General features: G+C 35.0%; 44 protein-coding genes (2 of these 44 running past the window's edge). 5 read left to right on the forward strand and 39 right to left on the reverse strand.

The annotated features are described in order from the left end of the window. From MKY30_RS05375 to MKY30_RS05470, 20 genes are all read right to left on the reverse strand, one after another. Nucleotides 1-499, reverse strand: partial view of an ABC transporter permease gene (locus tag MKY30_RS05375; protein ID WP_077602698.1) — the 5' portion only. It extends 410 nt beyond the left edge of the window; the window shows 499 of its 909 coding nt (coding positions 1-499); its start codon is at nucleotides 497-499; its stop codon lies off the left edge, out of view. 12 nt (nucleotides 500-511) lie between these two features. Then, nucleotides 512-1,429 carry an ABC transporter permease gene (locus tag MKY30_RS05380; protein WP_077602699.1) on the reverse strand — a complete coding sequence of 306 codons (918 nt, stop codon included), beginning with the start codon at nucleotides 1,427-1,429 and terminating at the stop codon, nucleotides 512-514. An 89-nt stretch (nucleotides 1,430-1,518) separates the two neighbouring features. Beyond that, nucleotides 1,519-3,072: an ABC transporter substrate-binding protein gene (locus MKY30_RS05385; RefSeq protein WP_341082990.1), complete on the reverse strand. Its 1,554-nt coding sequence runs from the start codon at nucleotides 3,070-3,072 to the stop codon at nucleotides 1,519-1,521. A 1-nt stretch (nucleotide 3,073) separates the two neighbouring features. Beyond that, nucleotides 3,074-3,511, reverse strand: coding sequence for a MarR family winged helix-turn-helix transcriptional regulator (locus MKY30_RS05390; protein WP_077602701.1), 438 nt, complete (start codon nucleotides 3,509-3,511; stop codon nucleotides 3,074-3,076). Nucleotides 3,512-3,685: 174 nt separating this feature from the next. Next, nucleotides 3,686-4,837 carry an MFS transporter gene (locus tag MKY30_RS05395; RefSeq protein WP_341082991.1) on the reverse strand — a complete coding sequence of 384 codons (1,152 nt, stop codon included), beginning with the start codon at nucleotides 4,835-4,837 and terminating at the stop codon, nucleotides 3,686-3,688. 677 nt (nucleotides 4,838-5,514) lie between these two features. Then, the gene (locus MKY30_RS05400) at nucleotides 5,515-7,209 is read right to left on the reverse strand and encodes a methyl-accepting chemotaxis protein (RefSeq protein ID WP_341082992.1); all 1,695 of its coding nucleotides are present in this window, start codon (nucleotides 7,207-7,209) and stop codon (nucleotides 5,515-5,517) included. A gap of 494 nt (nucleotides 7,210-7,703) precedes the next feature. Next, on the reverse strand, nucleotides 7,704-8,597 hold the full coding sequence (locus MKY30_RS05405; protein WP_341082994.1) for an ROK family protein: 894 nt from the start codon (nucleotides 8,595-8,597) through the stop codon (nucleotides 7,704-7,706). 60 nt (nucleotides 8,598-8,657) lie between these two features. Beyond that, the gene (locus tag MKY30_RS05410) at nucleotides 8,658-10,040 is read right to left on the reverse strand and encodes a glycoside hydrolase family 1 protein (RefSeq protein WP_341082995.1); all 1,383 of its coding nucleotides are present in this window, start codon (nucleotides 10,038-10,040) and stop codon (nucleotides 8,658-8,660) included. A 128-nt stretch (nucleotides 10,041-10,168) separates the two neighbouring features. Next, on the reverse strand, nucleotides 10,169-10,990 hold the full coding sequence (locus MKY30_RS05415; protein ID WP_341082996.1) for a MurR/RpiR family transcriptional regulator: 822 nt from the start codon (nucleotides 10,988-10,990) through the stop codon (nucleotides 10,169-10,171). A 51-nt stretch (nucleotides 10,991-11,041) separates the two neighbouring features. Further along, entirely contained in the window at nucleotides 11,042-13,684 is a 2,643-nt protein-coding gene (locus MKY30_RS05420) for a glycoside hydrolase family 38 N-terminal domain-containing protein (protein WP_341082997.1), read from the reverse strand. Nucleotides 13,685-13,708: 24 nt separating this feature from the next. After that, the gene (locus MKY30_RS05425; protein ID WP_341082998.1) at nucleotides 13,709-14,173 is read right to left on the reverse strand and encodes a PTS sugar transporter subunit IIA; all 465 of its coding nucleotides are present in this window, start codon (nucleotides 14,171-14,173) and stop codon (nucleotides 13,709-13,711) included. 3 nt (nucleotides 14,174-14,176) lie between these two features. Then, a complete protein-coding gene (locus tag MKY30_RS05430; protein WP_341082999.1) occupies nucleotides 14,177-15,643 on the reverse strand; it encodes a PTS fructose transporter subunit IIC in 1,467 nt (488 codons plus the stop codon). Between the two features lie 593 nt (nucleotides 15,644-16,236). Further along, nucleotides 16,237-17,412: an iron-containing alcohol dehydrogenase gene (locus MKY30_RS05435; RefSeq protein WP_341083001.1), complete on the reverse strand. Its 1,176-nt coding sequence runs from the start codon at nucleotides 17,410-17,412 to the stop codon at nucleotides 16,237-16,239. 82 nt (nucleotides 17,413-17,494) lie between these two features. Beyond that, a complete protein-coding gene (locus MKY30_RS05440) occupies nucleotides 17,495-18,466 on the reverse strand; it encodes a nucleoside hydrolase (protein WP_341083002.1) in 972 nt (323 codons plus the stop codon). A gap of 38 nt (nucleotides 18,467-18,504) precedes the next feature. Continuing rightward, entirely contained in the window at nucleotides 18,505-19,488 is a 984-nt protein-coding gene (locus MKY30_RS05445; RefSeq protein ID WP_341083003.1) for a carbohydrate kinase family protein, read from the reverse strand. Next, nucleotides 19,469-20,170 carry a phosphoribosylanthranilate isomerase gene (locus tag MKY30_RS05450; protein WP_156986234.1) on the reverse strand — a complete coding sequence of 234 codons (702 nt, stop codon included), beginning with the start codon at nucleotides 20,168-20,170 and terminating at the stop codon, nucleotides 19,469-19,471. Before MKY30_RS05450 ends, MKY30_RS05445 begins: the two co-directional genes overlap by 20 nt. Further along, entirely contained in the window at nucleotides 20,167-20,988 is an 822-nt protein-coding gene (locus MKY30_RS05455) for an ATP-binding cassette domain-containing protein (protein WP_156986235.1), read from the reverse strand. The genes MKY30_RS05450 and MKY30_RS05455 overlap by 4 nt, the downstream gene beginning before the upstream one ends. After that, entirely contained in the window at nucleotides 20,985-21,836 is an 852-nt protein-coding gene (locus MKY30_RS05460) for an energy-coupling factor ABC transporter ATP-binding protein (RefSeq protein WP_341083004.1), read from the reverse strand. The genes MKY30_RS05455 and MKY30_RS05460 overlap by 4 nt, the downstream gene beginning before the upstream one ends. 17 nt (nucleotides 21,837-21,853) lie before the next feature. After that, nucleotides 21,854-22,648 carry an energy-coupling factor transporter transmembrane component T family protein gene (locus MKY30_RS05465; protein ID WP_341083005.1) on the reverse strand — a complete coding sequence of 265 codons (795 nt, stop codon included), beginning with the start codon at nucleotides 22,646-22,648 and terminating at the stop codon, nucleotides 21,854-21,856. Between the two features lie 33 nt (nucleotides 22,649-22,681). Then, nucleotides 22,682-23,290: an ECF transporter S component gene (locus tag MKY30_RS05470; RefSeq protein WP_156986238.1), complete on the reverse strand. Its 609-nt coding sequence runs from the start codon at nucleotides 23,288-23,290 to the stop codon at nucleotides 22,682-22,684. A gap of 458 nt (nucleotides 23,291-23,748) precedes the next feature. On the opposite strand from MKY30_RS05470, the gene MKY30_RS05475 reads away from it, so the two are divergent. After that, nucleotides 23,749-24,063 carry a helix-turn-helix domain-containing protein gene (locus MKY30_RS05475; RefSeq protein WP_341083006.1) on the forward strand — a complete coding sequence of 105 codons (315 nt, stop codon included), beginning with the start codon at nucleotides 23,749-23,751 and terminating at the stop codon, nucleotides 24,061-24,063. Between the two features lie 480 nt (nucleotides 24,064-24,543). Further along, nucleotides 24,544-25,329: an Eco47II family restriction endonuclease gene (locus MKY30_RS05480; RefSeq protein ID WP_341083007.1), complete on the forward strand. Its 786-nt coding sequence runs from the start codon at nucleotides 24,544-24,546 to the stop codon at nucleotides 25,327-25,329. 778 nt (nucleotides 25,330-26,107) lie between these two features. Here the strand turns inward: MKY30_RS05480 and dcm are convergent. From dcm to MKY30_RS05500, 4 genes are all read right to left on the reverse strand, one after another. After that, on the reverse strand, nucleotides 26,108-27,454 hold the full coding sequence (dcm, locus tag MKY30_RS05485) for a DNA (cytosine-5-)-methyltransferase (RefSeq protein ID WP_341083008.1): 1,347 nt from the start codon (nucleotides 27,452-27,454) through the stop codon (nucleotides 26,108-26,110). 631 nt (nucleotides 27,455-28,085) lie between these two features. Next, nucleotides 28,086-30,284, reverse strand: coding sequence for an ATP-binding protein (locus MKY30_RS05490; protein WP_341083009.1), 2,199 nt, complete (start codon nucleotides 30,282-30,284; stop codon nucleotides 28,086-28,088). Further along, nucleotides 30,281-31,540 carry a DNA methyltransferase gene (locus MKY30_RS05495; RefSeq protein ID WP_341083010.1) on the reverse strand — a complete coding sequence of 420 codons (1,260 nt, stop codon included), beginning with the start codon at nucleotides 31,538-31,540 and terminating at the stop codon, nucleotides 30,281-30,283. The genes MKY30_RS05490 and MKY30_RS05495 overlap by 4 nt, the downstream gene beginning before the upstream one ends. A gap of 912 nt (nucleotides 31,541-32,452) precedes the next feature. Further along, nucleotides 32,453-34,174: a methyl-accepting chemotaxis protein gene (locus tag MKY30_RS05500; protein WP_341083011.1), complete on the reverse strand. Its 1,722-nt coding sequence runs from the start codon at nucleotides 34,172-34,174 to the stop codon at nucleotides 32,453-32,455. Nucleotides 34,175-35,045: 871 nt separating this feature from the next. Between MKY30_RS05500 and MKY30_RS05505 the strand changes: the two genes are divergently transcribed. Both MKY30_RS05505 and MKY30_RS05510 read left to right on the forward strand, forming a co-directional pair. After that, nucleotides 35,046-35,915 (forward strand): prephenate dehydratase, encoded by an 870-nt coding sequence (locus MKY30_RS05505; RefSeq protein ID WP_341083012.1) that lies wholly within the window; start codon nucleotides 35,046-35,048, stop codon nucleotides 35,913-35,915. Next, entirely contained in the window at nucleotides 35,893-37,122 is a 1,230-nt protein-coding gene (locus tag MKY30_RS05510; RefSeq protein ID WP_147212646.1) for a dicarboxylate/amino acid:cation symporter, read from the forward strand. Before MKY30_RS05505 ends, MKY30_RS05510 begins: the two co-directional genes overlap by 23 nt. Nucleotides 37,123-37,392: 270 nt before the next feature. Here MKY30_RS05510 and MKY30_RS05515 read toward each other — a convergent pair whose 3' ends face one another. Together MKY30_RS05515 and MKY30_RS05520 are read right to left on the reverse strand one after the other, a co-directional pair. Then, nucleotides 37,393-38,061, reverse strand: a complete 669-nt coding sequence (locus tag MKY30_RS05515; protein ID WP_341083014.1) for a DNA alkylation repair protein — start codon at nucleotides 38,059-38,061, stop codon at nucleotides 37,393-37,395. Nucleotides 38,062-38,265: 204 nt separating this feature from the next. Next, the gene (locus MKY30_RS05520) at nucleotides 38,266-39,153 is read right to left on the reverse strand and encodes a LysR family transcriptional regulator (RefSeq protein WP_341083016.1); all 888 of its coding nucleotides are present in this window, start codon (nucleotides 39,151-39,153) and stop codon (nucleotides 38,266-38,268) included. A 171-nt stretch (nucleotides 39,154-39,324) separates the two neighbouring features. Between MKY30_RS05520 and MKY30_RS05525 the strand changes: the two genes are divergently transcribed. After that, nucleotides 39,325-40,515 carry a coenzyme F420-0:L-glutamate ligase gene (locus MKY30_RS05525; protein ID WP_341083018.1) on the forward strand — a complete coding sequence of 397 codons (1,191 nt, stop codon included), beginning with the start codon at nucleotides 39,325-39,327 and terminating at the stop codon, nucleotides 40,513-40,515. Between the two features lie 315 nt (nucleotides 40,516-40,830). Here MKY30_RS05525 and MKY30_RS05530 read toward each other — a convergent pair whose 3' ends face one another. The 13 genes from MKY30_RS05530 to pglX all read right to left on the reverse strand — a co-directional run. Then, a complete protein-coding gene (locus MKY30_RS05530; protein ID WP_341083019.1) occupies nucleotides 40,831-42,009 on the reverse strand; it encodes a multidrug effflux MFS transporter in 1,179 nt (392 codons plus the stop codon). Between the two features lie 658 nt (nucleotides 42,010-42,667). After that, nucleotides 42,668-43,759 carry a hypothetical protein gene (locus MKY30_RS05535; RefSeq protein ID WP_341083020.1) on the reverse strand — a complete coding sequence of 364 codons (1,092 nt, stop codon included), beginning with the start codon at nucleotides 43,757-43,759 and terminating at the stop codon, nucleotides 42,668-42,670. Beyond that, nucleotides 43,728-45,026 (reverse strand): hypothetical protein, encoded by a 1,299-nt coding sequence (locus MKY30_RS05540; RefSeq protein WP_341083021.1) that lies wholly within the window; start codon nucleotides 45,024-45,026, stop codon nucleotides 43,728-43,730. The genes MKY30_RS05535 and MKY30_RS05540 overlap by 32 nt, the downstream gene beginning before the upstream one ends. Before the next feature lie 165 nt (nucleotides 45,027-45,191). After that, entirely contained in the window at nucleotides 45,192-46,877 is a 1,686-nt protein-coding gene (locus tag MKY30_RS05545) for a hypothetical protein (RefSeq protein WP_341083023.1), read from the reverse strand. Beyond that, nucleotides 46,868-47,107: an ABC-three component system middle component 6 gene (locus MKY30_RS24100; RefSeq protein WP_445667711.1), complete on the reverse strand. Its 240-nt coding sequence runs from the start codon at nucleotides 47,105-47,107 to the stop codon at nucleotides 46,868-46,870. Before MKY30_RS24100 ends, MKY30_RS05545 begins: the two co-directional genes overlap by 10 nt. Continuing rightward, entirely contained in the window at nucleotides 47,100-47,654 is a 555-nt protein-coding gene (locus MKY30_RS05550) for a hypothetical protein (protein ID WP_341083024.1), read from the reverse strand. The genes MKY30_RS24100 and MKY30_RS05550 overlap by 8 nt, the downstream gene beginning before the upstream one ends. Next, nucleotides 47,654-47,890 carry a hypothetical protein gene (locus tag MKY30_RS05555; RefSeq protein WP_341083026.1) on the reverse strand — a complete coding sequence of 79 codons (237 nt, stop codon included), beginning with the start codon at nucleotides 47,888-47,890 and terminating at the stop codon, nucleotides 47,654-47,656. Before MKY30_RS05555 ends, MKY30_RS05550 begins: the two co-directional genes overlap by 1 nt. 52 nt (nucleotides 47,891-47,942) lie before the next feature. Beyond that, a complete protein-coding gene (locus tag MKY30_RS05560; protein ID WP_341083028.1) occupies nucleotides 47,943-48,197 on the reverse strand; it encodes a hypothetical protein in 255 nt (84 codons plus the stop codon). Then, on the reverse strand, nucleotides 48,190-49,332 hold the full coding sequence (locus MKY30_RS05565) for a hypothetical protein (protein WP_341083030.1): 1,143 nt from the start codon (nucleotides 49,330-49,332) through the stop codon (nucleotides 48,190-48,192). Before MKY30_RS05565 ends, MKY30_RS05560 begins: the two co-directional genes overlap by 8 nt. A gap of 62 nt (nucleotides 49,333-49,394) precedes the next feature. Continuing rightward, entirely contained in the window at nucleotides 49,395-50,375 is a 981-nt protein-coding gene (locus tag MKY30_RS05570; RefSeq protein ID WP_341083031.1) for a restriction endonuclease, read from the reverse strand. Nucleotides 50,376-50,402: 27 nt separating this feature from the next. After that, nucleotides 50,403-53,570 carry a DEAD/DEAH box helicase gene (locus MKY30_RS05575; RefSeq protein ID WP_445667712.1) on the reverse strand — a complete coding sequence of 1,056 codons (3,168 nt, stop codon included), beginning with the start codon at nucleotides 53,568-53,570 and terminating at the stop codon, nucleotides 50,403-50,405. Between the two features lie 27 nt (nucleotides 53,571-53,597). Then, on the reverse strand, nucleotides 53,598-56,087 hold the full coding sequence (pglZ, locus tag MKY30_RS05580) for a BREX-1 system phosphatase PglZ type A (protein WP_341083035.1): 2,490 nt from the start codon (nucleotides 56,085-56,087) through the stop codon (nucleotides 53,598-53,600). Nucleotides 56,088-56,138: 51 nt separating this feature from the next. Then, nucleotides 56,139-57,671, reverse strand: the 3' portion of a protein-coding gene (gene pglX / locus MKY30_RS05585; RefSeq protein ID WP_341083037.1) for a BREX-1 system adenine-specific DNA-methyltransferase PglX. Its footprint extends 1,920 nt past the window's final position; only the last 1,533 of its 3,453 coding nucleotides appear in the window; the start codon falls outside the window, past its right edge; the stop codon is at nucleotides 56,139-56,141.

Below are 57,671 nucleotides of genomic sequence, written 5' to 3' on the forward strand. Positions count from 1 at the left end.
TAATGATATTCTTTAGACCCGCTCCCAGAACAGCATTAATAATAAGCACCAGTAAAATAAACGGAAAGCTCAGCTGTACATCGACCAGACGCATCAACACAATATCAATCCAGCCCCGGAAAAAGCCGGATATAATTCCGATAACTGTACCAATCAACCCTGCAATTAAAACCGTAGATAAACCAATAATCACAGATATTCGTGCTCCTAAAATAATTCTGGAAAGCAAATCCCGGCCTAAATGATCTGTCCCTAACAAATGTCCATCTGTTAAAGGAGGTAGAAGCTTTGCAGTCAATTCCGTTTTGACAGGATCATATGGCGCAATCCAATGTCCAAAAATACTTAGAAAGAGTAAGATGAAAATAATCGCAACTCCCAGCAGTCCCGTCCAGCTGTGCAACAGGCTGGTAAAGAATTCTGCTGCCTTTGTCTTTTGGGAAAATGCCAGCGAATCGTCTTCTGGAATCAGTGGTTCATTTGGTATACTAGAAGCCATAGAAACGCTCACCTACTTTACTCGAATTTGCGGATTAACATACGCATAGATTACATCTGCCAGGAAATTAATCACTGTATAAATTAATGCAATAATAAATACACCAGCTAACACTACCGGAAAATCCCTTGTCATCAGTGCTTGTTCAATCAATCGGCCAACTCCCGGCCACGAAAAGACAATTTCTGTAATGACCGCTCCGCCAAGCAGCTCACCAAGATCTAGAGCCACCAGTGTAATAATTGGAATCAATGAATTTTTTAAAGCATATTTCATTATCAGCGGAAACGTCGGCGTACCGGAAGCTTTTGCAGTACGAATAAAATCCTGCTGAAGAACATCGAGCATCGCTGACCTTGTAAACCTGGTGAATCTGGCCGTACTATAGAAAGCTAAGGTAAGCATGGGCAGAATCATATGTATTGGTGTTCCTGCTCCGCCAGACGGTAATATTTTCAACTGCGCAGCAAATAAAAATATCAGAAGCAGTCCCATCCAGAATGTTGGAATAGCCTGACCGATAACCGTTAATCCAACTGCAACCCGGTCAAAAATAGAGTTGCGGTAATAAGCAGACAAAACTCCTAATGGAATAGCTATAACTAAAGCAAGAATCAGTGCTGCCGCTGCTAATTGAAAGGTAGCCGGCAAACGATCCAGCACACTTTGCAATGCATCCTGCTGCGTTCTTAATGATTCACCAAAATCTCCCTGAACGGCATTACCCATAAATTCCCCATACTGCACATAGAGCGGCCTGTCTAACCCCATTTGGTGCTGAAATGCCTCAATCTGTTCTCTGGAAGCATCCTGAGGCAGGAAAAGTGTTGTTGGATCTCCAGACAAACGCATTAAAAAGAAAACTGCCGTAAGGACTAAAAATACAACTAGTATTCCTTGAAAAAAACGCTTCACAATGAAATCTAGCATGGTTGTCCCCCTTTACTGGTTTCTATGCAATATCTTTGTATTAAAAAGGCGGAAAGAAACCTGTATTTCCTTCCACCCTCGCATCATTCCTACTCCCAGGACATATCGTATATCACAATTCTTTCATCCACTCTTGGCTCAAAGTCCAAATCTGATCTGACTGCATATAAATCAGCCTGCTGCCATAATGGAACCCAAACCGCCTGCTCAACTAACTTACGCTGAAGCTCTGCATAGGCATCGAAGCGATCGTCCGGATCGAAAGTGCCGTTAGCATCATAGATTTCCTGATCAATCTCTTCATCATGAAAACTGCTATAAGGAGCATCCTCCGTAAATAAGTTTCCGATTGTCCCCTGCTGTTCAAAAGCAGGTCCCCATCCAAGAATAAACATATCTCCCATTTCTCTGTTTTGAATTCTCTCTAAATGATTTCCCCATTCATTTACAGAAACATCTACTTGAATACCAATCTCTCCAAGCTGTGCAGCAATCGCTTGTGCTACCTGATTATCCATAGGATAACGTCCGCTTGGTGTTTCTAAAGTCAAACTAATCTCTTCGGGTGTGTACCCTGCTTCTTCAATCAGTTCAACAGCTTTATCCGGGTCATAACCATAATCCTCTGTTTCTACATAGCCGGAGTTAACAGGTGATAATGGGCCGGTAATCTTTGTGCCGTACCCGTTTAAAACATTTTCCAGCAAAGAATCTACATCGACAGCATAGTTAATCGCCTGACGTACCTTTTGATCCTGAAGAGGTCCATCATGGAATGTATTCAAAGCAACATAATTGATTCTTGATGAAGAAGCCTCTCCTATTTTAGAGTTATCATCATTTTCAATTTCTGCTACGGAGTCTACCGGGATATTTTTAAATAAATCAACTTCTCCACTTAAGAAGGCTGATAATCGGGAGCTGAACTCCGGAATATAACGAAATTCAACATTCTTAATCTCCGGCTCTCCTTTCCAATAATCATCATAAGCTTCTAATTTCAGATGATTATCGCGTGACCATTCCACGAATTGATAAGGACCTGTCCCCACCGGCTCATTGGAAGCTGTATCGTTCCCAACGTCCTCAACATACCCCGGCTCCATAATCAGCAAATCCTCTGTGATTCTCTCCATTAAATCCGGGAAGGGTCTGGATGTTGTTATTTCTATTTCATAAGGAGATATAACAGTTACTTCCTCAATGTCCACCCAACGTGAACGATAAAAAGATTGATTGGACTCATCTAAAATATAATCAATACTGAACTTCACAGCATCTGCATTAAATTCAGCGCCATTATGAAAGGTTACCCCTTCCTTCAGCTGAAAGCGCCATGTTAATTCATCGATATTCTCCCATGATTCCGCTAAATTAGGGACATAATCCTTTGTTTCTATATCACGCTCAATAAGAGGTTCATAGATATTCCTTATCTGTGCATCTGTGACGTAATTTACATCCGTGTTAGCCATCAGAGTTGCTGCATCGGATTCAAATCCAATGACAATTGAGTCCTTTGAGTCTCCTCCATCTCCGCTTCCCTCTCCTCCACTATCCTCTCCACCAGCAGTTTCTTCTGTACAAGCTGCTAAAACAAAAAACATCATTGAAAGTAATGCTAAGAAAAACATTTTTTTCATTTCAATCTCTCCTATTCTTTGTTTCTAGTAAAGCTTCTATCTTATTCATAGACTCAATCAACACCCCGACATCCTGTTCAGAAATATCTTTAATCATTTCTTCTACTTTTTCATTTGCTCTGTCCTGAAGCTTCTTTAATTCCTCCCTTCCCTTTGACGTCAAATAAATATATTGCACTCTTCGATCCTTGCTGGAAGTAACTCTTTCTATGAGCTCTCTCTTCTCAAATTTTCGAAGAATCTTACTAATATATCCCTTATCCAGCACGAAATAATTGGAAAGATATTTGGCTGTGCAATCTTTCTTGTTGCTGGTTTCATACAGAATCATTGCCTCTGTGGCAGAAAAAGAACTGCCATCAGCATATAGTGATAAAATCCCCATTATTTTTATATAAAACCTATTAAATCGTTTTATTTCTTGAATCTGTTCTTCCATACCTTTTCTGACACCGCCTATTGATAACTTAAGATTCTCTTAATAATAAATTTTCTAATAATTATTTTAATAATATGGATATTGGTTGCATTTGTCAACTATTATTTTATAGAATAATCCAGTTAAAAAATCCACTTCATAGTAAAACAGAAGTGGATTCCTTATTAAGTCTATTTATTTCTTTTTATTTAAATAATCCTTATAAACTAAAACAGCAACAACTAGAAAGCTAAAGCTTACAATCCGAAAAATCATCTCTATACTAATCCACTCAGCCAGCATACCTAATACGAATGCACTGACTCCAACGCCGACATCGAAGCTGGAAAAGAAAGTTGCATTAGCGGCACCACTTTTTTCTTCACTTACATTTTGAACAACCCATGTTTGAAGACATGGCATTACTGTTCCATATCCTGCTCCAAATAAAATCGCCGAGATAATAAGATAAAAGTCGTTAGTTGCAAAAGACAGCACAACTAAAGATAAAAATCCTAAAATGGCTGAGACAATGATGATAGACCAAGGACCGTTTCTATCATACCATTTCCCTGTATACGGACGTAAAAGAGTTGAGACTGTCGCATTGACAAGGAAAAACAGAAAAATATTATCCAGATTCTGCTGTTCTCCAAAAACAACTAAAAACGTTATAATTGCTCCAAAACCAAGTGTTGAAATAACTGTCAGCAATGCCGGAAACCATGCGTTTCTTTCAAAAATCATATCAAAGAAACGAAATGGTTCTTTCTCTCTTTTTACCGGCACAGATGATTTAACAAATAAAAGTGCAGTGAACGCTAATAGGCTGAGGATAACTGATGACCAAATTACAATGTCAAAAGAATAATAATCATATATAAAGATACCTAGACTCTGCGCTATAATCGCCCCAACTGTTGTTGAAACAGAGAAATATCCTAACCCTTCTCCTAAGCGTGACTTAGGAATCGAGTCGACTGCCATTGTACTATTGGCTGTTGTTGATACGCCCCATGCAGCACCATGAAACAACCGTAACAATAACAGCATCCATATAATGTTAAGAAAAGGATAAACAAACGTAATTAACATTAGCATTGCACTTGCAACGATGGCTAAAGCTTTTCTTTTGTTATCAATTAAAAAGTAGCCCGCGAAGGGTCTGATTAATACTGCTCCTACTGTGAATAATGTGGTTACTAAACCAACTTGAATAGGAGATGCATCAAGGCTGATCATATAAGCCGGTAAGATAGGAAGCAACATTTCAAATCCAATAAAAACTAAAAAGTTACTAGTAAATATAAAAAGAAATGATTTGTTAAATATTTTTTGATTTTCCATATAAAATTCCTCGCTTCTAAATTTTTTTAATTTAATTCAGAAGCGCCTGGAACACTGAAACATTTCTATATTTCCTAAGTTTTTTAAACACTGACCTCACCCTTTCTAGCGACATCTTTCTATCTAACTTTTCATGTCTTTCTTCGAATAAGCTTCCTTGTATAGAATACTTATCTCAATTTTTTCGCCTTTAAAATAAAAAAGATGCCGACGACAACCGGCATCTAGTAATTGTTTAGTTTTAATCAGAACGCACTAACAATTATATTGTCTTCTATAAACGTAATAAAGAGACAAAAAGTTCCCGAAAACTGTTTTCCATATGAAGTTTACTAAAAAAGGACAGACTAATCCCGTCGCATGTAAATCTCCTAATTGTAAGAATAACTTTACTTCTTCTGCTATACTTCTGAAAACATTTCCCATTACTTTTTGCCTCCTTTCTCAAAGATTAATATTGTTTATTTTAGTGCATAACGCTAAAAAAAGCAAACGCCTCAGAGTTCATTATTGGCATTGTTGTCCTATTATCAAAAACAGAACTGATATCCTAACTGGATAACCATATTTAAAAATAAAGGAACCGTGAAAGCTTCTCCTATCTCCACTCGTAATTTTTTATGAAGCAATGCTTATCAGCTCTATAAGAACCACTTCATTCCTTGCAAGCTCATTCCCTAAAGCTTGAACCGCCTTACCAATCCATTCAATTCTTCAGCAAGCTTCGATAACTGCTCGGAACTCCCTGCTACCTCATCCATTGCACCACTTGTCTGCTGGGTCGAAGCAGAAGTTTGCTCCACCCCTGCAGCTGCTTCTTCCGAAATGGAAGCTATTTCTGCAATGGATTCATTCATTTCCTTCGTATTCGCTGCAATATCAGCTAGATTACCAGATACCATGTTAATATTCTCTGCCATTTTTGATATAGACTCATTAATTTCATTAAACGTTTTTCCTGTGGTCCTGATTTGATCTGTTCCAAGCTCCACTTCTGTATAACCGTCTTTTAATGATTCTACGACAGCACTTGTTTCGCTTTGAATATTCATGACGATACCTGTAATGTCCTTAACTGAAACAGCTACTTGTTCCGCAAGTTTTCTTACTTCATCCGCTACAACAGCGAAGCCCTTTCCATGCTCGCCTGCTCTTGCTGCTTCAATCGCTGCGTTTAATGCAAGCAGATTTGTCTGGTCTGCGATGTCCTTGATCATGGAAACGAGGTTAGATATTTGCTGAGACTGTTCGTCTAACCCCTCTACCTTGGCAACTGTCCCTTGAACAATCCGGTCAATTTTAGACATTTGCTCCGTGGTAGCTGTCATTGCGTCACTACCTTTATTTGTCATATCCAGCACTTCATTCGAGTACTCTTGAACACGTTCACCATTATCATTTACTTCCTGTACCTTAGCCGTGAATGTTCCCATGATTGATGCTAAATCACTGGCGCTGGTTGCCTGCGTTTCAGAACCTGTTGCCAATTCTTGCATGGTGATAGCTACTTGATCAGATCCAGCTTTTACTTCATTTGCCGCCTGTGTTAATTCTTCACTTTGATTCGTAACTGTTTCAGACACACTATTTATTTGTGTGAGCAAATCACGAGTATTGTTTGCCATTTCATTGGCAGCATCAACCAGCTGTCCAATTTCATCTCTGGCATTAGTTTGTAAGTTTTCTTGGCTCAAATCTCCGCCTGCAATAAGCTTCATGCGCTGCATCACTGTTTTGATTGGCTTTGTAATGACTCCTGCCGTAATAAGTGCTGATGCAATGCTAAGAATTAGAATCAAGGTCGAAGCAATAACAACAATGGCCAATGTTTGTTCTCCATTATCAATAATCCTTTCGCCATGCTGGTTAATTTCTTCCTCCGAATGCGCTGCCAGTTCCTCAAACCCATTCATAATTTCACGGACCATCGGGGTCAATTCATTGAGATTTTCTACGGCTTCCATCTGATCGCCGTTCTCATATACCTCAAATACATCATCAGCAATTGCTGTCCGCCACGCAGCAGTTTTGTCAACTAAATCGTCGAATTCCTCCGTAACACCAACACTTCTTGCCAATTCTTCAAATTGCATTCCCTGTTCCGTATATTCGTTAAAACGCTCCTTCAAATTTGTTTCTCCGCTTAATATATATCCGCGGGCAGTCGATATCCGGTTGGCCATTGTTGTTTCCATGCCCTTATTTGCGATTAATTGCTGAAGATCGTTTTCAATTATATTTGTTGTGTCCTGATTGATCTGCTTAATTGCTGTGTAATTATATATACCTAGTAGAAACACTAATAAAATTACCACTGAAAATGCAGCTATAATCTTGCTCTTGATGCTTTTGAAATTGAATATATTCCTCATTTGTTTTCTCCTTCTTTATATAAAAAATGGAACACTACGCTGTTATCTTCAAGCTGTACACAGGAGATTCTATCTGTTTTCTGATTGGGTAAGGGCAATTTTATTTTTAAAATTGCTGAGTCAGAAGTTAATAACATGTCTCGTACGAAGATGGATGGTTTTTATACGTTCATAGCGTAGGGGCTATGATTGTACGTTAACCAAGAGAGGTGATAGTGCCTTTTCTTTATATCGGCTTTTTATGGGGATTTTTAAAGGAATATATTGATAAAATTTGGGATAAAAGTACAAGTAGAAATTCTTAAGAAATAAGATAATTACGGGAGTTTCATACTTTGATAAAACAATAATAATTGTTTATAAGCATAAAACTCCTCATAAACACTGACTTTTTTAAGTATGAGAGACAGAAAAATCTGAATCAATTCAGATTCAGATTTTTTCCATACTTCACATAGACCTTTTATCAAGTACATACTTGCTTAATAAATTTCTCAGCTTGTTTTCTGTAAGTAATGATACACCGCACCTATCAGGTTTGCATCCGCATTAAAATAGCATCGGTCAATTTCCGGAATCAATGTAGCAGCATCAATTTTACGCTCAATCCATTCTAATTCTTTATTTAACTGTTGGATTAAATCTTCCCTGGTACTAATTCCTCCACCAATTAAAATCAATTCCGGATCATAGATATATTGAATATTATATAAACCAATCGCAAGCATATGAAAGAATTCGGAAATGGCTTGTTTACATACTTCATCACCTTGCTCTGCCTTTAGAAAGATTTGTTCTCCAGTTATGGACAATATATCTATTTGTTTTTGTTGAGCAACACGCTTTCTAATAGAAAATGTAGAAGCCGTTTCGCTAAATGTATTCATTCCGCTGCCTAGGTTATTTGAATCAAGAATCATATAGCCGAATTCTCCGCCATGTAAATGATCGCCTTTATGAATGACGCCATTTTTAATGAGTGCCCCCCCAATTCCTGTGCCTATCACGACTACAGCCACTTCTTCCTTTCCCGTTGCCGCACCTTTCCATACCTCAGCAAGAGCAGCACAGTTGGCATCATTTTCGATATGAACCGTCAATCCTGTTTCAGCTTCAATATGTTTTTTAATATTTGGCCCGTGTATATACGGAATAGCACTGAAGCCATAAATAATTCCTTCATCTGAAACAGAACCGGGAGAGCTGATGGCGATTCCCTTTATGCCTTCGTGTGAATACTGCTTTAGTTGATTTTTTATTAACAATATTAAACTTTCAAGCGTTTTTGGAGTCCGTTTTTTTTCTTTAGTTCGTATCTTTCCATCTGTATCAACCACACCATACTTTATATGTGTTCCTCCAAAATCAAACGAAAGAATATTCGTCATACCAGCTACACCTCTATCATTAATATCGAACCATCAACATCTAATTTATCGGAATAATACTTAAAATCCGTTGTGCTCAGCAACCTGACTGAACCATTGACCGCTCTTTTTTAAAGAACGCTCCTGTGTATCAAGATCAACACGATATAGACCATATCTATTTTTATAAGCGTTTAACCATGACCAGTTATCCATAAACGTCCAAACATGGTAGCCAAAACAATTTGATCCCTCAGTAATTCCTTTATGCAGCCATTTTAAATGCTCTTCATAAAATTCAATTCGATAATCATCCTGAATCATACCTGTCTCATCCAGAAAACGCTCTTCATGCTCAACGCCCATGCCATTCTCCGCAACATACCATGGTATGTTGCCGTAATTATCTTTGATATTAATAGCTATGTCATAGATTCCTTTTTCATAAATTTCCCAGCCTCGATATGGATTCATACGACGCTCTGGCCAAATATATGAATCAAAAAAGCTTTCTGGTAATAGATTGTTAGAATCAATTGGCGCTTCTTTTTCTTTAATTCGCCGAGGCTGATAATAATTAACACCTAAAAAATCAACCGTATTATTTTCCATTAGATCTAAGTCACCTTCATTTACTACAGGGAGCAAATCGTAGTCTCTCAATAATTCTATTAACTGTTCAGGATATTTACCTAGAACAGACGGATCTAAGAAACTTCTATTAAAGAATAAATCTGCAATCCTTGCCGCTTTCACATCCTCTTCAGAGTCACTCCGTGGATAAGATGGCGTTAAATTTAAAATAATCCCAATCTCACCTTCTAAGTTCAACTGACGATAACTTTTAATTGCCTTGGCACTTGCCAGCATAGAATGATAAGCAACAGCTACAGCCCGCTTCATATCTACGACGCATGGATAATGGTAATGATTTAAATATCCCATTTCTACAGGGACAATAGGCTCGTTAAAGGTAGTCCATCGTTTAATTTTTTCACCAAAAAGGCCAAAAGCTGTCTTTGCATAATGATTAAACGCCTCAACAACTTCTAAGCTTTCCCATCCGCCTTTTTCCTGCAGGTGTAAGGGCATGTCAAAATGAAAAAGATTAATTATTGGTTCAATATCATTTTTCAGAAGCTCATCAAAAACATTATTATAAAAATCAACTGCTTTTTCATTAACATGAATTCCATCTGGCAACAAACGTGACCATGAAATAGACGTGCGGAATGAATTAAAATGAACAGCTTTCATACGTTTAATATCATCCTTAAACTGACGATAAAAATCGGACGTTATCATAGGACCGACACCTTCATGAAAACGTTCTGGTTCTATTTCAAACCAATAATCCCAAATGTTTTTTGCTTTTCCATCTTGCTGTGAAGCCCCTTCCGTTTGTGTAGCAGAAGCTGCAGCGCCCCACTTAAAATTATCTGGAAATGTATAATACGTTGACATTGCTGTCATCACCTCTTTATTCATAAATTCATTGCATTTAATATCCAATGGCTAAATTAGACATAATTACAAAACAGAGACACTGCTGCTAAAGCCAGCCCCGTATTTTGCCCTACTAATAAAATGCCTCATTTATGCTCACTAGATTTATGACCATGCAAATAAGCATATTCTGTTCCAATCCATTTACTTACATTTTCTCTATACATGCTAATATATTGTGAATAAATCATATCAATAATAATTAATAGAGGAAGTTGGCCAGAAACCTGTCCAACTTCATTTGTATTTTTAATTTGAGATGTTAATAATGTAACATCTGCAAGCTCATCCATGACGCTCGACCGGTTTGAGGTTATTACAATAATGGTTGCCCCTTTTTGTTTTAGCCGCTTTAATGAACGGATAACATACTGGTTTTCCCCTCGTAATGATAAATATATAACTAGATTATCTTGATCTAATAGAGATGAAATCATTTCTATCGAATCATAGTCTTGAACAACCTCTACATATTTCCCGATTCTTGTAAATCGAAATTTAAAGTCTTCCCCTGCAATAGCACTTAATCCCAACCCATATATATGAATAATTTTATGGAGTTGAATTAATCTGCATACTGATTTTATTTCTTCTATATCAATCATTTTATCAATTTCGGTAATTAATTCGTTATAACGAATTAATAAATTGCTTGTGATATTATTTTTATCATTAGAATGCTCTTGTAATGTTTTTCGATAACAATATATAAATTCCTTGTAATTACCAAATCCTGTTTTTTTACAAAACCTTGTAATGGAGGCCGTTGATACATTTATTTTTTTGGCTAATTCTGATTGTTTGAGCGGCGGATTCCCATTCAAAAAATAATCAGCGATTTGTTGATCAACTTCGGTAAATTTTAATTTAGAACTTTCAATGATTAAGAATATATCACTATTTAGCAATTGACATCACCTATCATTTTTAATATTTGATAAAATAAAGAAGACCTTGCTTTATGAAAATTGGATATAGATTGTTTTAATTTCTTTCGGTTTAAAAGCACCTAACTGTATCGTTTCACTTTGATAAGTCTCATTCTCATTCAATGTTTCTGCCATATTGGTAAATCCCCAAAATTGAATTGCTTTAAGACACATCACTTCTCCGCCATCATCAATCTTTTTGTCAGCAGGATTGAAATAACGAATAACAAATCCTTTTCCATCTCTCGATTTATGGAATGAGCTGAAGACAACATCCTTCACCTTAGCTGCATCAAACAAAGATATACTGTTTGGAACAGTCTCTGGTAGTGGCTGCATCACAAAATATTTTAAAGTTGTTGTAAATTGATTTAATGATTGGTGTTGATAGTAAGGCACAGAAACAGCGTAATTTTGATAATATGTGAATGCAGCAGCTTCTGAAAAAGTATCTCCAACCATAAAAGAGAATTTGAATTTGAGCTTTTTTTGCAGCTGACTATCTGGCGTTTCTATATATTTAAATTGATTGCCCGAAGCAACCCCGGGGCGTCTAAGCAAATCTGGTTTCCCAAGATATCCGACAGCCCTGAATAATGTAAGAGCAATACCTTTTGAACTGGACCCTATTATCTCATACTCTTTGATACCTTTGGAAAAAGCAGTGATACTTTTTTGTCCATCATGTAAATTAACGAAATTCAGCATCGGGTAAATACCAGTCGGCTCTTCCTTCCATCCACTTTTTTGCCAGGATTCTAAATTGGGATCGATAACAGGACGGGAAATAGTTCCAAATGGGGTATCCGCAATACTTTGATCTGCTTTCACATCTCCATTAACAACTAGCCGCATACGGTGATCAAAGGCTTTATTCTCCATGTCCAGCTGAAAATCAACACCCTCTGCTCCCTGACTTAAAGTGATACAGCATTCATACGGAACTTCTCCATTATATTCTTCCTGATTCCGTTCATCCTGATTTACAGGAATAGTAAAGAGACCTGATATTTTTAACGAACTTTCTAGCTCACCCTTAACATATTGAACATGACCCTCAGAAAAATCAAGGCAAATAATTCTGTCCTTTTCTGGGGGTGAATAATCATAGTTATCTCCATCATCGCCAGAATCTTCTATGAACAAGAAATTTTCGTACAATGTATCAGACACTTTGTTATATAAATTCAGTTGCCCATCAACACAATTAATTCTGTAATATTCATTTTCAATATGATTGAAAGGATTTTCATCCACTGATTGTGTGCTGTCGGCTCCTTTTTCACCTTCTACAATATCTAATACTTCATAACCCATTGCATTAAGTTCTATAGGAAGTACTATCTCTGATTCAAAATAATAAGATTCAGGAGACGGATTTTCCTTTTTACGAACCGGATCATTTGAATGCTTCTCAACGCTGATTATTTCATAAGCTATTTTCTTCCCTTTATGATAAATGGCAAAATCAGCATGCGCCAACGATACCTTCAGCTTTATCATCTGATTCCTGCGTACCGGCAATGTATTAAATACAGTAATCTGATTTTCTTTGATTTCATCCCTGGATTCACTAATCTTACGTGTCAGATAGTCGACAACGGAATAGGATAATTGATCAGCATCAATAAGTCGTTGTAAAATAGCTTGATTCGTCTTATCACTATTACAGCTTCCAGCACTATCATGGGCGTGATTTCTTAAATTCAGCTTCCAAATCTTATCAACCAGTTCTTTTTTATAAGGGATTCCTATTCGATCAGCTATGGCCATTAGAGGCTCTACTTGATAAATTAACCGGCGTTCAACTTTATCATTTAAATATTTATGATCAAACCTTGATGAATAGATAGAACGATGAATTTTTGATACTTCTGCATTTAAAAATTCTCCCTGAATGGTAGGTAACTCCTGTCCTTCACTTTTTATTTCACTAAATAAATTATCATAATTACTTTCAACTAATTGATCCTTCGTCAAGTTCTGGTTATAGCCGGCTATTCTTTCTTTCAAATTAATATCAACATACCTCTGGTCTCCCCCTACAGGAAGAGCAATATGGGATGATGCTGTATCCTTCTTAATTTGATTGATTAAAGGTTCACTATCATCGGATTCAATCAATTGAACACCGACAAAATAGCCATCCTTTATGTTATAAGCAACAACACGGCTTCCGTCCTCAGACTCCCAAAAGAATTCTCTTTGCTCCATCTTATCTGATGATAATCCTCTCCAAAAAACAGATTTATCTATTCCCATTTGAGAAAAAATCTTAGGCATATCAATAGATTGACCGAATGCATCAGGTATATATCCCAATCTATCTGCTCCTCCGAGTGAATCACCCAGTTCGATGCCCAGTTGAAGATTACGGACTAAAGATTCTCCGCGAATAATCATTTGATCTGATTGTGTATACCAAGGCCCTACCTTTAATTTTCCTTTTTGAATAAGAGACATTAATCTGTCTTTTTTTTCCGGGTTTACTTCTAAATAATCCTCTACAATGCTCATCTGTCCATCAAGCATATAATAATCTAAAATATTCTCTTCCAATGCCTTAATCACTTCGTCCACATGATAACATAGTTGTATGAATGACTCATTACTTGTAAAGTACCACTCATAATCCCAATGTGTATGTGCTATTACGTGAATTTTATTTGTCATTTTAACACCCTGCCTACTCTATACCTAATCGTTTAAATCGCTTAATTTTCCCTGAACCAATTGATACATGTCTTCTTTTGATGAAGCAGCTAAAATAGAATTAGTAAAGTCTTCATCAATTAAAGCCCTGGAAATCGTACTCAGTACTTTTAAATGCTCTTGATTCTTACCTTCAGGAATTGCCAATGCAAAGGTAATATGAACCGGCTTATCGTCCATTGATTCCCATTCAATCGGATGATCATATTTCATAAGCATCAACGCTGGTTTTATGACCGTCTTATGCTTACTATGCGGAATAGCTATTCCATCTTTAAATCCCGTAGTCACTTCTTTTTCCCGCTTTTTCAAACCCTTATAGTATGCTTTAGCAGATTTAACAATCCCTGCATTTTCTGCAAATGAAGCAATAAATTGCAGTGCTTCATCTTTTGTTTTTGTATTAGAATTAAATTCAATATTATTCACATCAAAAATATCATTCATCATCATTTATTCCACCTTTTTTTTAGTAAAACCGATTATTAACGCTGTAACAAGTACTCCCATCATAACGCTAAATATCCAAGTTACAAAAGGAATGGGCTGTTCGATATAACCGATAAACGTCCCTATTGGAGAACCAATCCCTCCATAAAACTTGATACCCAATCCGGCAGCAAGCCCGCCAGCAACTGCTGAGCCTGCAACAAAAGCGGATATCATCCGAACAGGGTCTTGTGCTGCAAAAGGAATTGCTCCTTCCGTTACGCCGACAATCCCCATCCCAAACGCACTGTGTGCAGAAACTTTTTCTGTTGGAGAGAACTTTTTCTTAAACATTATAGACGCCAGCCATATCCCGAGCGGCGCAACAGAAATCGCTGCCTGTGTTGCTGTCTGCGGAACGAAATTCGCCCCTTCAATGCCGTATTTCGCTACAGTATCCGTAAAAACTGCTGTACCAAATACAAGTGCTGTTTTATTAAATGGGCCGCCTAAATCAATCCCAATCATCGCCCCTATAATAACACCCACGATAACAGGAGCTGCTGCATAATTTTCGTTCAAGGTTGTCAGTCCGTCATATAAAAAGTTCATCATGGATGCCATTGGATTCCCGACCACGTACAAAACAAATAAAGATATGAGAAGCGTACTTACCAATGGAATCAGCATAATGGGAACAATTGGCTGAATTAATTTAGGATATGGAATCTTTTTAAGCAATTTAACCAGATAACCCGTAGCAAAAGCGACAAGTATGGCACCTAAAAATCCACCGCCAGCCTCGGCTCCAAGCATTTCTGCATCATTAGCAATATAAGTTCCAATCATTGCTGCAGCAATGGCAGGCTTACCTGCTATGGAATTGGCAACAAAACCAGCAAAGAGCGGTATCATTAATAAGAAACCAACTTGCCCAACATCAAATAAATGAGACATCAATTCCCCCATCACTGTCGATGTATCAAATCCCCATTCGATGATTCTTCCTGCCTCGTCACGTTGAAAGGCATAAACATTCGCTATCGCTAAAATAAGTCCTGAAGCTATAACCATAGGAATCATATATGAAATCCCCGCCATAATATGTTGGAAAAAACCGCCTTCTCCTGTTTTACCCATTGTCACAGAACCGGCCTTCGCTCCTTTTTCTCCATATATTGTTGCTTCATTCAAAGCGTTTTCAATTAATTCATCAGGATTCTTTATTGCTTCAGATGCCCTGACCCGCATGACTCTTTTCCCGTTAAAACGGGACATATCAATATTTATTTCTACAGCTAATATAACAACATCCGCTTCTTCAATCTCTTGATCAGTCAGAGCATTTTCCACTCCTATTGACCCTTGTGTTTCTATCTTAATTTGGTATCCTTTTTCATTTCCAGCTTTTTCAAGTGATTCTGCAGCCATATACGTATGTGCTATACCAGCTGAACAAGCTGTTACTCCAACAATCTTCTTTTGGGGCATTTGAAAACACGCCTTTCTTTCCCTCTTTTATTATTAAGTAGGTAGCTTCTATTAATAGCTAATTTCATACAGTTATTTATACTTACATCACCTATTTCTTCTATCGTAAAATGATTTCGGTTACAAAAAGAAAATAACAATTATGAATCTGGTTTTTATTATATTCTTATATCAAAACTATGTATATACTTACAAGGAATACTGTGTTAAGTATCTTTTTTATATGTTTTAGTGAAAGTAATTTCATTAAAATGTTTAAAAACACTATCAAAAGGCTTTTAAATTACCATTATTTTCAATTCAAAAAGACGCATCTAAAGACGCAAATCAATTTATTTGTAAATTCCTTTATCTTTCAACTGTCTTTATAGTCGAATACAACAATTAAAAGGGGGAATTTATTTGAAGTTTACAATATCAGGAGCATTCTTATTTTGAAGAAAAATAGAGGCTTTAAACATGCTTTTGATAGAATAAAGATTTCTTTTTTTAGCATACTGCTGTTCCCCACATTGCAGCTCTGCTAACCAAAATCATCATAAAAAGCCGGTCTTTACTGCCTTTTGCAGTGGAGACCGACTATAACACTCAAACTAACACTTCGCAGTATCATTTAAAATATTTACAACATCCCTTTTATCCAGCACAGCAAATTTCCCAATCGTACCTGATTGCTTATCATACTGCACCTGTCCTGCCAATTTTTGAACATCCAAAATTGGAATATCTAATTCATTGATACTAATCGGCGTATTTAATTCCCTGAAAAATTCTTCGGTCTTTCGAATACCTTCCAAAGCTTGCGCCTCAATATCCTGTTTACTTGTGACATCAAAGACCTCCCGCGCATACCTGGCAAATCTATGAATATCATTTTTATAAACATATCGCATCCAGGGAATCATAATCACCGACAATGTTTCTCCATGCGTTTTATCATAAAGCGCACTTAATTCATTGGCGATAACATGGGTTCCCCAATCATGGACACGTCCTACTCCAAGCGTATCATTTTGAGCGATTGTGGCAAGCCACATAAGTTCGGATCGATACTGATATTCCTCAGGATTGTCTAAAGCTTTCGCACCAATGCTCACTAATGTTTTTAATGCTGCTTCCTCCATTCGATCGATAATGCCAATGTATGTTTCAGGCGCAAAATATCTTTCACATATATGCGAAAATATATCCACGATACCTGCCGCAACTAAGCGTTTTGGTAGAGTATAAGTCAATTCCGGATTCATAAAGACAACGGCCGGTGTCAGATATTCAGATCTTACCAGCAGCTTCTGATTTGTATCCGTATTATTAATCACAGTGACATTACTGGATTCACTTCCTGCTGCAGGGTAGCTCAACACAACACCTGTCTTCAAAGCCCCCTGAACAGAGGATTCGTTTGTAAATAAATCCCACACATCATCTTCATAGACGGCACCTGCAGCAATTGCCTTTGCAGAATCAATAACACTTCCTCCACCCACTGCTAAAATAAAATCAATATCTTTATCACGGACAAGTTTAATCCCTTCTCTCACAACCTCTAGCCGGGGATTAGGCTTTACTCCTCCTAATTCGCAACAGAAAATATCATGAGCTTCTAAGTTTTCTTTAATATTTCTTATTAAATCTCTTAAATGAATGCCATCTGAGCGGTGTAATAAAACCCTCTGCACTCCTAACTTCTGCAGCTCTTTACCAACTTGGGATTCCGCTCCTTTTCCGAAGACAAACTTTGTCTTTACTTGATGACTGAAATTCAGCATTTTATCACGCACCTCCTCCCTTAACAATGCTATTCACACGCTATCCTTTTGCATCCTTCTCTGCGATATTATTCAAATCACTTTAGTTGTAATCCCTTAGTGTTTCGTTTAATAAATCCATAAAGCCTTCAAAATCAAGTTCAAGGGCAGCTTCTGCATTTGGTTCCTGCCCCCGGTAATCCATTGTCGGCGTTCTCGTTAAGTCAACTCCTGGTTCTGATCCTCTTAAATGCCGATAATCACAAACTGTCATACCCCTAGTCAATTCTCCATGTAATTCAATATCAATATGCATTGGCACCGATTTGATAAGTTTCGGGTTAATTATCCAGGCAACTGCACAGGCATCATGAAGATTTGCTCCATGTACATTGGCAGATTTCAAAGTGGCACTAATAAAATAATCCACTAATTCTGCAGCAAAAATACTTGCTTTTGTATTGATGTCCTGAAAATTTTTCAATTCCTTTTTTGTTATAATGCATTGTCTTGTTAAGTTAACTCCAGTCATCTTGACTAATACACCTGAGTTAAACACTTTAGAAGCAGCTTCCGGATCTACATAAATATTAAATTCGGACGCCGGAGTCCAGTTACCAAATGTCACAGAGCCGCCCATAATACAGATTTCTTTTATATTCTCAAGAATCTCCGGTTTTTTATTGATGGCACTTGCTATATTTGTCAGCGGTCCTGTAGCAATCAAGGTAATATCCTTATTTGTCAGCACTGTTTCTACAATAAAGTCTACAGCATGCTGCTCCTGCAGTTTTATTGTCGGGTCTGGTAAAACTGGGCCATCCATCCCCGTTTCACCGTGAAATTGAGGAGCTGTTACTAACTGATTTACTAACGGGCCTTCATGTCCGGCATATACAGGAATATCCACCCTATCAATCACTTCCAGCACCTTTAAAGCATTACTCGATACATTTTCCAGTGTTCCATTTCCACCGATTGTCGTAATACCCAGCACATCAAGATGCTTCGCTGCCAGCATAATAGCAAATGCATCATCATGACCGGGATCACAATCTAAAATTACTTTTTTCATTGTTACTCCGTCACCTCTTTCATGCTAATTATTCCATTTCACTTATACTTCTGATGTGTTTTCAAAAATTCCTCGAGCTGCTGTCGGCTTGGGGAGGATCTGGCACTTTCTCTGCTGACAGTATATCCGGATACTGCGTTAGCAATCTCCAGACTTTCTTTTAAAGTATTTCCGCTTAATATCGAAGCAATAAAACCACCATTAAACACATCCCCGGCACCAACCGTATCTATAACCTCCACCTGAAAGGCATTTTCAATGATTGTTTCTTCCCAAGAACAGGCCAGCGTTCCATCCGGTCCCATTCTGGCAATAATTGTTCGATTTTGATCTGCAAGCGATTTAACGCTATTTCTCCAATTTTCATTAGGATAAAGATAATAAAATTCTTCCTCTCCCGACCCTAGAACATAATTACAGTTTTTAACAACCTCTAAAACAGCATTTCTATAGGTTTCATTTAAACTTCCATCTTTTACTCTGAGATTTAAATCAAAAGAAGTAGGCACACCCGCTTCAAAGGCAGTCTTAAAAATCTCGATAATCGTATCCCTAGAGGACCCTTCGTCAACGATAGCCATTCCGGAAGAGTGTATCCAGTCCGCATTTTTAATCATTTCAAAGTCTATTCTATCCCTGTCGATTTTCTTAAATGCCTGCTTCTCCCTCGGCCAGCCCCATAACAATCTTTCCCCTCTTTTATCTATAAAGGCAAACACGCCGACTGTATTCACAGCTTCATCTAAAATCATATATTTCGTATTAACTTTTTCACTTTGCAAATCTTTTACAATATGATGGCCATACTGATCATCGCCGATTGTACCAATGAAAAAAGTTTCAATACCAAGCCTGGATAAAGAAACGGCAGTGTTGGCTGCTGTACCGCCGCCAATTAAATAAGGGGTCTTATACACTGCCTTCGTTTCTTCATCATCCAGAAACTTTGGGAAATGCACGATAATATCAACAGCTGCGTCTCCCACAACAACAACCTTCTTCTCACTGCCTGCTATGTGCATTTTGAACCGCCTCTACAAATGCTCTTACCTTTTCACGGTCTTTTATACCTTTTCCAGGAACAGATTTATCAAAATTTGTGGAAGTGAATGAATCCACACCATATGGCTTTGTAACCTGAATCGCTTCTGCCACATTGGCTGCATCCAGCCCTCCTGCAATAATACAAGGGACTGATGTACTTTCAATAATTGCTTTGTCAATATATATATCATGTGTTAATCCGGTTGCTCCGATATCATCAGCATCAGGGTTTTTCGTATCAATTAAGAAGAAATCAGTTACTCTTTCGTATTCCTTTACATATTCTAAAACCTTTTGTTCTTTCAACGGTGTATTTGCAAGGACCGGCAGCGCCTGCATAATCTTTAAACCAGGAAATGTTGCTCTTAATATTTCTATCTGATCGGGTTTAATCGCTTCAATATCACCAGAAAGATGCAGCACATCAGGTAGAGTTATATTCAGATTTTCAATAATCTCCTCAATATCCTCTGCAACGGTCAGCCCTACTTTAACTGCGGATGGCTGAACACTTTCAAATATTTCCTTTGCCTGTTCACAGGATATCTGCCCCGGTGTCCGCACAATCTTCCCGTATGAAACACCGATATGATGTCCCCCTTCCTCTATTACCATCCTTGCATCTTCCACAGTTCGTATTCCATAAATTTGTATAATCATGAACTCAGCTCCTTTTTTCTAGTTTTCATTATTTCATGAACCAATGCATCTACAGTAAAAACCGGCTTTTGAATACCTGTCTGCTGGCTGACTCTTGTCACTGGCGGCGGAGTAACAAAACTCTTCTTTAGTATCTCCGGCTGCGACAGTACTTCATATTTATCGCCATCCAGCAATATTTCACCCTCACAAAGAACAATGATTCTACTAAACTCTTTCACAACAAATTTCATATCATGAGAGATGGTTATACATAGCTTCCCTCTATTTCGTAAATCATCAATTATATTTGCCAATCGTTCAGATCCTTCTAAATCCTGGCCCATCGTCGGTTCATCAAAAATGATGACATCAGGGTCCATCGCAATAATGGAAGCAATGGCACAGAACTTCTTTTCTGTCTGTCTCAGGTCAAAAGGATGAACCTCCAGACTATCCTGCAGTTTACATAGCTCCGCAGCGTAAGCAATATTTCTATCTACTTCTTCAGCCGGCATATTAATTCGTTTAGGTCCAAATTCCAATTCATTTTTTACAGTATTTAAAAATAATTGATCATCAGGGTTTTGAAAAACATATCCAACCTGCTTAGACCATTGAGCTGTCGTTTTATTATGGATACTTTTTCCATTAATCAGAATATCTCCGCCAGTCGGCTGTAAAATTCCGTTTAAATGCTTCACAAATGTTGTTTTACCCGACCCATTTTGACCTATAATCGCCACTGGCTCTGTTCCTTCAATGATTGTACTTATCCCTTTTAAGGCGGTATCGCCAGCAGGATAGGTGTGTACTAAATCTTTTATCTCGATTTTCATGAATATAGCACCTTCTTTACAGCAGCTACGGCTTCCTGCTCATTCATAATGGGTTCGCCATTGTATAAATGATTGTCTTGTAACGATAGTCCAATTTGCGTAAAATCAGGAACAGCTACAGCATAGTTTTCCATTGCCAGGTTTCCAAATATATTTTTAGTCGTATCAATCGCTGCCTGCTCTCCTTCATGCAGCACCATTACCCGGTCTGCTATTCTAGCAACCTTTTCCATATCATGATCTACTAAGATAATTGTTTTACCGTCCTGATTTAATTCTTTAATAATATCAAAAATTTCCTCGCTCCCCATTGGATCTAACTGAGAAGTACATTCATCTAAAACGATAATATCCGGATCCATAACGATAGAAGATCCTAATGCCACCCTTTGAACCTGGCCTCCTGATAATTCCAACGGGTTCTTATGCAAAAATTTATCAATCCGCATCCGCTTAGCTATTTTTTGAATTCTTAAGACCATTTCATCCCTTGGCACACCAATATTACCAAGCCCATAGGCTAATTCCTGTTCTACTGTACTGGTGGTATAAGACAATTGATTAAAGGGATTTTGAAACACCAGACCTATTTTCGTAACCAGCTCGCCCATTTTCAAATCCGCTGTATTTTCATTAAAAATTTTTACGGTCCCTTCCCGTTCACCATCAATATAATGGGGGATTAGACCAACCAGAGCATTACATATTGTCGACTTTCCTGATCCATTGGCTCCAACTACGCAAAGGATTTCTCCCTGCTTCGCTTCAAAGCTGATGTCACGAATTGCATATTCCTTGCTGTTACTATATTTGAAAGATAAGCCTTCTACTTTCAGAATGGAATCCAAAGTACTCTCTCCCCTTCCTATATGAGGTTAAATCTGATAACGATGGAAGCTACAATGATGAGTAAAAAATATATTAGAAAAAGCCGCTTTATTTTCTTATCAACAGGAGCCTCCTCTGCCTGTACAAAGTTCGTCTGTTTCACACCCTTCATACCAAAGCCCCTTACCTCCAAAGTCATACCTCTTTCCTGTACATCTATTAAAGAGCCCATAATCAGCGGTCCAATTAAAGGAACAATCGCCTTCAGCCTGGTTTTTAAACTGCCGCTTGTTTCTAATCCTCTTGAATTTTGCGCTTCCTGAATGACAGAAACCTTTTTTTGCATTTGCGGAATAACGTTTAAAGTAGCTAATACTAAATAACCGGCCTTTCCTGTTATACCGACTCTTTGAAAAGAAGCGACCATCCTGCCTGTATCTGTCGTCTTTGTAGTGATATAAAATGAACCCAAAAACACTAATAGTGACCCGACAATATTCAACATCTTCAAGATGCCTTCCAATCCCAATTCAGCAAAGCCCAAATCTGCAATAATTGTTACATTATCTGGATTATAGAATCCTTGTATAAAGAACAGCATCACCATGATAGGAATAGCAAAGCCAATGATAAATTTAGCGAATTTTTTCAGTATCTTTGCCTTGTAAGCTACAAAGAACAACCCCAGAAGGATGACATATCCAATAAAAACACTTGGAAAGACTACAGAGCTCAAGCCAAGAGCAAATATCGCTACAAATTTAGTAATTGGATCCAGCCTTTCTATCGGCGAATCTAAAGGCTCATAAAAAGTTCCTGATTTCTTTGCCATTGTTACCTTTCACCTCCTTCAACGATAGATATTTTATTCCAGTGACGGCTGCTGATACTTACTGACAAAACTCTTTGGAATCTTTTTAAGAACCATATAAGCAATAATAAAAGCAATACCTCTATCAATCAGATTATTGATCAACGCCGACGTAAGAACGCCCTGCCAGATACTTCCCATCGTAGCAACTAACCCAGCTGTAATAATAGAAGATCCAGTTGCTCCTGTAGCCCCGCCAAATACGAATACAGTAATACTTGAAGCAACTACAACAGAAATAGCTGTCGCAACTAAGCTTGTAATAATCATTTTCCAAACATTTTTAAAGAATCCTGCTTTGATCATATAACCCGTTACAAGACCAACTATAATCCCCACTAATGCATAAGGCAGATAGATTGGATTCGATACTAACGCCAGAAAAACATTTGTTAACAGTCCTACCATCGCTGCTACCCATGGACCAGCTAAAGCGGCAGCCAAAACCGTTCCGATTAAATCAAAAAATAAAGGTAATTTAAGCGCAGCTGCTATCGAACCGCCTACCAAGTTGATACCTGCACAAATCGGTATAAGCACCAATGCCATCGTAGAAAACTCAGCTTTAATTCCTCCAATAAAACCTGTTTTTTCTTTTTTCATTAGAAACCCTCCTTTTAAAATAAATTAATGATATTTCCTTATCTATTGAATCTGTTGCATAATACATTGAATTAATACGTCACATCTTTTTGTATAGATAATGTGCATCTTTACATATTTCAGTCAATAAATAACATTTTTTTAAGCCTCCTTTCTATATGTAACCGGTTTCATATTAGTCTAAAAAATAAATATAGTTCTATTAACTATTCATTTTCTTAACAGTTTTTTACTATCACTTTTTATTTTTTTATCCACCGCCTACCTTATTATTTTTTGAAAAAACAGTATATATACTAAATGATATGAATTTTCTGTTCTTTCTATTACTCATAATAATAACGTAAATAAGTATAATGTCAATAATTTTAATAGGTATTTACGTTATTATTTTGTGTTTTTACTGATTTTATTCATTTTATACACCTTATAATAGGGGTAATAGGAGGTGCAGCAGTATGGAGATTGGAAAGAGAATTCGAAATCTCAGATTAGCAAAAGATCTAAGTGTTAATGGCTTGGCTAAAAAAGCATATATTTCACAATCTTATTTAAGTGACATTGAAAACGGAAGAACTGCTCCTTCTTTGGATAAATTGACTTTGATTTGTGAAGCATTGGATATTTCATTGAGTGAATTTTTCGGGTCTGTGCCGGAATTGCCGGCGGAGATTATAAAATTGATTGAGAGTGCAAGGAAGTTGACGGATGAGGAGATTAAGTTGCTGTCTCATTTTTTGGAAGTGATTGGGGAGAGGAAAACAGATGTGTAAATAGGTAAGGAATCTGTCCACCAGAATTTGCACTACCAGTAAATATTAACTCTCATTTCTTGGCAAGTTTATTTTTTTAAATTAAAGAACTCTATTTAGAATAGAAATTGATTAACTAGACTTCTATTCTTTTATGTAATTGCCTCCACATCAATATTAAAAGAAATGACGTATAAAATGGCAATCTCTTATCATTCATTATGGTAATCAGGGATTCCCATTTTTTGTTTTGTGTATTAGATTATTTCTATTCCCAGATTTTCATCATTAAAACTGAATTCCTTTTATTCAAAAATAAGTATTCTATCAATACGCTAGAAAGAAGAGCCGCTTGAAATAAAAATTCATTCCAAAAGTATAAAGATAAGCTCTATTGTAGTTAAAAATCGTTTTTTGTGATGTTTTTTGGGGTCCACAGAACCATTTTATTGAGCTAATATATATTAGGAAGGAGATTTTAGAAAATAGGAGGGGATTTTGATGTCTAACAAATATTTATCATTTATAACAGATGATGACTTATTTACTTGTATAGAATTTCTTTATAATGAATATGAAAAGGCTTTGCAAGGTATTGATTACCATAAATTTTTCAAGAATCGAATTGATACATTTAAAATGACTTTTGACAAAGCAGTTAATAATCTTAATGAGCAAAGTTGGTTAGCTGCAGAACTGCAAAGACAGGTAGAAAAAACAATAACAAATCATGTCGGAACTTTTCATGAGATGCTTATAGGAAAAATCGATGGTTACACTAACTATTCTGTAGGTAATAGTTACGATATAGCTAAAGATGATCACACAATATTTGCTGAAATTAAAAATAAACATAATACAGTTACAGGAACTCACGTAGTTAGTTTATTTAATAAAATCAAAGGCTATGCAGAGAAATACCCAAATGCAACCTGTTACTACGTACGAATTATTGATACAACAAGCCGAAATGAGGTTTGGTCATTCAGAAGTGGTTCTGTAGATCCTATTAAGAATCAAAAACCGTTGTATCAACATCCACGAATCAGAATAATTTCAGGAGATCAATTTTATAAATTAGTAACTGGTGTTGACGATGCTTATAAACAATTATGTGAAATAATTCCTATAGCTCTTAATGATTGGATGAGCGCAAGGCAAGCAAAACAAGGTTCAAGTATGGGGCTTTTCGCTGAGCTCTATCATCAATCACAAAAGAATAAGAGATCATTATTTGAAGAAATCATTTATATAAATTATCCGTTGTCTGGATATATAGGTTTTTGATAATAGAAGATTGATATTCAACTAATATTTATTTTGGTGTAAAACCTATCAGAGCCAATTCTTGCTATCATTTATCATGGGATTCATAAATATAAAAGTGTTAATAGAATTAAATTCGAATCCATAGATCTTACTAAAGCTACACCTAAAAAATAAATAGCCTGAAGGGATAAGATATTAAAAAATTTTCAACTGATATTCCATTAATTTGGTTATAATTTAAATTTTCGAAGTCAATATCAAATTATAAATTTTAATTTAATCTTGTAACTACATAAAAATAGCAGAGCCATTTAGCTGAAAATTTTTAGAATTTAATATAAAAAAGCTATGAGGAAAAATGATTCATTCCTAATCACGTAGTACTAGGTTTATCATCTTTACTTAATGCTATTGAATGTAAAATTTGATTATAGCCAATCGATTAATCTCTTTTCTCGTATTATTTACCAATATCTACAGCCCTAGAACTTATCAATAGATATTTCTAGGGTTGGTTCTTTATACTAGTAAATTCTTTGGCAAACAGCGGTAAAATTCAGTGGCCATAATTATTGGCTCTCCAGTCCGTAAACAGGTGGCTCTTTTCTCCACAATAACTCCCAAAACTTCGCATAAATGTTTCAATCCATCCGCAATACTCATTTCTTGCTTAATTTCTAATTTTAAATGGTCATGTTTCATCAGGTTAACATCTTCCAGTTTTTGACTAGGTGTAGCAGTTTAAACAATCTACAACAGAGGGAAGACGTAGTTAAATACATCCTCCCTCTCCTCTTTAATTCAATTTATTTAAAACATTTACAATAGAGAGCCCAATAGCTTTAGCCATATTAACTGGTACAGCATTACCTATTTGTTTATAAGCATTGCCTGTAGAACACTCAAATTTCCAGCTATCAGGAAAACTCTGAATTCTGGCATATTCTCTAACCGTAAAAGGCCTAGTTTCATCAGGGTGGCATCTCTCGGTCTGTTTCTGAGCAGGTGAGCAAGTTAGAGTTAAAGAAGGTTCGTCCCATGACAACCTTCTTGCCATTCCTGTCCTCCCTCCTCCTGAGTAATAACTTTTGCCCATATAATCTTTAGCTATATCATCCGGCAGGTCTCTCCAATAACCTCCAGCAGGAACAAGATCTAATACCTTGCTTTTTGACTCAGGATATTTTGCTCCTTCAGACTCTGGTACATCTCTAAGAATATCCTTTAACGTTAACTCATACCCATAAGGTTGAGGAAAAAAGTATTCTAGTTTCTCCTTATTAACCAAGTCATTTCTAATACCAACAATAACTATTCTTTCTCTTTTTTGAGCTACATCATAGTCTAATGCTCTAAGAACTTTCCATTTAACTTTATAGTCCATATCTGAGAATACATCTAACATCGTCTTTAAAGTATTCCCTCCATCATGATTAACAAGACCTTTTACATTCTCAGCTAAAAACATTTTGGGCTTTAGCTTATCAAGAATTTTTGCATAGTGAAAAAACATTGTACCCCTAGCATCTTGTAAACCACCTTTTTTTCCTGCATAACTAAATGACTGGCAGGGGTATCCACCTGATAATAAGTCAAGCTCTCCTACAGGTGGGACATCTACATAATTCTCTATGCCTCTTTTAGTAACCTTTTCAATATCTTCCTCAATAACCTTCCAATTAGGTCTATTTCTTCTTAAAGTCTGACAGGCGTGTTTATCTATTTCAATATTCCCTATAGAATCAAAACCTGCATATTCAAGACCTAATCCTAATCCCCCTGCTCCTGCAAACAATTCTAATACTGTATACTTTTTATTAGCTTTAGTACTCCTAACCTCGACAAAATCATTTAGATCGTTTTGATTCATTTTCTTTTGATTCTTACCTTTTTTGTATATTACCCCTCTAGGATTTTCTTCTTCTATCCCTAAATTCAACTCCAACTGTTCAGTTATATCCTCTAAGTTTACCTCTAATTTTTCACAAAGTTTCATAGCATTAGATTTGATAGGATTAAAATTAGGAGATAACAACATAGAAAGTTGGTTTTTGCTCAAACCTAATTCTTCTGCCAACTCTTTTTGAGTTGATATACCTTGATTTTTCATATGTAATCTTACTTTATCTTTGCTTATATACATTTGTAACCCCTCACATAGTTAAATATTTTTTTAACTTTTATTAGGGTTATTATACACACAAGCGTTCTGTGAGTCAATAAATTAAGACAAAAAAAGACACCATTCGCAAATTGAAAAATTATTATAAAATAGACTAGTAAGTTATTTAGAAGAAGTATCGAAAACTCTAACCTCATTTCTACGGTTTACTTCGCAATAAGTGGTAAATAACATGATAAGGGTGGCAAAATCCCTTGGCCATAATCAATTTTATAACTAAACTACCTCCTATTACTTGTTAAATCTTATTATAGATGTATTTGTACTTATTTTATTTCTGCTGTTAAGTGACCTTAAATCATGAACCAGTTGATTAATATCTCATGGTTTTCGTACAATTCTTTCACGGGCAGGTAAGTGTCGTATAACCACTAATAATACTATCCGTTTATTGTTTGCTGTAATTCCAAAAAAATAAAATGGAGGAGAATATTAACAGGATGGTGGATGTATTTGTAAAATAAAATTAGATAGTGACTTTCACTAAAGAAGGGAAAAGCCACTATCTTTTATTTTACTTTTTAAAGTAGAACTGCAAAACTGTCTGTTTATTCACACAAACGATTTCGATAATATTCTTAAGGGCAGAATATTATATTTTTTTATAAGATACATCACTTTCAACATATGATATAATTTTTTGAGATAAAATTATCAAAGGGAGAATCGTATTATTTGCTATTGATAAAGCCTCCTTTCGCTCTATATACTTTGGATTGTGTGTGAATGAATTTAGTTTTGTTGCCAATATCTGTTGCTGACCATCTTTATAAAATTGTGCTTTGATTACATTAAGTTCATTCTTAAAAGGTTCTTTTCCACCAAGCAAGGATAACAGTTCATTTTTTTGATTAGCTGTTAATGATGAGTTATTATCTTTAACAATGTCAAGCATATCATTAATCATTAAATTAACTTTTTCACCTAGGCCTCGCCTATCTGAAAGATTTCGACTTACATTATATTTTTTCGTAATGTCCTCTATAAATACTCGGAAAACTAAGCTATACAACAAATAAAAATCATTATAGTTTAAACGTGAAAGTTGTTCTAGTAATGGATTATACCCCATCGGTATTTTTTCCCCTATAAATGAAGACTTAATAACATCGGAAGATTTAAAAAATTCTTCTTCTTCTTCAGTCATAACTATTTGAGTACTTACTTTATCCTTCATTTCTTCTCTTATTTCTTCTTCTATTCTATTTTCTTTTCTTTTAATCTTTTCTTCCCTTGTATTTAGCTGTACTTCTTTTTCCTTCAATTGTAATTCTTGCTTAGCTAACTTATCTTGATTTTTTCTTTTTTCTTCTTGTTCTTTTTTTATTTGATTCGCTAATTCCTCTTGCTTTCTTTTTTCTAGTTCATCAAGTATTTTTTTTCTATCATTTTCTTTTTTCTTTCCAACATCCTTAATTTTTTTCACTTCATTGTTATAAATAATAACTCTTATATAATTAAGTAGGCTTTGAAGTAAAGCAATAAATTCAAACGTAATATCATCTTCTTCAATTAAACCCTCTCTGTTCGATTTATCTTGAAGCTTTGGGTTTTTATCATAGGAAATAGAAACAAAACCTACTGTTTGACCATTAGTTAGAAATGCATTTGCTTTTATTAGTCCTCTTAAAGCATCAATTGAAAGCCAATCGTTTTTCGTTTCTCCGTAAGGATATACTCTAGCGTTATCTCTATATAAATATATTCTATGGTTTTCGATTAATGCCTTTTCTTCGTGAGTTAATCTATAATCTTCAAGGTATTTTTCCCTAGAATTAAAATGAAATGCATAAAATTCAAAATTAAATGGCCCGCATTTTAAGTCTTTAATTTTAAAATTTTCTCTTTCCTCCTCAAAATACCTTTTAAATGCAGGTAATTTCCTAAAAACATTGTCATTAACATTAACTCTATGGTTAATATCATTGGCATAAAATTCAAAAGTCCCTGTTTTATCATCAAAAATTCCGTTTTTGATTGATAGAATACATTTCTTTTCTTGTAAATTTAAGAATTTTTCTAAATCATTTAAAAAAACTTCTTCGTGAATTGTTTTAATTCCATTTAAATAAAATTCAATTTTAAATTCATTAAAATATGAATTTATTTCCTTGTTAGATTGCCAACCATGGATCAGTTTGGTAATTGGTTCTAACCTTGCAAGATCATTGTATATTTCTGTTGCTTTCTTTGCGTTCCAATTTCCATTTAAATTAGTTAATTTAATTATTGTACCTTTTTCTTCAATAAAAGGAATCAAGCTTGTTTCTAAACATTCTTGATTATCATATAAGATATTAAGATCAGACAGTAAATTACTACTATGTTCCTCTTCAGATATGTAATCCTCATCATAATCAGATAAATCAACTTTTGCATGATTCCATAAATTATCTTCAACTTTCTTACTAAACACCTCAACAGACCTCGCCAGTTTAAGCATTGAGTATCTTCCAATACCTTTCTCTCCTTGATAAACTCGACCCAAACTAGTTTTTTCTCCCACTTTCTTTTTTCTTTTCTTATTGTCAGTTCCTGGACTTAACCAATTATTTTTTATTTCATTTTTAGACATTCCTTCTCCATCATCAATTATAAATATTTCGGAAGCATGGCTAGCTTCAAATTCATCGCTAAAATTCTCAAAGAAAATTCTAACCCTTCTTGCATCGGCATCATAAGAATTTTTAACAAGTTCAATTACTGCAGTTTTTTCATCTTTAATTAAATCTTCTCCTAACATTTTTAAAAGTCTAGTATTAGGGTTAATTTTCATTACTTCCGTCATCATAATTTCCTCCCAACAATAATAAATTCCTCTGAGTAAATTTTTCGTCCATTTTTATCTTTACTAAATTTCCCCTGATTATCTCTATAAGGGGTCAATATTTTATTGGAAATTTTTCTTTTAGTAACTTCAATTTCACAAAATCCTGATTCAATCATCGCCAGGGCTAGATGCTCTGCATTCCTGATTTTAACATTTTTATATTCCGTATTACCTATAACGAATATAGCCATCCCATTTTCATTTAAGAGTTTGTAGGTTTTATCTGTAATTTTTTCCATATCTGAATAATATTTTTTTATAGCTTTTATTCTTGATTTTGAATTTCCGTTTTTCATTAATTTTTCTACTATATCATTTCCAATACTATTCAGATTACTTTCTTTATCAATAGATTTTTTATAAATGCTTCCTATTGTACCTTTTCGGAACTCCCTATAATCATCTCCAAAACGGAGCCATATTAGTGACAACTGATGTAAATCAGCATATTCATAAGATGTGACATACGGAGGGCTTGTTACTAACAAATCAACCTTATTAGAACCTTCAATCTCTAAAGAATCAGTTATCCTAATATCAGCATTTCCTTTCTCTTGGATATTAGATTCAGTATTAGCAATATACATTTTATTAAATTGCTTTTCGAAATTATAAAAAGCTGATTTAGTTATTTTATGTGAATCAATAGTTGGCTTTATAGACTTGGTTAACCACCTTGATGTAGGCTTTAATATATTAGAAAAAGCGCACAGAAAAAAATCTTTATACTCATTCTCTAAATTACATACACTATTTATTGCTAGTAATATTGCCTCTAACTCTTTTATTCTTTTTGTCTCAAACCAATATATTATTCGCGAGTTGAAATCTTCCTTTATTCCACTTCTTAAATTTTCATTACTCAATTTAATAATTTTTTCATAATAGTCTTTTAAAATTAATGAATCTAACTTATTACTCTTTACTCTCGCAATTAAAGCAGCTACAGGATTTATATCATAGCCCAAAAAATTATAGCCTTGTTTTAATGATTCATATGCAACAGTCCCACATCCACAAAATATATCCCCAATTGTTTCAATATGTATTTTTTTATTTTCTGCATAATCAATTGCTTTTGTCGTAATAAACGCAGGAAACTTAGCCGGATATGAATGTATTTGGTGTACTTTATCTTCTTTCTCATCTGCAAAATTCCAATATTTATCTATTTTAATACAATCAAAATCTGATATATATCGATATACACTTTCCATCTGATTTCTCCTTAGATATTTAAATTTTTTATATCACTAGTTTCATATTTATAAATTCCAAATATACAATTTATTTAAACAAAGTAAACCACATTCATTATTAATATTTTATTTTTCAATTAATTCACATAATAAGAAGCGAATTCCCATTATAAGCCTTATAATTATTAATAATCTAAACTTTATTCCTTCTCTATTTAATTACAGTTCTCTATGTAAATATACAATTAACTTATTAGTTATTATTGATTCAAATTAGGTTGTTGCACAAAATATATTCAATATCTAAAATTCCACCTTTATACTTATACTTATACTTATACTTATAGTTATATTTTACCATTATTTATTTATATAATCCATTTAAACATATTACAAATTTATTGTCTTTTATAATTTATTAAAACCTTAACTATTGTAACTACTAAGCTAAAGTAATGATGCTAGTTGAAAAGTCATTTTGCTTTTATAAAGAATTTAAATCCCTCAAAAACTATAATAACCCAACAAAAAAATTATCAAAGATACCTAGCATACCTGGTTCACCAGGATAAGAATCATTTTCATTCAATTTTACTAGAAAACTATCACTTGCATATTGTAATACAACAATAAATTTCTGATTGATCTTTTTTATATCGAGATATGATATGGGTAAGTAGAGGAGCACGTGAGAATTAATCCCGTCAAATAAACAGCTCACTCCTCCCTTTTTCCCACATACCTTATATTTCAAATTTAAATTATGGTTCATTTACTTTGTATTTCGTTTCCCATAAAAATATAAATAGTCTTGATTTTTTGAAAACACCCCCTAATAATCTAATGAATACCCTATACAATGATATCACTAAGCAACTCATCTTAATCGAAGTAATTATCAATATAGCTATTTTTAATAGTTACATTTATTCAAACCCTAAACCGCCGAACCAACCCATTCAACTCCTCAGCAAGTCTCGACAACTGCTCCGAACTCCCCGCAACTTCCTCCATAGAGCTATTTGTCTGCTGAACCGATGCCGAGGTTTGTTCAACACCGGCAGCTGCTTCTTGAGAAATAGAGGCAATCTCTTCAATAGACCCCTTCATTTCCTGACTGCTTGCAGTAATATCAACTAAATTTTTAACAACGAGAGTAATATTTCCTGCCATATTAGAGATAGATTGATTAATCTCCTTAAAAGTTTTTCCTGTAGTAACGATTTGATCTGTCCCCTGCTCTACTTCGCTATATCCATCCTTTAATGATTGAACAACTGTACTTGTTTCATTCTGGATATTCGCTACAATATCTGTAATATCTGTGACGGAGACAGCGACCTGTTCGGCAAGCTTTCTCACCTCATCGGCCACAACGCTAAATCCTTTTCCATGCTCACCTGCTCTTGCTGCTTCAATCGCTGCGTTTAATGCCAGCAGGTTGGTCTGGCCCGCAATATCCTTAATAACCGCAACAAGATGGGAGATTTTTTGAGAATGCGTATCTAGTGCTTCCACTTTAGCAACTGCCCCCAGTACAATCTGGTCAATCCTGCTCATTTGTTCTGTGGAGGAGGACATCAGCTTGCTTCCGTTTGTTGTCATTTCAAGCACCATATCGGAATATTGCTGAACACGTCCGCCATTTTCATTTACTTCCTGTACCTTTGTTGTAAAGGTGCCAGTAATATCCGCCAGATTGCTGGCACTGTCTGCCTGTTTTTCAGAGCCTGCAGCCAGCTCCTGCATTGTGATGGCGACCTGTTCGGAGCCAGATTTTACTTCGTTTGCTGCCTGTGTTAATTCTTCACTTTGATTTGTAACTGTCTCAGATACCTCGTTGATCTGTCTGATCAGGTTACGTGTATTATTCGCCATTTCATTGGTAGCATCAACTAATTGCCCGACTTCATCTCTGCTCTGATTCTGCAGGTCATCCTGGCTCAGGTCTCCGCTGGCAATCAGCTTCATCCGCTGCATTACCGCTTTAATTGGTTTTGAAATAACATTTCCAGTAACAAGTGCTGCTGTCATACTTAGAATGAGAATTAAAATCGAAACTGTAACGACAATGATTACAGTGTTTTTTCCGTGATCAATAATTTTTTCCCCGCCCTTATTAATGGCTGCTTCTGAAGCTGCTGCCATCTCCTCATATTCTGCTGTAATACTATCAACCATAAATGAAAGGCCGTTCAGATTCGATATCGCCTGCTCTTCATCGCCACGGTCATATACTTCAAAAACATCGCCGACGATAGCGGTCTGCCACACGTTAGTCGTACGAATTAAATTCTCTAATTCTTGTGAGACGCCAACACTATTTGCTAATTCTTCAAATTCGGCTCCCTGTTCTGTATACGCTTCAAAATCTTCCCTGAAATCGGTATTCCCGGTCAATACATATCCGCGGGCTGCTGCTATCCGGTTGGCCATAGCGGTTTCCAATCCCGTGTTTGCGATTAACATCTGGAGATTGTCTTCAATCATTTTGGTTGTTTCATCATTCATTCTTTTAATCGTGATGGAATTGTAAGCGCCTAAAAAAAGAACTAATAAAATAACAATGGAAAATGCAAAGATAATCTTGCTTTTAATGCTTTTCAGATTAAAAATAGGTTTGATTTTCTTCCTCTTTCTATTTTTGAACATGCTACTTCTTCCTTCCAATTTGATTTACAGTAGATTTTCACTGTTTCTATTCTTAAAAAGACTTTCCTTTTTGAAGCCTGCTTCTCCTGAATGAATTTTATATCCCCTTCAAAAAAAACAGGTAATTTGTCTTGCTATGTAGGTTAATAGGTCCATCTTATATATCGGTATATTTAACTATTTATAAAGGGAATTTTAATAAAAAACGACAGAATTTATGAAATAGATGCATTATTTCCCATTAAATCAAGAATCTGATTCCAGACAAAACACTGCTTTTAAGGTAAGTTGGGTAATGCAAAAAAAGAATCCATTTGATATGAAATAATCAAAATGAATTCCTTTTCTGATTGAAACTCGTATTTGTTTTTATACTACAGCACCGGATTGTTAAATTTTAAAAACTATAAATCCTTATAAGTAATATATCTATTATCATTAAAGTCTTAATACGTTACTATAATTAAATTATAACCCTGGTTATGCAGAAATATCATTGGTTTTTTACTCCTTTTAGAATTCGCAGCGATTTTAAAAACATAATACTCCCATTATCTTATTGACAATCCACAAACAAATCGTTAGAATTTACTTAACAATTAAAAGATTCGAGTGATCATTATGTTAAAGCATACATCCCGACAATTAAATCGTTTCTTTTTTAGCTATTTTTAGATAGCGTCTATAGGCCCTCACGGATATAGATGCCCTATATCTAAGATGGCTGATTGACATGTAAAAATGTTTAACCAGTCCCAGGAGAAATCGAAGCGGCTGGTTTTTTATATTTTCTAGACCATTTACGTTTCTCTCCTTTTTCAGGGCTGAAGCATAAATGGTCTTTTTTATCATCATCGGAGGAGTGAGTATATTGTTAATTGGTTATCAAGGTGTGGAAGGCAGTTACAGTACGATCGCATGCCAAAGGTTTAGCGGGGAAAATAATTATCAGACAAAAGGGTTTCTTACCTTTCGATCATTAGTGGATGCATTGCTCCATGATGAGGTCGACTATATTGCATTGCCAGTAGAAAATTCGACAAGCGGCCCTATTACAAGAACAATTGATTTAATGAAGTATTTAGATGTAACAGTGACGGATGAAATCTATGTGAAAATTGACCATGCACTCATTACAAAGCATCTAATCGAGCTGTCGGAAATCACAAAAGTGTATTCTCATCCAGAAGCACTGGAACAATGCTACACCTATTTAAGTCAGTATCCGCATATCGAGGTCCTTGAACATATGGATACAGCTGGTGCAGTGGAAATGGTTAAACATGCAGAGGATGATACTATCGCTGCCATAGCAGGAAGTCATGCTGCAGAATTATATGGCATGACAGTGCTTCAGGAAAATATCAGCGACAATCCGTTCAACACAACACGCTTCTTATTTTTCAAAAAGAAAAAGCCTATAGTAAATCGTGGACACGATAAAACATCTATTTATATCGAAGTAAATCATAGCACTGGCTCACTCAGCGATATTTTAAACATTTTTAAAAAGCATGATACTAATTTGCTCTACTTAATGTCCCGCCCAATTCAAACGAAGCCGTTCGAATATGGATTCTTTATCGATATTGACAACGGCCTTGGTAACGAAGCACTTCATATGGCATTAAAAGAGTTAAAAGGTATTTGTACATATATAAATATTTTAGGCAGTTACCGTAAAGGTAAAATCCCGGCATACAAAGGAGTCTTACAAAATGAAACAACTTTTAACAGCTAAGAAACACTTATTCACCCGAATTGCAATTGGATTTGGACTCGGAATCCTGTTTGGTATCCTTTTACCCGAATTCTCTATTCAGGTAAAATTCATCGGAGATATCTACTTAAATTTAATCCAGATGATGATTATCCCAATTATTTTTGTAGCAGTCTCTACTGGTATTATTAATATTGGCAGCTCCAGTGATCTCGGCCGGATCGGCTTGAAGAGTATTGTCGTCTTTGTTGCTATGTTTATTACCACAGCAGCAATCAGTTTAGTCATTTCCTACCTGATTCGCCCTGGTCAGAGAATTAATATTGATGCTGTTGGATATGATGGGGAAGTCACCGATCCAAGTTTCGCAGATTTCTTTATGAATATCGTACCTAGTAATCTATTCCAGGCAATTTCGGAAGGGGATATTCTTGCAACCATTTTATTCACGCTTATTTTCTCCGTAGCTATTGTTGTTGTTGGGAAAGAGGCGGATCCAGTCAGAACGTTTATCAACAGCCTGTCCAAGGTCATCTTTAAAATTCTTGATTTCATCATGGAACTGACACCGATTGGGATTATTTCGCTGATGGCATTCGCTGTTGCTGAATATGGTGCCGGTATTTTCTCTGCACTTGGGTTATATATTTTCACAGCATATTTCGCATGTATTATCGTATTTATCCTTGTGATGCTAATTCCAGCTTGGTTGTATAGTAAACGCAGTCCGATTGATTTTATTAAAGGCATTTATAAAGTATGGCTTGTATCTCTATCGACCACAAGCTCTGCTGTTACGATGCCAACAACAATGAGAGTAACCAGAAATGATTTTAAAGTCTCCGAATCTATTACGAACTTTGTTGTACCATTGGGAACGACTATTAATATGGCAGGCGGAGCAGTGTCGTTTAGTCTGCTCGCTGTCTTTGTATCGGACTTTTATGATATTCCGCTCGGTGTCGGCCAAATTATTTACCTCGTCATTATTGCAACGATTTTAAACATGGCAGCACCCGGTATTCCAGGAGGCGGAATTGTGCTCGGAGCATCATTCCTTACACTTCTTAATCTGCCGATTGAATTGATGGGCCCTATCGCAGCCATCTATCGATTACTTGATATGGCTTATACGACTATGAACGTTACCGGTGATGCCGCCGCAGCAGTCCTGATTGATAAATCAGAAGAAAAACGGGCCTTGAAATTAAAAGCCAGGAAATCTTAAAATATGTAGAGGGCGGGGACTTAACAAGCCTAAAATAAAGAAAGAGGAATTTCACATCAAAACTCGATGTGAAATTCCTCTTTTTACTGGTTTTTGTCTTCGTCTCTTTACTGATTGCATCAAGCCTTATAATGTTTAACTACATATCATATTTTTGAAATTTCTCTCCAAGCAAAAAGGATCTGGAATCTTACTTTCAAATCCTTTCCATATTGAGGCTTTGAATTCCTTTATTTTCACATCAAACCCTTATGAATTTTTCAGTGGTAACTAATTATTAATACGTTTGTTAACTTCAATCGTAATGAACTCCGGCAAATAATTAGGAGTACATCCTTTTGATACCATTTCATCTTTGTAAAGACCCGTTTTCTCACCAAGTTTCATACAACGTGCACGATTTTTTTCATCATAAACGCCTATCCAGCCTGCAGTGAAATTCATAGCCCATTGAACTTCCGGTTCTTCCTGCGTAATATTAGCTTCTAATGCAGATAGTAAGTCTGCAGTGTTATCAGGCGGTGTTTTTCCAGTCCATCTCAATCGACCTTGATAATACCAGAAAGCTCGCCTTTGAAGAGCAGAAGGGCTATTTTCCCATGACTCCATCAGTGCAATTGTCTTCTTGGCTTTGGTGAGCTGATTAGCCATTATCCAATCCATTAAGTTATTTCGCTCATCAAATGGGTGAGTCTGCATATCCTTATCAAGCTTATTTAGTACATCTTGTGAAAGAAGTTTTTTGTCCATAATTAAGGTTGCCAATAGTCTGGGCAAAAAATCTCCGGTTGACCAAAGTTCCATAGCTAGTTCGTGATCTTTTTTAATTTCCTTCGCGATTTTTCTTAAGTCGCCCAGCTTCGTTTGACTATTGATCTGAGATAGAATGTTTTCTGCTTTTGCTGAGCGTTTTATTTCTGTGCTTTTATTTTTATGCATTTGAGACAACTCCTTATTCAAGCACTGTTTCATAATATATCATTGGTGGCATATATCTATAACTAAATTTTGTTAAAAGTCTTATTGCACACAATTGTACCATAACACTGTAAAAGGAGTGATTCATTTCGCCATTATTTATGGTACGGTTATCCGCGGTATATCTAAATAAAAATTCTTTCACCGACTTTCAATCCTTGATTTTTATCTCATATTTTCTTCCATAATGTCAACAAACCTTTCTGCAGCTCTATTTAACGGAACATTTTTTAAATAACATATCCCAATACTTCTTTTCGGTATAGGCTCCGTTAAGGTCACTTCATGAAGCAGGCCTTCTCCCAAAAACTCTTCAGAGAATTCTTTTGTAACACAGGCAACACCAAGATTAATCTTTGCAAATTCTAACAACAGCTCATGTGAACCTAACTCAAATTCCGGCTGGATTGTAATACCTTTTGTAAGAAAAAATTCTTCCACATATCTCCGGGAATTGGAATTGTCCAATAAAATAAGCGGAAACTTAACCAATTCTTCCAGATTGGTCGGCTTAGATAATTCTTTTTGATATTTTTCGCCATATACAAACGTATCCTGAATTTCCAATAAAGGCTTAACTTTTAATGACTTGTCATCTACGGGGAGATTACAGACAGCGATATTGACTTCCCCTGCTTTTAAGGCAGCTATAATTTCCCACGTCGTCCCATTGACTATTTTGAATTTAAGATTTGGATATCGATTATGAAATGTTTCTAAATAAGGAAGCAGAAAAAATCGCGAAATGGTATCGCTGACCCCTATTTTAAACTCACCAATGATTAAATTTTTAAATTCTAAAAGCTTTTCTTCCCCAGCTTGTATAAATTGAAGTGCTGAGCTGACATATTCAAACAATAAATTTCCTTCATCCGTCAGCGTTACACCTTTAGACAGCCGATTAAAAAGCCTTGTATCTAATTCCTTCTCTAATTGTGCCATTGATTGACTTATTGCCGGCTGTGACATATATAGCTCTTTTGCCGCTTTGGAAAAGCTTTTGTTTTTACCAACTATATAAAAAAGATAATATAAATCCAATTTACCTATCATATAATCCACCCTTATACCCCATATTAGATATATTGACTTTACTTATATCATTAAAAGCCGTATATTACAAGAGGAGACTATTTGGAATGTTAGTGTATTAGTACGATACTTTTTTAAAAAAGTGAACTTTTTATCAAATATAGCCAGATTGCAAAGAAGGAGCGAATTATTGTGGAAAGAGTTGTAGGAACGATTGCCAGAGGATTGCGTTGTCCCATCATTAATACAGGAGATCGTATTGAAGAAATCGTTGTGGATAGTGTATTAAAAGCATCAGAGATTGAGGGCTTTACCATTCAGGATAAAGATGTTGTAACTGTTACGGAGTCAGTTGTGGCTCGTGCACAAGGCAACTATGCCACCATTGACCACATTGCCAAAGATGTTGAAACCAAATTTGGGGATGATACAGTCGGTGTGATTTTCCCGATCCTTAGCCGTAACCGTTTTTCTGTTTGCCTTAGCGGAATCGCAAAAGGAGCCAAGAAAATCGTGTTAATGCTAAGCTATCCTTCTGATGAAGTAGGCAACCATTTAGTGGATTTAGATACACTTGATGAAAAAGGGATAAACCCTTGGACAGATGTTCTAACAGAAAAGCAATTTCGGGAGCATTTTGGCTACAACAAACATACCTTCACAGGCGTAGATTATATCGATTATTACAAATCCCTGGTTGAAGAATACGGAATAGAATGTGAAGTAATCTTTTCAAATGATTCAAAAACAATTTTGGAATACACAAAGAGTGTACTTTGCTGTGATATTCATTCACGGGAGAGAACGAAAAGAATTTTAAAGGCGAATGGCGGTGAAAAAATTTATAGTCTCGATAATATTCTTTCTGAATCCATTGACGGAAGTGGCTTTAATGACGCTTATGGCTTACTGGGCTCGAATAAAGCAACAGAAATTAGTGTAAAGCTATTCCCGCACAATTGTCAGCCTGTCGTTGATAGCATTCAAGAAATCCTGAAGGAAAAGACAGGTAAAACAGTTGAGGTCATGATTTATGGGGATGGAGCCTTTAAAGATCCTGTAGGAAAGATATGGGAACTGGCAGATCCGGTTGTTTCCCCTGCTTACACAGCTGGATTAGAAGGAACGCCGAATGAAATTAAATTAAAATACTTGGCAGATAATCAATTTGCTGACTTAAAAGGGGAAGAACTCAAAAAAGCCATCTCTAAGTACATTGATGAGAAAGAGGATGACTTAGTCGGAGCGATGGAAGCGCAAGGAACTACTCCACGGAGACTAACGGACCTTATCGGTTCACTGTCTGATTTAACTTCAGGCAGCGGTGATAAAGGGACGCCGATTGTTTTTATTCAAGGGTATTTTGATAATTATACGAAATAAGTGTTACTGGGAAAAATGTATAGGACGAGGGAGAGTATCTCCTTTGTCCTTTTTTATAGGTTGGGTAGAGGAAACCCCACAGCATTCGTAATAGTATATTTTAGACTTCAAAAGCTGTAATTAACTCTAACCCTTCATTTTCTTCTACATCAAATAACATATTTTTTTATGGTGAAAAGCCACATTATTCCATTGAAAAATTCGGCAGCTTTAAAATAAAATTTGATTAAAAATACCAAAAAAACCAGATTTCAAGATAAATAAAAAGAATCCATTTTGAAAAAGATTGAACAAAATGGATTCTTTCCCATAAGTTTATTTTTTATAAAGTAAAGGTAAGCTTATTAAAAGCATAAAAATCCCTAATGCTAAAAAATAAAGTGGCATCGCAAGCACTGTCCCATTATGGAAAACACTCATACCATAGGTTGCAGCACTGACGAGTAAATAATAACCTAAGCTAAATATCGCACCCGCAGAACCAATGACATCTTGAAATTCAATGAGCGCTAAGCTTAAACAGTTTGGTAAAGCCGTTCCTGTGCCAAATAGAATAATAAATATACTAACAATCATGGTTGGCATTTGTAATGAAATCGGTAAAAAGTGTACTAATGTAGCAAGCACTGTACCAATGAACATAATGGCTAACCCGAAAACGATAATCTTCTCAGGTTTTGTGTGGCTGACGAGTCGTTTAGATAGCATCGCACCTGCGATAGAAGCGAGCGCAACGACAATACCTAAAAAACCATACATTGCACTTGTTAGTGTAAAGTATTGCGTGAAAATAAACGGTGCTTCAGTATAATAGCTAAATAATACACCGTTAATACCACCTATTATTACACCATAGCGCCATAGACGGGCATTTGTAACCATACGTTTTACTATTGGCAGCAGCGGCTTCATCTCGATATTAGCTAACGCTGTTTCAGGTAAGCGAAAAAACGTATAGCAAAATACAATAATACTCATAGTTACCAATACAAAAAATATCACTTTAAAGCCAAAATAATAATCCGTAAAGCCACCTATTAACGGGCCTACAGCAGGTGTGAAGGCCATAGCAGCTGAAATTTGAGCGAACAATTTGTGTCGTACAACGCCTGAAAAGCTTTCGCGTAAAATTGTTTGTGTCACGATAGAACCAACACTTGCACCAAATGCTTGAATAAAGCGTGCAACTAATAAAACCACCATTTCACTTGCTATTAAACAAAGTACATTACCAACAAAATATAAAAACAGCCCATAAAGCATTGCCTTGCGCCGGCCGATTTTATCTGATAAACGCCCAAAGAAGAATACCCCGAATGCAAAAGCAATAAAGTACACACTCATCGTAAGCTGTGCATCATTCATAGAAGTTTCAAATGCTTCTGCAATAGAAGGTAATGATGGGCTAAAAATAGTTTCACTAATTTGTGGGAAGCCTACTAATACAATTAATAAGAATAAGCTGGGTGTTTTGTCCCCGATGTTTTTCTTCAATACAATCCTCTCCTAGATAATTATAGGTTTGAAAGAAAAACATCGCAGCTCGGGAATTGGCGGCTTCATGAGCTTAATTTTTTCTAATTCACTCATGAATTCACTTCCTTCTAATTTAAAATACAAAAAAATTGTACCATCAAAGACTAAAACAGTACAACTTTTTTTGAAACTGGTATAACTTTATTGTAAGGTGAATCGCCATGTTATTCTATGTCAATTTTGCAGCCGTTATCAATCTGCATTTGTTCTTTCTTTTCCACAGAATAAGATATACTGGTCTAAGCAATAACGCAGGTTTCTTGTCTTTTCATCATTGACAATTTCAGCAAGCCAATTGAAATATTAATATTACCTTTTTATCCTGTAATAGAAAAACCACATCCTCACTGTCTCCCTCATAGTAAAATAAAATATCCCTAATTCCAAATTAATAGAATTAAGGATTTACTGCTTGAATCAAGCAATTTTATATTTAACTACATATCACATTTCTGAAAAAACCTTATTTACTTATGATAAGGCTCACCGTACCGGTTTGTAGGGTAAAATAACTAGTTGACTTTGCTAAAAACAAAAAATTATACCGCCTGAAATCAGTAATATAAAAACTGATATCAGGCGGTATATATTCTTTTTATGACTTTTTATCGAAAACTTAAAGATCTTGAGTAGATAATGATTCCCTCATTTCTAGTGCATGGAATCGCTTATCCAGAAAATAGTAAAAATTTAACCTTTCGTTCTTAATCCTATCAAAGTCATCTTTATTAATATTTATGATGTATTTTCCGAGTCTAGCATACTCTATTTGACTAGCAAAAGCATATTTCATTTCGTCCCCTGAGAACTTATGATAAGAAAATATAATTCCTGATTTAGTATTGTCAGTTTTACTAATTACACCAAATAGTTTGTCTACCCATATACTTGGAACATTCTTGTCTTCATTTTTGCACTCACATATTAACCGTCTTTCTATTACATCAAGTAATGGAATTTTTATCATTCGTAAATAAGGTTTTATGTAAACCGTTACATCTAACTGATTGGTAAGAGTCTGTTTTGTAATATCAACATTAAAGAAGGAAATAAAAGAAAGGAGGATTCCACTTAATTCTTCTAAAGCATCCCCCTTTTCTTTCGTATCTTCTTCACTTTTTAATGTAGATATGAAACGATTATATGCCTTATCATATTCATCCCAATCTGGTCGAAATATAGCATTATCAATTTCCTCTCTACTATAGGGACTTTCTAAAAAGGTAGAAAGGTTATAGGCTTTATCTTTTAGTTCACTCAATTTTTGAACTGGCTTAATTTGACTATATAACTTTTTTCTGTGTTTTCGCTTTTGACTTTTCGGACTGTTAGGATCAGGATTTTTAATTAATGAAAATGTAATTTGAATATATTCTTCATTATCAAACGGATTAAAAATCATGCCACACTCATGGCACTTAACTCTTTCTGGAATATCGTCAAGGTTATTCACAATTTTTACTAGTGAGTGAGGACAATCAGGACAATATACCTCATAGTTAATTTGGAATAAACTTAACTTAATTGCAGAAATACTAAATAATTCATTTGAAGTATTATAATCAACTTCCATATCCACTGCAAATCGTGCAGGTCTAATATACATTCTTTTTCTCCCTGTTAAAGTCCCTAACCATGTATCAAATCTGTTTATTACCAGCGGATCGAAATCATAATCAAGTAAATGATTCAATGAGGGAAAGTACATGGTCGTACTCCTCCTTTATTAAGTATCGCTTGAATTCAATCTTATAAAAACCAGTATACGCAGCGATTTTGGTTTTTATTCTTGTTACCGTACCTTCATCATTTTCTGCTGGAAGTTCTACCCCGTCATCAAAGTCTTCTTCATCGGTATCTAACTCCCATTCCATATTATCTAAGTCTTCCTGGTTATTCTCTGCTCGCTTAAACCAAACTACCCACAGACTATCTAATAACTTTACTTCGTCTATAGTTTCTCTGGTATCAAAGAAAATATCCGAAGTCTGTATAGGTGTACTTATATGTTGTGATCGGGCATTAATCCTACCACCTCTGTCATCCCTAAAATCAAACATGTTTATATAACCCTTTTTACCATCAACATATTGAGTTATTACATCTTCATCCTGCATTACAAGAGCTCTTTCTAATAACCCAACAATTCTTTCATTTATTTTAATTGGTTCTTCACTACTTTCAAGACCAATTAAATCTGAAATGTCCTCAGTAAATTTGTTAATTACTTCCTCATGTTCTTCAATTTTTGGTTTAAATTGCAATTCAATAAAGTTAGTCAATTCCTTCTCGATATTGTACATAGTATTTCTTACTTGATCGGGAGCACCATCTAAATATTCAATTCCATAATCCTCTTCATATCTTCTCAAGTACTTTTTAGCAAGATAATTAGCAGTTATCGTATTTGAATTTATGTCTTGTGATGCTTTCATTGATGATCTAGATCTTACTCTTAATACTAATATATTATTTATTAAATCTAACTCTGTACAAATATAAGTATTTACAGGATCAAATACAGGTGACTGTTGTTCAAAATAATATGTGTAATTTCTTTCTATATGTCCTATATAAACTTTATTAACAATAGTAGGATCCTGGGTATCTACATCATATTCAAATCTTGCCAAAGACACTCCCTCAGGATTATTTATCCTGTCAATGTTATTGAATGGTGTGATCCCTCTATCCTGAAAATACCTTAGTAAATTATCAGTATCCTTAAATTCTTCTACAGTTTCACCATCTATTTCAATAAAATAATTATGTTTATTTTTCCCGAACCACAATTGCTCTTTAATGAATTCTCTAACTGTCTCTTCCCTCAAATTACCATTTCTAACCGCAATAATAATATTCCTAATAACATTTGCTTTATTTCCTTGGTAATCCACACCATTTTCTTTAGAGAACTTCCTTAAAACAGCAATATTAATATTATCTTGAATGTCCCTTCTAATATTAAAAGGCAAACTTCTCGCCCCCTTTATTAACATATTGTTATTATTCGACAATAACCATAAAAATCCTCTATTTTTTATGTTTAAAAATTAGCCTACTCCTAACACCTGAGGTCGCGGAGATAGGTACCCCGGATACTTGGGTCAGCCCCTTATTCTTTAAAAGCTTTTTACCATTTAATTCCTAAAGGGTCTTTCATTTTCAGAGAGGGTAACTACAATATTTGATTTTTGTATTAAATCATTATCTTGAATTTTTTCTTTTAAAACTGCTACAATGTATTGACATTCTATGGAGTTTACAATATTGATAATCGCCTTTAGAGCTACCTGATCGATAGTTTCTATTACATCATGAACTATAAAGTTGGGTGCCTTTTTCTCTAAATCCTTTGCTAATCGTTGATAGGCTAAATCAAATGCAGCAATAATGGATTTCCTTGTACCTGTACTTAATCCTCTTTTAACGTAATCGATACCAAATGGAAAACCCTTTTCTGTTTTATAGAGCATGAAAGGTTCACCATTAGTTTTTTCACTGTATTGGGAAAAATACTTATTAAAGATAGACAACGAATCTTCTTTAACATCAGCTTCTTTTTCAGTTTTATCTAATTCTTCGACGAGCTCCGCTACACGACCCTCTAATTGATTATAGGTTGATCTAATATTTTTATTACTTCCAAGTTCTTCATTATATTCTGCTAGTTTACTTTGCAACGAAGTGTACTCATCAATTTTATTTTCTTCTATCAACATAATTACATTCTTATGTTTTTCAAACAGTCTATTCTTATCTTTTTCAAGACCACCAATTTTATTATCTACCTTTTCTAACTGGGAACTGAAATATTTTATTTTGTTATGTATAAGTTCATCATTAAACTTCACTAAATCTTCAAATTCCTTATGTAAGTTTCCCATTACTTCAAGAGTTTCATCGTATAAATTTCTTAGAACAACTTTGTCAATGCCATTATTTATTTCATGCTTGGCATCAGTAAGAATATCGTTGATTCTCATTCTTTTAAACAAAAGTTCATCAATTTGATCATTATAGTTTGCGTACTCAATTTTTATTTCAGATATCTTTTCTTCATTTTCTTTAAATTTCCTTGAATTCACTAATATATTCATTTGATTATTTAATTCATCAACAGTCGATTCCAGTAGAGTCACCTTTTGATTAACACTATCTATAGATTTAAAATTATTTAAAGACATAAAGTTTTTTATTTCTTTATTTTTCTCTGCAATTTCTTTTCTCAAATCCAAAATATAATTACTTACTTCCTGATCTTGTAATTCAAAAAGATACGAATAAATATTCTCATAAGTTGCATCATTAGTTCTATGTAAGAATTTAAGAAACTTGTGATTGTCTGCTCGTTGATCTATTCTAACAAACATATTAATTAATTGTCTAAATGTAGGATAGTTAGCCAAATTAGAAAAAAATATCACATTAAGTTGCTGCCAGTAATCATTTTGACTCATTTCTATACCATTAATATATCTTTTACCTCGAGGATAGAGATCCACTGAAAGAATATATTCGCTTGAATTTTTATCGTCGAAAGACTCAACAACTATCAATTCAACATTAACCTTGTTACCAATGATATAGTTTTTTAGTTTCTCATTTGTTTGCTTTGTTTCATCATCAAAATATATATATTTCCTGTCTTTTGCTCCCAAACATATATCTATCAACTTCAAAACAGTGGTTTTCCCAACACTATTTCCTTTTTCCTGATCTTTCCCAGCATCAACAATAAAATTCATTCCTTTAACAAAAGGAATTTCTCTTATAATTTCAAGAGCAGGTTTTGTTTCTTTAATGATCAAACGCTTTATGAACATTGAAGTAATCCCTCCTCACTAATTGAAATTTTGTCGATAAGAAAAAGAAAATCTAATGAGAGCAAATAGATGGTATAGTCCAGTGATTCATTGTACTGCTCTTTTAGAGTTTCGTATAAATCCTCAACGTTATGCTTTTTAGAGGAAATAACCCCCAATATACAAGCAGAGATGTAATATATGGTATCCTTAGGATTTGAATCTCTGTCAATTATCATCATATTAATCATCCTTAGGCACTGGCTTTAGCAGCTTACATTTAGTAAAAGCATAAAACATTATCATATAAATGGCTGAGTCGACTTCTTCATCTAATAACTCGGATTCACTGGTCAATGCACTATACCAAACTTCTTCTTTGAGACGATTAAACACTTGGTTAACTACATAATCACCATCAAGTTTTTCCTTTTCTCTTACTTTTTCAATTTCTAAATAAACCGTCCGAATCTTTTTAACCATTATTGTCTTTTTTAAATAGCCATGTAAAACCTTAGAGACTTCATCATAACCGTCTGAATAATTATCAAAAATTTCTACGTAAAGGTCAACTTTATTGTACTCAAACTTTTCCATCCAATCAGAATTGTTTTGGATAGAATATTCATCATCATAATCGATATCAAGCTCTGCAATTATTTTACAAACATCAAAGATAGCACTTCGCTTTAATATTTTGGGGGTCTGGCTGCTAAAATTATAAGTTGTTAGGGTATTTTCATTACCAACAATTGAAGTTCCATTATCCCCACTCTTAGCACTATTACTTAACGCCATTATTTTCCTCCATTATATTTATTGTTATCTCCTATTATACTAGTTCCATTGTCACCTGAGATTGCTTTTTTACTAGATAACACCTCTTTTTTCGATGAATCCAATGTAATATTTAGTTCCTGTTTCAAATATTGTTCAATTTTTTTATTTTCATCGGATACTTTTTTTGAAAAAACTAACGCAGAAATAGATAGTATTGAAGCAATGATTCCTAATACTATATTTACCGTTTCCATTAATCCACCTCTAATATTAAAATTATCTTCTATTCTATCACAATAGAGATACTTACTTACTTTTCCTTAACACCTTTAATGCAATACCACCTACAGCAACTAATGCAGTTAGACCTGCCGATCCACCATTTTTAATACCTTTACCAATACATTCCTTACAAACGAACCCAAGATTTACGAGATTTGAACAATTTTCTATCTTACACTGTCTATATACATTATTGCAGGATTCACACTCATATTTATTCTGTTCTTTTTCTATAAAGCTCCTTCTTCTTTTACAATATGGACAATTTAATTCAGTCATTATTTATGTCTCCCATTAATAATTGTGTATCAACATCATAAGAAATTTTAATCTCTTCAAATTGTGAAACAAGTCTTTTATGCATGTTTTTAACTTCATTTACTTTAATATCGTTTTTATTTATTTCTTGTAATAAAGTTTTAGGTAGCTTTCTGTTTTTTAGCCTTTCAGCAATATGTAAAAGAGAATTATCATCATTGATACTAATTCCATCAACATTCAGCAAATATATTAACTTAGAAACTAGTTCGGTCGAATAGTAATTTATTTTAGACTCAATCTTCCTAAAATACTTGGAAGCATGATGGTATTCATTAGTTATTTGATAGCAGGTTCCTATAAGACCAAGAGTTTGGAAATATAAATCCAATAGAAAACCATACTCATGCATAAATAATTGGATTTCATCATTATATTTTTTATTATATTCATTTCTATTTTTACTTCCCCATTCCCAAACCTTCAACCCATCTATGAAATTCAGAATAAGTTTATATTCTATTTTTCTACTTAATACTTCTTCAATAGTTTCTTCAATAAAGTCGGATAAAAACATCAAATCTTTAATGCAATCATTAATCCTAACCATTGCATTCTTGTTGGGAAGAGATTCAATGGCTTCTTCAATAACTGAATTTATACTATGCACCTTAGAAACCTTTTCTTTCCATAAAAACTGTCCGAGTTGATCTATTTTTTCATGTATAACATCGAGTTTTTTGGAGATTTCAGCCATTTGTAGTTGCCCAGATATGCTAGCAATGTTTCTTGAAATATTAGAGAGTGTGGATGGCTTATTATTCTTGATAAGTTCTTCTGTTGTCATCTCATTAAGTTGAGCCTTCCCAACAAATTTACCTGTCTTAGCATTTCTAACCTCTAGGGATCCTTTTTTAATAGAAAGGTTTCCGTTATCAATTCCATTTTGAAACTCTGGTTTTATGGTTATTTTCCATAAATCATCTATTTTATCTTTGTTTAAAGAAAAATCGTTATTGTTAATACTTTCTTGAATAATTTTATTTACAGAATCTATTAACTCTGAAGGAACTGATACATCATTACCTTTACTTTTTGAATCACTATAGGTTAACTCACCGCCTACAGTGTTGATAATGCTTGGGGTATTTTCCAAATCACACACTCCCTCTTTAAGTGTCTAATATTTACAGAAGCAAATTTCCTCTTTATTGTTTCTTACTCAGGCACATACATCTTCTGCAAAGGCAATAACGCCCTAACATCATTCGGCATATTCTCATACCACTTCACAACCAAATCTACTAATTCCTCCAAATCTACCAACCTAACAGAATTATGTCTAGCAACCGCTTCTGCTTGTGATGTAAAACCACCGGTTGAAACAAATAAACTATTAGCATCAATCGGATTTGCTCCTAATAATTGCTGAATCTCTGGTGCGGATGCAGAAGACTTACGATGCTTTACCTGAACTTTAATAATAGGCTTTTCAAACCCAAAGGCATCTTTATAAGCTAATACATCAACACCACCGTCAGGGCCCTTTGGACTTACCCGTACATTGTAGTCCATCGCTTGCAAAAGTCCCCCAACTAGTTCTTGCATTTGCCATGGGTCAAGTTTATCAACTTTGTCTTGTACCATTACCAGTGCCTTATTAACCAAGTCTTCTATTATTTCGCTTTCTTCAGCTTCATCTGTTTCCTCTGGTTCAACAAAGGGGTACTCTAATAATCTTTCAATCTCACTTCCCCAATCATCTACACGAAACACTGTTAATACCGAACCTAAACTATTCTTTGCTGCTTGTGATAGTGTGTCTCTAATAACTGTAGTTTCTTCCCATTCCACCCTTATATTATTTGGGTATGCGGGATCACCTATTGACTCATTATAAAAATGAACTTCAGTTACGGTTCCAACCAGATATTCTCTAGTTTCTTTAAAATAAGTGATAACTTTATCGTCCTTCTTTATTTCTCTGCTGAAACGCCAAACCTGGTTAATCCAGCTTTTTCTAGTATTTGGTTTACTATCAACAAATACAGTATTTGCTTTAGTTAACATTTCTTCCTTTGAACGATATTGTTTAGGATCACCCAATTTCGGCCATCCAATGGAAGCAATACCTTTGTCCTTCCATATTGGAATTAATTCATTGTTATCTCCCGCACGGATCATCCACCATCTTTTCATCGTTAATCCCCCTCGTTAAATAAACATTTAGCCTTGAATTAATTGATGTTCAGTAATTTCGTTTTCTCTTATTTCATACACAAATACACGGCTCTTAATCGCATGATAATCTTCCTCTATCAACTGCTGCTTAAATTGATGTATATCGTTAGTTATTACAATAAGTCGATTATCACCATCAACTTCCTCACTGATAAAATCTACTAAACCAAGAACCTTCTGTACTCTTACGTTAATTCTACCCTGCTTTAATTCATGGGCTTCAATTAAAGTTAAATAGTCTTCTGGTATTACACGACCATTTTCTATTCCATTTGGTTCTAGCTTAAATTGCGCAATCCTTTTAATGGGTTTCAATTGAATAGATCGTTGACGGTCGATTTCGGTTAAACGTTCTTTACTCCTATCTTCCATTTCATCTAACTGTGAGTAAGTTTGATTAATTAAAGCACTGTTTTTACTCTCTACATTTTCTTCTTGGTACTTCTTCAACCGTTCTTGCAAGGTTTCCATTTGATCCTCAAATGACTTTCTCAAGAAAACACTTTTTCGATTAGCATAGTCTTCACGCTTGCGTTGTATTGACTTTAATAGTTTTCTAGCATGTTTAATCACGTGTCGCTTAATATCCTGTTCTTCTATGTTATACGTATTTGTCACATCCAACGATTCATTAAAAAGTATATAGGGTGAAATTTGTATAAACTCACCGTTTGCCCGTTTACCAATTAACATTAACTTTTGCTCCAGCTCACGGCCATTACCATCCACAATTGTTACTTGATTTAATTCTACTGTCACAGCTTCTGGAACCGATGCTTTCACTTCATAAAGTGGTAGTACAGCTTGTTGCAATTCTTTTGCTGTTAACTTCATTAATAAATTAAACAACGGATTATCATTTTCTAGAATTGGGATTGAATCCGATACTTTTGATGAAGATAAGGCAAAACGAATGGAATCATCAAAGTTGAACATCAATTTCTGATCTCGCGCAAAATCACGAATGCGCTTAGGAAAACGGTCTATACGGGCAGTTGTATTATCTGCTGAAATATTCAACCTCGTTCTTGTATTTTTTAATCCATCTACTACAAAGTGTCCATATAAACGATTAGGAATGCTGTTTATCGAAACTTCATCAAATGAACGCTTGGCCCCAGGTAAATCAAAATTATCATCTAATCGCTCACTCTGAGCCAGTTCTAATAGCCGTTTGTGTTCTTCCGATAATGTCTTTTCCATGTTTGCAATTATCTCGTCTAAATCCTCACGACCTGTAACTGCTTGTTCCATAACCGAAGATAAATCTGCTTGGCGATCCTCAAGTACTTCACCTATAAAATCATAAACAAGATCTTGCCCAAGGTCTTCACGCATTTGTTCCATCTTAGTAAGTAACCGTATTAATACGTCACCTTCACGTGTATTTGTGGCAACGAGGTTAAACACAAAGACTTCATTTTTCTGTCCAATACGGTGTATACGACCCATACGTTGTTCCAACCGATTAGGATTCCATGGAATATCATAGTTGACCATTTGATTACAGAATTGCAGGTTAATTGATTCCCCACCAGCATCCGTAGCAATCATGATTTGCACATCATTTCGAAACCTCTCGACTTCCTCTTGTCGTCTGTCCATAGAAAAGTCACCAACAATTTTGGCTATCTCTGGAACGTATGCTTTCAATTTCTTCTCAAGATAATTAAGTGTGTCTTTAGATTCAGTAAAAATTAAAATCTTCTCATCTTGTGCCAACAAGCCACTTGCACCAAAAAGTGTCTTCTCTAATTCAAGATACTTGCGCTCATTTTGGTTTTGCCTGATGATATTTGCCTTACGAATTAGTTGATCCAGCATTTCAATCTCTACTTGTAACTCATCTAAATTTAGTTCTTCATATTCACCTTCAGCATATTCTTCAAGCAATTCCTGTTCTTCAAGAGAACTATCTTCATAGTCTTCGTAATCCAATATCATCTGTTTTACCTTTTGTCCCGTTTCTAATGCTTTTTGTAGTCGTTCCTTCCTACGTACAAGTGATAAATATATAGCTTCAACAGAAGAACTTAGTCGACGTTGTAATATCATCATTGCAAAAGCAACATTTGGTTTATTATTCTGTTTAGCGCGATTAAAGTGGTGCCTTACATATTCAGTTACAGCTTCATACAAATCAGACTCCACAGGACTCAAGTCAAACCCTAATGTTGTCGTTGTTCGTTTCGGGAACAGAGGAGTTCCATCAAAGTTAACCATTTTTTCCTTTAGTCGACGGATAACATAAGGATTACTTTTCTCTAGAATTGAATCACTTCTATTAAGTTGCGAGAAGATATCGTGATCGATCAAACTCATCAAATGACGGAAATTTTCTTTATCCCCTTTGTGAGGCGTTGCTGTCAATAGAAGAGCATGCTCCGTATGTCTCAACAAATTTTCACCTAGTTGGAACATCTTTGTCCGCTTCACTTTGCGCTTCTTTTGCCCAACTGTATACGCGGCCATCTTATGAGCTTCATCAACTATGACTAAATCAAACTGAGAGTTAATAATCATGTTTTTTATATCTTCTCTAGATGCCCAGTACATCGAAGCAATAACTTGCTGGTGCATATCAAACGGATTCAGTTCACCTGAAGCATCCAAATAAGAACGAGTAATGATTAAGAAGTCTTCATTAAACTTTTCCTTTAATTCCGTTTGCCACTGTTTCAATACAAGAGGTGGTACCAAAATCAACGTCTTTCGAATCATGTTACGTGCCTTTAATTCACGAATTAACATACCCGACATAATCGTTTTACCTGCACCTGGATCATCAGCTAATAGATAACGCACTTGGGGCGCTTGTAGCATTTTGCTATAGACCGCTTCGATTTGGTGTGGTAAAGGAATCATGTTCTTATTTCCACGGGCACGTGACTGTGAGTATTCCTTCTCTGTTCGCAACACATGATATTGTAAGTAATGTTGAAATCTATCTCTCAATTGATCTGAAGCATCTTCATCAGAATAACGTTCAACTTCTTGTAATTGATGTTTTTCAAGATAATTTTCAAAAAATTTATTAGACTCCCGACCAACAGCTTCCACTAAATATAAATCATCATCTATGCTTTCAACATGTTTAATTTGAACGGCTTCTGGCCAAAAAGAGGCTCCGACAATTTCACCTTTTTTAAGCAAAAATAACACCCCCATTTCCTTTTCGACTTAATATAATGCTTCATATAATCGTAAGGTAAATTCCTCTTCCAAATAGGCTTCTTTACCTTTCTTGGTCACAGTCTCAACTCTTAAAATGCATGTTTCACCTATCTTGTAATGCTTTTCCACTAAATTAAAGGTGACTTGTCTATTACGATCACGATTTTCACCTTTTAGATCAAATACGAGTTCTACTTCATTAGAAATTCGCTCATCACCTTGATAAAAAGCTATATTCACTTTTCTTGATGTATAGTCTGTAATACTTTGTTCTTGATAGAAAGAAACCGGAATACGATAATTTGTAATGACTTTATTAATCATTGCTACTGCAATATCAACTTGTTTCCCTACTTCGATACGACGATAATCTATTAATGGGACAATCGCTTCCTGTGGTAAAGCTCCTCCATGAATAAATTGAAGACCTCCACCTGTTTTAAATCGATTGATACTTTTCGCCAAAACAACCTCAACATTATGTAATGGTGATTGCCCTTCAGATAATTTAATCGCCCCCTCTGGAGCAGATAAATTGTGTCCGATAGCAAAACGACGATTATGGTCGATTATTTCCCCTTCAACTGCTGGAATTTTCCCGTGGTTTTCTATTTGTTTGAATTGGAATAAGAATCCATGATCTGCTGTGATGAAAATGCGTTTCGCTTGAAGACGTGATAATCGATCAACCGCATACTGTAAATCTATAATCGCCTGATCTACGGCTCTGTATGTTTCACGTTCTGATTTAGCTGAATCTCCAAGAGCATCAATATGATCATGAAATAAGTAAACAAGGCGCTTTCCTTTCAATAGTTGATCAGCTTCGCTTGCCTTCATATCGAGAAGTTCCTTTAATTTTAAAACTTCAGTTTGTGACTCCGCTGACTGTATAATACGACGTCGATTATCTATACCTTTCGTTGATTGCCCATCAGCCAAGATACCTTTCTTTTCGTCTACTGATAGTTCACGATGTGGTAACAATGATGCCATTCCTAATTGCGTGTAAGTTGGGTAACTTGCTGCCATCGGATTAATATTTGTTTTTCCATTTTCTCGTTCTTTTAATAGTTCATGAAGTTCATAAGCTGCTTCATATCGTAAAGCATCTGAAATAATAACGAACACCCTTGTTTGTTCCTTCTCTAAAATAGGGCGAACCTTCTGAGCAAAGAAACTTCGTTGTGGCATTAATTTAGATATATAACCATCTTCCAGCCTGAAATTCATCTCCTCTGAAATCCGACGCAAATATTCGTTTTCGTACCAATTTGTCAAATGGCTTGCAATCTCTTCTAGTATTTCTTTTGCATCAAGGCGTGTAAAATGATGCATAAAATGACGGTAGGCATGATCAATTTCATATAAGGATTTTACATAGTTTTCATATAGATCTTCTGCTTGATACAAACGATTTACAACTGGTTTTAACTTTTCAAGTCGAATTGCTTCAAATAGTGTTTCATACAGAGCTTTTAGTCTACCTTTTGATCCCCAATAGGTTTGTAAACGTTGCTCAATTAAAGATAGACGTTCATCCACATGAATTGTTTGATGAACCAATTCATCGATGCACTTTTCAATGATAAGTGCATCAACAACTGGGAAAGTATCAACTAGCTGGTAGTTTTCTATATCGTGCTTAATTAACACATCTCTTACTTGATACACTTTTTCCCATTCTTTAATATGTTCTTCAAGAGCTATTTCATCATGTTGTAACCACTCTTCTACGAATAATGCGCAAATGTTAGGTGATGACGATGCCCATTGAGCCTCCCAATCCTCAACAGTAAAACCAGCATTCTGCTGAAAGTGTTGATAGATCAGAACATTTATAAGCTGTACTAATGGTTTATTATCTTCTTCTAGTGTCACGCCAAAATAGCGACCAATGATTTCAAGTGCACGTTCTAAGGAAAAATTACGCTTTAGTTGTTTCGATAACTCATTTTCTTCCTTGTGTAAGTCATTCAAAAGAAGTTGACGTGCAATTACTCTTATATCAGGTACAGAGGCTTTTACTATGACAGCCATCATACTAAGTTCAAAATGATAGTCGTCAGCATGCTTAGGCAATATTTTACTTAATTTTCTTTTTCTCTCTTTACTACCGAAGAACAAAGGATATTGTTCCATCATTGGACGTAACACATGATCAGATACTTGTAATTCTTCTGACAACATTGCAGTTTCGTCAGCTTTGAATTCAGTGCTATACGACAATATATCAAATAGCATATTATCTTTATCATTAGGCTTCGCTTCATCGGAATAAATTAAAAATGACTCTGTTGTCTGTTGAAGTTCAATTTCGACCTTTAACTGAAAGGAATTATTATTAGTTAATTGTCTTACCTCAATGTCTTCTAACTGTTCTTTTAGTTCCTCAACACTGACTTGTGATTGAGGATCGTACCAGAAAACAACTGATTGTTCTTTTATTTTCCTCTCTTGTTGTATTTTCTCTTTTAGCTTTTCAATGACATTCACGGATTTCACCTCTTTATGTAAAGAGAAAGAGGAGAATACCCCCTCTTTCAGTTATTTAATCTTTGCTAGAACTTCATTAAGCTTGGCGTAGTTTACCTTAACACCGTCATCTAAATCAATATCAATTTGCTCATTAGCATAAGTAGCTAATTTCTTATCAAATTCTTGTAGTTCCTCAATCTTTTTCTGATAGGCTGTTTTTGATTTTTCAAGATTGCGTTTGTCGGCTGGTGATAAACTAGGATTAGCTAAACGTGTATCAATCATGTCAATTTCACTTTGATATTTTGATTGAATCTCCTGTAAATGTTCAAAACGAATCGTTGCCATCGTATCTGGTTGATGACGATGCATGTAAATAAGCGTTCTCAAGCCCTTTTGTTTACCTGAATCGACTAACCAATAAATTGGTCGCTTTTGATAAACTCTACAATGATCATTAAAGAATTCATCTAAGAAGTATCGACGCAAACGCTCTTCAGGGGTCTCATTGTTCTTCATTGCTAAAGATTCAGCTAACCACAGCATGTTTTCATTTACCGTATCTGGATTAAATGCAATCGATAAAAATTCCCGAAGACGTGCAATGATATCATTATCAAAATAATAGTCCTCAGTGAAATGAATTAATCCATCTTTAATTGGTTTAAATGTTGAATAATTACGCATATCATAATTACCACCAGCAAAGACGATCCCTTCAACATCTAATGAGTAACGTCCCATCATGCAACCAATAAAGTAAGATAAAAATGATTTAGAGGCTGTATTTCGCTCAACTCTCAAAATGGTAACCTCATCATCCTCAATTTCGGGGGTTAATTCACCTTGCATTTCATATAAACCTATTAAGAAACTGTTAATTTTCTCTTCATTATCTTTTAGTTTTGTATGAAGATCCTTTTCCTCTTTTTCCCACTTAATAAATGCACCTGATAAAAGCCCTTGTTGTTTTTCAATAAATTTAAATAAGGGATGTAATTTAAAATCTCTTGAAGTTTCGTAAGAGTCCCAATTGTCCTTTGTGTAGGTTATGTTTTCTTTTACAATTTCCGCTGTTGTATTTTCAACTTTATATGGCAAATTTAAAATGTCTCCAACGGTAGTGTTTAATGTGGGATTAACCATTTTCATCAACATTTGTCCTATTTTACTGTTTAAGAAAGCAATTACTGGGTATATCTCAAAGTCGGAATCCTTACTCATAATCGTTGGAGATCCAGAACTATATTGTGCTTCTTTATTCTTTAAATTGAATCCATTCTTTGCTGAAGTAATCATGTTCCATGTGATACCTTCCCTATTCCAATATTTCGGATTATTTAATCCCCCTTTTGATTCATAATACTTCCTTGCCTCTTCTGACCAATCAACACTATAAATATCTATACCATAATACTTTTTAAATCCACCTGCATTAGAGAATGGAACCCACTTTTTTTGTATATTAGATACTTCCCAGAAAAAACGCACATACTTATCATTATTATGTGTTTTAACTCTTCCTGCCGACTCAAAATGTTCTTTAAGTTTCGGAAGTGTTTTGAAGTGTTCTATAACCTTCTCATTTGCCCAATAAGCTAA

This window comes from Oceanobacillus sp. FSL W8-0428, assembly GCF_038004405.1.
In the GTDB taxonomy this organism is placed as follows: Bacteria; Bacillota; Bacilli; order Bacillales; family Amphibacillaceae; genus Oceanobacillus; species Oceanobacillus sojae.

Bases quoted from the DNA above. Each gene is read 5' to 3' on its own strand.
- MKY30_RS05380 (WP_077602699.1), bottom strand. From the start codon at position 1,429: ATGCTAGATTTCATTGTGAAGCGTTTTTTTCAAGGAATACTAGTTGTA.
- MKY30_RS05385 (WP_341082990.1), bottom strand. From the start codon at position 3,072: ATGAAAAAAATGTTTTTCTTAGCATTACTTTCAATGATGTTTTTTGTT.
- MKY30_RS05390 (WP_077602701.1), bottom strand. From the start codon at position 3,511: ATGGAAGAACAGATTCAAGAAATAAAACGATTTAATAGGTTTTATATA.
- MKY30_RS05395 (WP_341082991.1), bottom strand. From the start codon at position 4,837: ATGGAAAATCAAAAAATATTTAACAAATCATTTCTTTTTATATTTACT.
- MKY30_RS05400 (WP_341082992.1), bottom strand. From the start codon at position 7,209: ATGAGGAATATATTCAATTTCAAAAGCATCAAGAGCAAGATTATAGCT.
- MKY30_RS05405 (WP_341082994.1), bottom strand. From the start codon at position 8,597: ATGACGAATATTCTTTCGTTTGATTTTGGAGGAACACATATAAAGTAT.
- MKY30_RS05410 (WP_341082995.1), bottom strand. From the start codon at position 10,040: ATGTCAACGTATTATACATTTCCAGATAATTTTAAGTGGGGCGCTGCA.
- MKY30_RS05420 (WP_341082997.1), bottom strand. From the start codon at position 13,684: ATGACAAATAAAATTCACGTAATAGCACATACACATTGGGATTATGAG.
- MKY30_RS05425 (WP_341082998.1), bottom strand. From the start codon at position 14,173: ATGATGAATGATATTTTTGATGTGAATAATATTGAATTTAATTCTAAT.
- MKY30_RS05430 (WP_341082999.1), bottom strand. From the start codon at position 15,643: ATGCCCCAAAAGAAGATTGTTGGAGTAACAGCTTGTTCAGCTGGTATA.
- MKY30_RS05435 (WP_341083001.1), bottom strand. From the start codon at position 17,412: ATGCTGAATTTCAGTCATCAAGTAAAGACAAAGTTTGTCTTCGGAAAA.
- MKY30_RS05440 (WP_341083002.1), bottom strand. From the start codon at position 18,466: ATGAAAAAAGTAATTTTAGATTGTGATCCCGGTCATGATGATGCATTT.
- MKY30_RS05445 (WP_341083003.1), bottom strand. From the start codon at position 19,488: ATGCACATAGCAGGCAGTGAGAAGAAGGTTGTTGTTGTGGGAGACGCA.
- MKY30_RS05450 (WP_156986234.1), bottom strand. From the start codon at position 20,170: ATGATTATACAAATTTATGGAATACGAACTGTGGAAGATGCAAGGATG.
- MKY30_RS05455 (WP_156986235.1), bottom strand. From the start codon at position 20,988: ATGAAAATCGAGATAAAAGATTTAGTACACACCTATCCTGCTGGCGAT.
- MKY30_RS05465 (WP_341083005.1), bottom strand. From the start codon at position 22,648: ATGGCAAAGAAATCAGGAACTTTTTATGAGCCTTTAGATTCGCCGATA.
- MKY30_RS05470 (WP_156986238.1), bottom strand. From the start codon at position 23,290: ATGAAAAAAGAAAAAACAGGTTTTATTGGAGGAATTAAAGCTGAGTTT.
- MKY30_RS05475 (WP_341083006.1), top strand. From the start codon at position 23,749: ATGGAGATTGGAAAGAGAATTCGAAATCTCAGATTAGCAAAAGATCTA.
- MKY30_RS05480 (WP_341083007.1), top strand. From the start codon at position 24,544: ATGTCTAACAAATATTTATCATTTATAACAGATGATGACTTATTTACT.
- dcm (WP_341083008.1), bottom strand. From the start codon at position 27,454: ATGTATATAAGCAAAGATAAAGTAAGATTACATATGAAAAATCAAGGT.
- MKY30_RS05490 (WP_341083009.1), bottom strand. From the start codon at position 30,284: ATGATGACGGAAGTAATGAAAATTAACCCTAATACTAGACTTTTAAAA.
- MKY30_RS05495 (WP_341083010.1), bottom strand. From the start codon at position 31,540: ATGGAAAGTGTATATCGATATATATCAGATTTTGATTGTATTAAAATA.
- MKY30_RS05500 (WP_341083011.1), bottom strand. From the start codon at position 34,174: ATGTTCAAAAATAGAAAGAGGAAGAAAATCAAACCTATTTTTAATCTG.
- MKY30_RS05510 (WP_147212646.1), top strand. From the start codon at position 35,893: ATGAAACAACTTTTAACAGCTAAGAAACACTTATTCACCCGAATTGCA.
- MKY30_RS05515 (WP_341083014.1), bottom strand. From the start codon at position 38,061: ATGCATAAAAATAAAAGCACAGAAATAAAACGCTCAGCAAAAGCAGAA.
- MKY30_RS05520 (WP_341083016.1), bottom strand. From the start codon at position 39,153: ATGATAGGTAAATTGGATTTATATTATCTTTTTTATATAGTTGGTAAA.
- MKY30_RS05535 (WP_341083020.1), bottom strand. From the start codon at position 43,759: ATGTACTTTCCCTCATTGAATCATTTACTTGATTATGATTTCGATCCG.
- MKY30_RS05545 (WP_341083023.1), bottom strand. From the start codon at position 46,877: ATGTTCATAAAGCGTTTGATCATTAAAGAAACAAAACCTGCTCTTGAA.
- MKY30_RS24100 (WP_445667711.1), bottom strand. From the start codon at position 47,107: ATGATTAATATGATGATAATTGACAGAGATTCAAATCCTAAGGATACC.
- MKY30_RS05550 (WP_341083024.1), bottom strand. From the start codon at position 47,654: ATGGCGTTAAGTAATAGTGCTAAGAGTGGGGATAATGGAACTTCAATT.
- MKY30_RS05555 (WP_341083026.1), bottom strand. From the start codon at position 47,890: ATGGAAACGGTAAATATAGTATTAGGAATCATTGCTTCAATACTATCT.
- MKY30_RS05560 (WP_341083028.1), bottom strand. From the start codon at position 48,197: ATGACTGAATTAAATTGTCCATATTGTAAAAGAAGAAGGAGCTTTATA.
- MKY30_RS05570 (WP_341083031.1), bottom strand. From the start codon at position 50,375: ATGAAAAGATGGTGGATGATCCGTGCGGGAGATAACAATGAATTAATT.